At 69.5% G+C, this 57,671-nt stretch carries 30 protein-coding genes (1 of these 30 running past the window's edge); 14 read left to right on the top strand and 16 right to left on the bottom strand.

From position 1 onward, the window contains the following. Positions 1-357 precede the first annotated feature (357 nt). Positions 358-981 carry a TetR family transcriptional regulator gene (locus tag ABZ717_RS10285; RefSeq protein WP_358507978.1) on the bottom strand — a complete coding sequence of 208 codons (624 nt, stop codon included), beginning with the start codon at positions 979-981 and terminating at the stop codon, positions 358-360. Positions 982-1,085: 104 nt separating this feature from the next. Between ABZ717_RS10285 and ABZ717_RS10290 the strand changes: the two genes are divergently transcribed. Beyond that, a complete protein-coding gene (locus ABZ717_RS10290) occupies positions 1,086-2,318 on the top strand; it encodes an MFS transporter (protein ID WP_358507980.1) in 1,233 nt (410 codons plus the stop codon). Between the two features lie 22 nt (positions 2,319-2,340). On the opposite strand, the gene ABZ717_RS10295 is transcribed toward ABZ717_RS10290, so the two are convergent. The 10 genes from ABZ717_RS10295 to eccD all read right to left on the bottom strand — a co-directional run bounded on the left by ABZ717_RS10295 (position 2,341) and on the right by eccD (position 16,526). Next, the gene (locus ABZ717_RS10295; protein ID WP_358507982.1) at positions 2,341-5,643 is read right to left on the bottom strand and encodes a right-handed parallel beta-helix repeat-containing protein; all 3,303 of its coding nucleotides are present in this window, start codon (positions 5,641-5,643) and stop codon (positions 2,341-2,343) included. Between the two features lie 50 nt (positions 5,644-5,693). Next, a complete protein-coding gene (locus ABZ717_RS10300) occupies positions 5,694-7,217 on the bottom strand; it encodes a hypothetical protein (protein ID WP_358507984.1) in 1,524 nt (507 codons plus the stop codon). Continuing rightward, positions 7,214-7,564 carry a hypothetical protein gene (locus ABZ717_RS10305; RefSeq protein ID WP_358507986.1) on the bottom strand — a complete coding sequence of 117 codons (351 nt, stop codon included), beginning with the start codon at positions 7,562-7,564 and terminating at the stop codon, positions 7,214-7,216. Before ABZ717_RS10305 ends, ABZ717_RS10300 begins: the two co-directional genes overlap by 4 nt. Before the next feature lie 42 nt (positions 7,565-7,606). Continuing rightward, complete coding sequence (locus ABZ717_RS10310) at positions 7,607-7,942, bottom strand: YbaB/EbfC family nucleoid-associated protein (protein ID WP_358507988.1); 336 nt, start codon at positions 7,940-7,942, stop codon at positions 7,607-7,609. Further along, the gene (locus tag ABZ717_RS10315; RefSeq protein ID WP_358507989.1) at positions 7,833-10,628 is read right to left on the bottom strand and encodes a hypothetical protein; all 2,796 of its coding nucleotides are present in this window, start codon (positions 10,626-10,628) and stop codon (positions 7,833-7,835) included. Before ABZ717_RS10315 ends, ABZ717_RS10310 begins: the two co-directional genes overlap by 110 nt. A gap of 36 nt (positions 10,629-10,664) precedes the next feature. Beyond that, positions 10,665-12,818: a hypothetical protein gene (locus ABZ717_RS10320; protein ID WP_358507991.1), complete on the bottom strand. Its 2,154-nt coding sequence runs from the start codon at positions 12,816-12,818 to the stop codon at positions 10,665-10,667. A gap of 145 nt (positions 12,819-12,963) precedes the next feature. Next, positions 12,964-13,260 carry a WXG100 family type VII secretion target gene (locus tag ABZ717_RS10325; RefSeq protein WP_358507993.1) on the bottom strand — a complete coding sequence of 99 codons (297 nt, stop codon included), beginning with the start codon at positions 13,258-13,260 and terminating at the stop codon, positions 12,964-12,966. A 64-nt stretch (positions 13,261-13,324) separates the two neighbouring features. Beyond that, complete coding sequence (locus ABZ717_RS10330; RefSeq protein ID WP_358507994.1) at positions 13,325-13,648, bottom strand: hypothetical protein; 324 nt, start codon at positions 13,646-13,648, stop codon at positions 13,325-13,327. 27 nt (positions 13,649-13,675) lie between these two features. Continuing rightward, positions 13,676-15,124 carry a type VII secretion protein EccB gene (gene eccB / locus ABZ717_RS10335; RefSeq protein WP_358507996.1) on the bottom strand — a complete coding sequence of 483 codons (1,449 nt, stop codon included), beginning with the start codon at positions 15,122-15,124 and terminating at the stop codon, positions 13,676-13,678. Position 15,125: 1 nt separating this feature from the next. Beyond that, entirely contained in the window at positions 15,126-16,526 is a 1,401-nt protein-coding gene (gene eccD, locus ABZ717_RS10340; protein ID WP_358507998.1) for a type VII secretion integral membrane protein EccD, read from the bottom strand. Between the two features lie 224 nt (positions 16,527-16,750). Here eccD and eccCa point away from each other — a divergent pair, with 224 nt between their 5' ends. Beyond that, complete coding sequence (gene eccCa / locus ABZ717_RS10345; RefSeq protein ID WP_358507999.1) at positions 16,751-20,719, top strand: type VII secretion protein EccCa; 3,969 nt, start codon at positions 16,751-16,753, stop codon at positions 20,717-20,719. A gap of 78 nt (positions 20,720-20,797) precedes the next feature. On the opposite strand, the gene ABZ717_RS10350 is transcribed toward eccCa, so the two are convergent. The 3 genes from ABZ717_RS10350 to ABZ717_RS10360 all read right to left on the bottom strand — a co-directional run bounded on the left by ABZ717_RS10350 (position 20,798) and on the right by ABZ717_RS10360 (position 38,990). Beyond that, positions 20,798-22,051, bottom strand: a complete 1,254-nt coding sequence (locus tag ABZ717_RS10350) for a S8 family serine peptidase (RefSeq protein WP_358508001.1) — start codon at positions 22,049-22,051, stop codon at positions 20,798-20,800. A gap of 63 nt (positions 22,052-22,114) precedes the next feature. After that, complete coding sequence (locus ABZ717_RS10355) at positions 22,115-22,903, bottom strand: hypothetical protein (protein ID WP_358508003.1); 789 nt, start codon at positions 22,901-22,903, stop codon at positions 22,115-22,117. A 130-nt stretch (positions 22,904-23,033) separates the two neighbouring features. After that, complete coding sequence (locus ABZ717_RS10360) at positions 23,034-38,990, bottom strand: ADP-ribosyltransferase (RefSeq protein ID WP_358508005.1); 15,957 nt, start codon at positions 38,988-38,990, stop codon at positions 23,034-23,036. 566 nt (positions 38,991-39,556) lie between these two features. On the opposite strand from ABZ717_RS10360, the gene ABZ717_RS10365 reads away from it, so the two are divergent. The 12 genes from ABZ717_RS10365 to ABZ717_RS10420 are packed head-to-tail and all read left to right on the top strand — an operon-like array spanning position 39,557 to position 49,578. Then, positions 39,557-40,045 carry a hypothetical protein gene (locus ABZ717_RS10365; protein ID WP_358508007.1) on the top strand — a complete coding sequence of 163 codons (489 nt, stop codon included), beginning with the start codon at positions 39,557-39,559 and terminating at the stop codon, positions 40,043-40,045. Beyond that, positions 40,039-40,911 carry a hypothetical protein gene (locus ABZ717_RS10370; RefSeq protein ID WP_358508008.1) on the top strand — a complete coding sequence of 291 codons (873 nt, stop codon included), beginning with the start codon at positions 40,039-40,041 and terminating at the stop codon, positions 40,909-40,911. The genes ABZ717_RS10365 and ABZ717_RS10370 overlap by 7 nt, the downstream gene beginning before the upstream one ends. A 40-nt stretch (positions 40,912-40,951) precedes the next feature. Further along, positions 40,952-41,626, top strand: coding sequence for an SAF domain-containing protein (locus tag ABZ717_RS10375; protein WP_304073179.1), 675 nt, complete (start codon positions 40,952-40,954; stop codon positions 41,624-41,626). Further along, positions 41,626-42,372, top strand: coding sequence for a hypothetical protein (locus ABZ717_RS10380; protein WP_358508010.1), 747 nt, complete (start codon positions 41,626-41,628; stop codon positions 42,370-42,372). The genes ABZ717_RS10375 and ABZ717_RS10380 overlap by 1 nt, the downstream gene beginning before the upstream one ends. After that, the gene (locus ABZ717_RS10385; protein ID WP_304073174.1) at positions 42,369-43,727 is read left to right on the top strand and encodes an ATPase, T2SS/T4P/T4SS family; all 1,359 of its coding nucleotides are present in this window, start codon (positions 42,369-42,371) and stop codon (positions 43,725-43,727) included. Before ABZ717_RS10380 ends, ABZ717_RS10385 begins: the two co-directional genes overlap by 4 nt. Continuing rightward, a complete protein-coding gene (locus ABZ717_RS10390) occupies positions 43,724-44,572 on the top strand; it encodes a type II secretion system F family protein (protein ID WP_358508012.1) in 849 nt (282 codons plus the stop codon). The genes ABZ717_RS10385 and ABZ717_RS10390 overlap by 4 nt, the downstream gene beginning before the upstream one ends. Beyond that, positions 44,569-45,462, top strand: coding sequence for a type II secretion system F family protein (locus tag ABZ717_RS10395; RefSeq protein WP_358508014.1), 894 nt, complete (start codon positions 44,569-44,571; stop codon positions 45,460-45,462). The genes ABZ717_RS10390 and ABZ717_RS10395 overlap by 4 nt, the downstream gene beginning before the upstream one ends. Before the next feature lie 22 nt (positions 45,463-45,484). Beyond that, the gene (locus ABZ717_RS10400; protein WP_358508015.1) at positions 45,485-45,661 is read left to right on the top strand and encodes a hypothetical protein; all 177 of its coding nucleotides are present in this window, start codon (positions 45,485-45,487) and stop codon (positions 45,659-45,661) included. A 9-nt stretch (positions 45,662-45,670) separates the two neighbouring features. After that, a complete protein-coding gene (locus ABZ717_RS10405) occupies positions 45,671-46,030 on the top strand; it encodes a TadE/TadG family type IV pilus assembly protein (protein WP_190318485.1) in 360 nt (119 codons plus the stop codon). After that, positions 46,027-46,437, top strand: a complete 411-nt coding sequence (locus tag ABZ717_RS10410; protein ID WP_358508017.1) for a TadE family protein — start codon at positions 46,027-46,029, stop codon at positions 46,435-46,437. Before ABZ717_RS10405 ends, ABZ717_RS10410 begins: the two co-directional genes overlap by 4 nt. Then, entirely contained in the window at positions 46,434-46,844 is a 411-nt protein-coding gene (locus ABZ717_RS10415) for a pilus assembly protein TadG-related protein (RefSeq protein ID WP_358508019.1), read from the top strand. The genes ABZ717_RS10410 and ABZ717_RS10415 overlap by 4 nt, the downstream gene beginning before the upstream one ends. Before the next feature lie 16 nt (positions 46,845-46,860). Next, positions 46,861-49,578 carry an OmpA family protein gene (locus tag ABZ717_RS10420; RefSeq protein WP_358508020.1) on the top strand — a complete coding sequence of 906 codons (2,718 nt, stop codon included), beginning with the start codon at positions 46,861-46,863 and terminating at the stop codon, positions 49,576-49,578. Positions 49,579-49,661: 83 nt separating this feature from the next. On the opposite strand, the gene ABZ717_RS10425 is transcribed toward ABZ717_RS10420, so the two are convergent. Together ABZ717_RS10425 and ABZ717_RS10430 are read right to left on the bottom strand one after the other, a co-directional pair. Then, on the bottom strand, positions 49,662-50,012 hold the full coding sequence (locus ABZ717_RS10425; protein WP_358508022.1) for a hypothetical protein: 351 nt from the start codon (positions 50,010-50,012) through the stop codon (positions 49,662-49,664). A 132-nt stretch (positions 50,013-50,144) separates the two neighbouring features. Beyond that, positions 50,145-57,671, bottom strand: the 3' portion of a protein-coding gene (locus ABZ717_RS10430; protein WP_358508023.1) for a hypothetical protein. It continues 2,901 nt past the right edge of the window; only the last 7,527 of its 10,428 coding nucleotides appear in the window; its start codon lies off the right edge, out of view; it ends in the stop codon at positions 50,145-50,147.

Below are 57,671 nucleotides of genomic sequence, written 5' to 3' on the forward strand. Positions count from 1 at the left end.
AGAACCCGACATCGCCTTGACGCGTGCGGTGCGGGCGGCAACAATCACGCGGCGGGGAAGGAGGGAGAACCCACCCCCACCCCGCCCAACAACCCGCAGGACCCCGACCCGAGGCGCCCCACCCACACACCCCCACCCCGCCAGACCACCGGAAGAGCCCCGACCTAAGGCGCCCCACCAAGACACCCGAAACCCCACCAGATTTCCGCGCCCCCGACCGCCTCACCCCGCCTCCTTCCCCGACCCGACCCGCCCTGCCCGCCGCGCTCCCTTCCTCGCCCCGCCTTCTTCCCCGCCCCGCCCGGTTACCCGCCCCGCCCGGTTACCCGTCCGCAGCGCTGGTCCCGTCAGTAGCGGTCAGGCAGGGCTGTTCGTTCCCTTCGGATCATTCGTCTCCGCTTCCCGGGTCTCCATCGCTGCGCTGATCGCGTGGACCGCCGCCGCCACGAGCTCCCGCTCCGGCGGGGTCCTCTCGAAGGTGGCTTGAATGGGCCAACCCTCGATGAGCACGTCCAGGGCCTTGGCCGTGTTCGGCGCGAAGTGCAGCGCGAGACTCTCCCGGCTGGTGTACAGCCAGGTTCGGGTCAGGTCCGCCACGGCGACGTTGTGGCGGGCGTAGGTGTACATCTCGAAGAGCAGGAGCATCTGTTCCTTCGACATGTACGTCGGTGACGCGTACGTCGGGCCGCAGATCAGGTCGACCACCGCTGCCTCGGCCTCCGCGCGTGAGGAGGCGTTCTCCATGTGTTCCCGGTACTGGGCGGACATGCGCTCCATCAGCCGGGCGAAGGCTCGGGCCAGGACGTCGTCGAGGTTGGTGAAGTGGTAGGTCACCGAGCCCAAGGGCACCTGGGCCCGCGCGGCGATGCGCCGGTGCGTGGTGCGGTGTACGCCGTGTTCGACGATGACTTCGAGGGTGGCGTCGAGGATGCGGATCTTACGGTCGGGGTCGTTCGGTACATCCCGGCGGCTTCTCGGCATGGCCCGGATTCTAGGCGGTTGACTTCCCCGGAACAAAGTGCGTACGTTTGTACACTCTCAATTCCTTGCTCACCTCTCCGCTCGAAAACCGAGGGTCGACACCCATGCCCGATTCCGCGATCAAACGGCGCAACGCGCTGTTCGTGCTGTTCCTCCTCCCCGGGTTGGGCATGTCGTCATGGGTGACCCGCACGCCCGACGTGCGAGACCTGGTGGGCGCCAACACCGCCCAGATGGGGCTCATCCTGTTCGGGCTGTCGGTGGGGTCCATGACCGGGATCCTGAGCTCGGGCCCGCTGGTCTCCCGGTTCGGGACACGACCGATCATCGTCGCCGGCATGCTGTCGACCGCCGTGGGCGTGGGCGTGGTGGGCCTGGGAGCGATGGCCGGTAACGGGGCGCTGGTCGCGTTCGGGTTGGCGCTCTTCGGGCTCGGCATGGGCAGTGGGGAAGTCGCTCTGAACGTGGAGGGGGCCGAGGTCGAACGTTTGCTCGTCCGGTCGGTCATGCCCGCCATGCACGGGTTCTTCAGTCTGGGAACGGCCGTCGGTGCCTGCTTCGGCCTGCTCGCGACGGCCCTTCGGTTCCCCGTGGTCGCCCACATGCTCCTCATGAGCGTCGTCATCCTGGTCGGATCGGCGCTGAGCATCGGACGTATCCCCGTCGGCTTCGGTCGCCGCGAGATCGTCGACCACACCGTCTCCGAACCCACCCCCAAGGCGGCTCCATGGCGGGACACCCGTCTGGTCCTCCTGGGTGGTGTCATCCTGGCCCTGGCGATGGCCGAGGGAACGGCCAACGACTGGCTCCCGCTGGTCATGGTCGACGGACACGGGTTCGACGCCGTCTGGGGTTCGGCCATCTTCGCCGTGTTCGCCACGGCGATGACGCTGGGCCGGTTCGTCGGTGGGTCGTTCGTCAACAGGTTCGGTCGCGCACCGGTGTTGGCCGCCAGCGCGGCCATCGGTGCCTTCGGGATGGCGGGGGTGATCTTCATCGACCACCAGCCGTTGGTCGTGGCCTCGGTGGTCCTCTGGGGGCTGGGGGCCTCGCTCGGCTTCCCGGTGGCGCTGTCCGCCGCGGGCGACACCGGGGGTGAAACCAGTGGCGCGGAGACGGCGGCCCGGGTCTCCTTCGCCGCCACGATCGGCTACATCGCCTTCCTCGTCGGGCCTCCCGCCCTGGGAATCCTGGGTGAACAGTTCGGGCTCCGCCCGGCGATGATCGTGGTCCTGGTCCTGGTCATCGTGGCGGCGATGCTCACCCCCGCCGCCCGCACCCCCCGACCGGCCGACGAACGGAAAGCGGAACCGGCGCGGGACCGGGGCCACGTATGAGCCCCGGCCCCACGCTCTCGGGTCAGGGGATGTCCGCCGGCAGCAGGGTGGTGAAGTCCTCCCGTGTGGCCGAGGGGCCGACCTGCATCAGGCGGCCCGCCTGTCGTGTGATCATGCGCTCCAGGACCTGGCGCGCGTACCGGGCGTTACCGAAGGAGCCGTCCCGTTCGATCGTCGAGAAGTGCCCCGCCAGCGCCGCCAGTGTGTCCGGAGCGCACTCGTAACCGGAGGACGCGGACATGCGGGTGATGATGGTGACCAGTTCGTCGTCGCTGTAGGACGGGAACTCCACCCGGTGGTTGAACCGGGAGGCCAGGCCCGGGTTGGAGGCCATGAAGCGGTCCATCTCCACGGGGTAGCCGGCGACGATGACGGCGACCTCGTCCCGGTGGTCCTCCATCAGCTTCAGCAGGGTGTCCACGGCCTCTTGCCCGAAGTCGTTGCCCTCCCCGCGCGGTGTCAGGGTGTAGGCCTCGTCGACGAACAGCACCCCTCCGCGCGCCTTCTCGAACACCTCCGCCGTGAGCTGCGCGGTGTGGCCGACGTAGCGTCCGACCAGGTCCGAACGGGCCGCCTCCACCACGTGCTCCGCCGGCAGGGCGCCCAGGGTGTGGAGCAGACGCCCGTAGAGCCGCGCGACCGTGGTCTTACCGGTACCGGGGGGACCGGTGAACACCAGGTGGTGGCTCATCTGTGACACCGGAAGCCCCATGGCCGCGCGTTGTTCGGCCATGAGCAGCAGGTTGGTGAGGTCGTTGACGGTGTCCTTGACCTGTCCGAGCCCCACCAGCGCGTCCAGTTCCTCGCGCAGTTCGGTGATCCGCCGTTGGCGTTCGTCCGCCGAGGGCGGCGCGTCCGCCGAGACCCCGAGGTCCTCCGGGAGAAGGAGGGTGAGGGAGTCGTGGTCCTCGGACAAGGAAGCGCCGAGCCGGGCCGCCTGCCGGTCGATCATCTCCTCGAACACCTTGCGGGCCGCGCGGGCGTTGCCGAAGGTCGGGCCCTTGGGTGTCTGCTCGAAGTGCCGGAGCAGGGCCGCCTCCGCCTCGGGCGACAGCCGGTAGCTGTTCCCCTCGCAGAGCCTGTTCACGATCTCCACGAGTTCGGCGTCCTCGTAGTTGACGAACTCGATGGTCCTGCTGAACCGGGAGGCGAGTCCGGGGTTGGCCGCCAAGAACCGGTCCATGTTCTCGGTGTAGCCGGCCACGATGACGGCGACCTCGTCCCGGTGGTCCTCCATCAGTTTCACCAGGGTGTCGATCGCCTCGCGACCGAAGTCGGGGCCCTTACCGGAGTCGTTTCCCTCGGAGAGGGTGTAGGCCTCGTCGACGAACAGCACCCCGCCCTTGGCGCGTTCGAACACCTCGGTGGTCTTGATGGCCGTCCCGCCCACGTACTGGGAGACGAGGTCGGCCCGGGCGACCTCCACGACGTGACCGTACTTCAGCACACCGAGTTCGGAGAGCACACGCCCGTACAGGCGGGCCACGGTGGTCTTACCGGTGCCCGGAGCGCCCCCGAAGACGAGGTGGCGGCTCATCGGCGGACTGGGCAGCCCCATCTCCGCGCGCCGCTGCGCCATCTGGTTGCGGGTCATCAGGGTGCGGACCTCGTTCTTGACGTTGGCCAGCCCGACGAGGGCGTCCAGTTCCGCGAGCGGTCCCGTGCCCTCCTCCGCCTCGGTTTCGGCCTCGTCCTCCTCCAGTGGCGCGAGGGGTACGGCGGTGCCCGCCATCTCCCCGAAGGCGTCGGGGGAACCGTTGCCCTGGCTGAACAGGTCCTCGGCGTGGGTGTTCTGGCCGGCCACGGTCTGGCGCAGACCGGATCGTCCGTTGTCGCGCACCGTGCAGTTCTCCACCACCACCTCTTCGGTCGAGTGGACCAGGATGCCGTCCGCCCGGTTGCCGAACACCTCACAGCGTCGCAGGGCCGCTTCGGCGTTGGCGGTCACCAGCACACCGTTGCGCCGACCCTCGCGGACCCTGGTCCGAAGGACGGTGGCCCGCCCGCCTCCGCGTACCGACACGCCGTCGCCGGTCGACTCCGCGATCTCGCAGTCCCGCACGTCCGCCTCTCCCTCGGAACCCACGACCACGCCCACTTCCCGGCTCTGCACGATCCGGGCGCCCTCCAACTCGACCCGCCCGCCCTCGCGCACCGCCACGGAGGCGTTCTTGGTGCGCTCGAAGGTCATCCCCTCCAACCGTCCTCGCGCGGAACCCTCCAGGAGCGCTCCGTGGCCGCCGGTGTCCTCCACCGTCATCCCCCGTAGGAAGGGGGCGCCGCCGGTGACGACGATGCCGTGGCCTCGGGTGTCGCGCACCCCGCCGCGATCGAACTCCACCACGCCGTCCTCGGCCAGGAGGAGCCCACCGCCGCCCCTCACGTTCAGTTGGAGGAAGGTGGTCGAGGCGCGACCACCCGAGCGCAGGGCGTCCGCGCCCGCCTCCTCCACCTCACACGACTGGAACAGGCCCCGCGCGCGTTCGGTGACGTGGATCCCGGTCCCTTGGGGCCTGATCACCCGAAGGCCGCTCACCTGGGGGTCGCAGCCACCGCGCACCACGACCCCGTCGCCCCCGGTCTCCTCGACGACGCATTCCTCCACGACGGGGCGCGCCTGGCTGGAGAGGGTGATCCCCTCCCTCTCCGTGTTGTGCACGCGCAGCCGTCGCAGGGTGGTGGCCGCGCCCTCCTCGAAGGCGACCCCGGGTTTGCCGGTGGCCGTGATCTCGCAGTCCTCCAGGGTGCCCGCGGCCCCGCCGCTCGCGAACAGGCCGTTGCCGCCCGCGTCCCTGAGCACGCAGGAGCGCACCCAGGGCCGTCCCTGTTCTCCGATCACCAGGGCGCTGGTCTTGACGTCCTCGATGAGGCAGTCCTCGATGGTCGTTCGCCCGGAGGACACCACGACCACACCCGCTCCCTCGGAACAGCAGACACGACAGTCGCGCATCGCGAGTCCGCCCTCGGCCCGGATGGACACGGCGGACCACGCCGCCCCGTACACCTCGCAGTCCGCCATCTCGACCTCGCCCGCCGCGACGTCCACGGTCGGACGTTCCTCGTCGCGGCAACGCAGCACCAGTCCGTCGAGCTTGACCGCCTCCGCCCCGGACAACACAACACTGCCCGAGGCACTGGTGATCTCCACGGTTCCACGCCCGTCGCGTGAGACCAGTGTGACCACTTCGCGCAGGACGAGGCTCTCCTCGTAGCGCCCCGGGGCGATGGTGATGACCGCGTCGCCGACCGCCGCTTCCAACGCGGACGAGATCGTCTCGTGTGCTCCCTGGGCGTCGGGGTTGACGGTGAGGAGCTGCCTGCTCATCGGTTGCCTTCCTGTCCGGGGGACCTTCGTGGTCCCACGTGGGGGATGTGTCAAGAGCAGTCGGCTCGCATGGCCGAGGCGGCCACGTGGGCGTTCGTGTGCTCGTCATTGGGGAACGGGTCCTCACCCGCGTTGGTGAGCCGCACCGTGAACGCTTCGGCGGGGGACACGAACCCGGTCACCTGTACCCACCCGCCCGCGATCTCGGACTGGTCGAAGCCGAACACCGCCACCGGTGGCTCGGTGCCGTCTTCTCCAGGGTGGATCCGATACCGGGTCTCCCCGCCGGCGATCCACAGTGGGCTCTCGTCTTCGGGCACGTGGACGTAGATCTCGCAGACCGCGCCCTCCTCGCCCGGCGTGAAGGTCCAGGCGGCGAACTGGTGGTCGCCCTTTTCGGGGTCACCGGACACGGGGATCGCTTCGTAGGAACCATCGCATCCCTCTTGGTCGTAGCCGCCGGGACGCGTGGTCCAGCCGGCGGAATCCTCGGCGCTCTGCCACCTACCCTCTCCGCCGTAGGAGGAGTCGGCCGTACCGGTGCAGCCGGGCCCGGTGAGAACACGGTAGCGCTCCTCCACGGGGACGATCGTCTCGGTCGCGTTCTCGAGGATCGACGCCGACTCCGGGGTGTCGGTGCCGTCCAAGGATGATTGCGCGGTCGTTTCCTCGCCGCCCGCTTCCGACGACGTGCCGGCATCGGTCGCGTCGTTCTCGGCCGATGCCGGGGTGTTCTCCCCGCCCGAGGTGGTCTCCGTTTCGCCGGCCGCGGTCTCTTCGGGGGTGCCCTCCTCGGTGCTGTCGGTGGCCGTTCCGCTCTCGGACGCCTCACCTGAGGCCGTCTCGGTGCCACCGGCCGCCTCAGGGGAACCGTCCTCGGTGGTCGTGCCCTCTGCCCCGGTGCTCTGGGGAGTGTCCTCCGGGGGCAGGGGGTCCGCCTCCTGAGTGGCCGGTGCCGAGGTCTGGATCGCTCCCGCTCCTTCCGACGCGGAGCCAGGATCGGGGAGAGAAGGGTTGGTGCTTCCTTCCTGGACCTGCGGTACGAACCCGGGGTCGGCGACGCTTTCGGTCACGGGCGAGCCGCCACCACCCGCGTCGGTCACCGAGGCGGCCTCCCCGCCCACTCGTGCGGAACCGTCCGCGGTCTGATCACCGAGCGCGCTCGACACGGGGGACTGTGGGGCGACGGTGCTCAGAGACACCGCGGGCATACTCGCGGACACGGCGAACGGGGCGACGACGAGGAGCGCCCCCGCGATGGCGGCGCCGGCCAGCACGGGCGCCCCGGGACGGTCGAGGGCCGGTTCGGTGTCCGTTTCCCCGGCACCCCTCCCACCGGGGTCGGCGATGATCGCGGTCGGCTCCCTGGAAGGCACCGGCTCCTGATCGGCCTCGGACACGGCCGGGGCGGGGGTACGGCCGGCCACGGAGGGGGAGGCCGCCACCTCCTCGAAGGCCGGTCGTTGGTGCGCGGGTTCGGACAGGGCGGCACGGAACGCGTGTGTCGCGTTCTGCCCTGAGGGCTCCTCCGCGGGCGTTCCGCGATCGTTCCCACTCGGGGGAGAAACGGTCACCGTCGACCCCCGGGCAATGGGGTGTCGATCGCACCGGACAGGTCGACGTTGCTCTCCTCGGTGTTCCCGAAGCCTCCCGCGGTGCGCAGGGTCCCGTCGGCAGCCTGACGCTGGGCCGAGGCGATCATGGGGAGGAGCTCCCACAGGATGTCCTCGGCCTTGCCGAGTGTCTCCTGCATCTTCTGCGAGTAGTCGCCCTCCTCCCCCCACGGCACCCCGTGGGGTTCACGACCGGTGAGAGCGTGGTTCACGATCTCGTCGGTGTAGTCGGCGGCCTCGTAGATCCGTTTACCGTCCTGATTGATCCCATCGGGATCGGCGGACAGGCCCTGACCCGCTGCGGACATCGTCCTCCTCCTTCGGTCGTGATGCTCGTTAGGGACGTATGGTCATCGAAAGTCGTCCAGGGAGACCCCCATCGCACGGAGGGTCTGTTCCACGTCCACCTCGCCGCGCATGACGGCGGCCGTGTCGATGCCCTCAGGGGCGAAGGAGTCGTACACTCCGGCGACCCGCTCCGCCATCTGTCGCTGGGCACGGTCGATCACCTCGACCAGGGCAGAGGACAGCTCCGCGGGGGCCATGCTCCGATAGCCGTCGGTATGGAACTTCAGCTCAGTCAGACGACCGGTCGCGTCGACCGTCGCCGTCACGAGTCTGTTCTTGGCCGTTACCTCTTCTGTTGCCGACTCCAGGTTTGCGCTTGCGTCCTCCAGTTCTCGCATCGTCGTTTGAAGTCGTGCCAGGTCGGTTTCCATCTGCTCCCGCATCGATGAACTCATGACGGGTGGTTCCCTTCTTCTCGCCGGGCACGGGACGGCCCAATACCGCCTTGCCGCGGGTCTTGTCGGTGCCCCAGACCTTCTCGTCCTCGGAGAGCCAGGTGGCTCGGTTGCGCTCGCGACCGTTGTCTCCACCACCACCGCCTCCACCGCCCATGCCACCCATCGGGGGCATCATCGGCATGCCACCGCCGGGCATACCGGCGTGCGTTCCGGCGGGCGCGTTGCCACCGAAACCTCCTGGTTCTCCACCGGCCTGCATCTGTGTTCCACCCGCGCCGGGGGGAGCCCCGAACGCCGCACCGGAGTTCCCCGAGTCCACGCCCCCGGGACCGGAAGAGGAGGTCGGGGGAGGGGTGTTCACACCCCCGTAGTTGAGGTCCAGCGGAGCGGGCCCCTCGCGGACCGGCAGGGAGGAATTGATGGGGGTCGGGGGAGGGGCCGCGAACTCCGGGGGCGGCCTTTCCCCCTTGATGGCCTCGCCGGTATCCGGGTCGATCTGGTACGGCAGGCCGGTTCTTGGATTGATCTCGGCGGGTTCCCCGGTTACGGGGTTCTCGTAGACGCTCTCCGGCAGGGGCGGGAGTTCGGTGTCGAAGTCGGTGGGGGACGGGTAGGTCGGGTCCGGTGCCGTGGGCAGCCCGGTGACGGGGTCGATCGGCGCCACCTGTCCCGTGACCGGGTCGTATTGGAGGGGCAGGTCGGTGCCGGGGACGAAGGGGATGCCGGTGTCGGGGTCGACGGGGAAGGGGCGTCCGGTCTCGGGGTTGATCGGCAGCCCCGTCTGCGGATCCATGTCGAGTCGGGTGCCGCCGTCCTGTACGGGCAGCCCGGTGACCGGATCGATGGGAAGAGCGCTTCCGGTCTCGGGATCGACATGGAGGGGCAGGTCGGTGCCGGGGACGAAAGGGATGCCGGTGTCGGGGTCGACGGGGAAGGGGCGTCCGGTCTCGGGGTTGATCGGCAGCCCGGTCTCCGGATCGATTTCCAGCGCCGTCGGTGGCGGGAAACTCCCACTGGGGGAGGGGGGTCTGGAGCCAGAGGCCCCGGGGGAGGGCATCGGCGGTAGCGGTGCGCCTGGGACGAAGGGTGGTGGGGTCTCGGAACCGGTCGGTGGGGTCGCGGGCGGTGCGCCTGGGACGAAGGGTGGTGGGGTCTCGGAACCGGTCGGTGGGGTCGCGGGCGGGGAGCCTGGGACGAAGGGTGGTGGGGTCTCGGAACCGGTCGGTGGGGTCGCGGGCGGGGAGCCCGGGACGAAGGGTGGTGGGGTCTCCGAACCGGTGGGGGGGACCGCGGGCGGGGAACCTGGAACGAAGGGCGGAGGCCCAGGGGTCGGGACGTCGTCCCCACCACCCGGACTTTCGTAGTCGAATTCGGGGCCTCCGATGGAAGGGGGATCCTGCATCCAATCCGGGATCTCGGGGCCGCCATCTCCGGGGCCGGGACTTTCGGGGCCGCCGAAGACGTCGTCATCGAACTTGAAATCGATCTCATCCGGAAAGTCAGGCATATCGGGCATGTCGGGGCCCTCGGGGTTCCCATCGGGACCGAGGTCAGGCGCCATGGTGAGAGGGATCTGCCCCTCCGGGGGCTCGATGACCTTCAACTTCCTGTTGGCGTCGGTGTATACCTCATTCAGTGTGTCGTAGAGGCTGTTCGCCTTGTTGATCACATCCTTAAAGTTTTCCTTCCAGATTTCCTTCAGTCGGTTGTTGACGTTCTCGTCGGTGGTGGGATTGCTGACCGGGCCCCAGGAGGTTTCTGTGATTTTGATCCAGAACTGGCCGGTCCCGTGATTCCATTTTTGCTTGCCGATGCTCTCCTTGAAATACCAGTGGTCGAGAACGGCTCGCATCCTGTATGAATCTTCTTTCAATGCGTCTTTGACGGCTCCCTGGAGATCCCTGGCGGGTTTGGAGATCGCCTCCTTGATATTTTTGATCGCCTCGTGATTGTTCCGGATCTGGGATTCCATGTCCCTGAAGCGATGGAACAGATGATAGAGTTTCGCGCCGAACATTGAGGCGGCGGCGCCGGTCATCGGGCCTTCGGGAATATCGAGATTCTTGTACGCCGTCAACAGGGTACCGTTCGAATCCGACCCTTCCCCGTGTTCCTCGAATAGGAATTTCAAGTTCAGGAGGTCGCCGATAACTTTCCCGGTGGGACCCCACTCGAAATTTCCTGTTTTCCCGGCATCGAGATTGTCGAGAGAGTTCGGTATGACATTGGAGATCTTTTGCAAGGCATCCAGGAAAGGTTTCTCCACCTCGGCGGCTTCCGCCCCGTCCACCGGGTTCTGTTCTCCCCACAGGCCCGACTTCATGGTGTACCCGGCATAGTCCCAGTCATGAACCGTGTAATAGCCGCTGGAGTAGGGTCCGAACCCCGGGACGTACTTCATCCCGGGCTTTCTCATGGCCCACCAGCGGTCCATCTCGTTTCCGCCGTAGTGCCACTCGAAGCCGACGAAAGGTTTGGTGTCCTTCGAGTGGTGGTATCTTCCGTGATCCACCCACTTCACATCCGGGCCGATGATCGAGTCGATGCTTGGCATGCGGGGGTAGTCCCCGTCGCTGTTGTCCGCGCCGTCGGCGACGATGTTCATGATGTCGTGCAGGTCAGGCATTCTTCCCCTCTCCGGTGTGAGTGTGTTCGGTGGCTATCAGGGCGTCGGAGTTCCGCCCGAAGCGGATTCAGATCCGTCCATGATGAGTGCTACCTGGCCGGCGGTGAGTTCCTGGTCGCTTTCCAAGTCATCGAAGATGTTCATGTTCGTGTGCAGGCGATCCTGAATCCCCTCGAATTCTTCCTCGAATTCGATCAGGATCGAGTGGAGCATCGCCATGGACTGGTCGAGTCTGCTGCCGAGTACACCGGCGATTTCAAGGAGCGAAGGGTCCCCCAAGCGAGTGACCTGTGCGGCGCCCTCCGAGCTTGCGCCGCCGCTGTAGTCGTAAAAGTTGGGGGTCTGTGATTCCAGCGCATCGCGGACCTTGATGATGAACTCGTCCCTGAAGATCGCGATCCGGTCAAGGTCGATCTTCGTTCCCTTGTCCTTCGTGTCTCCACCGTCACCGCCCTCCCCTCCGCCACCCTTATCCCCCTTGTCATCGCCATCCTCGTCGTCCTTCTCCTCCCCGTCCCCGTCGTCGTCCTCGTCCCCGTCCCCGTCGTCGTCCTCGTCCCCGTCGTCGTCCCCGTCGCCGTCCCCGTCGCCGTCCCCGTCGCCGTCTTCCTCGTCTTCTTTGTCCTTCTCGTCTTCCGAGTCCTCTTCGTCGCCGCTCGGGGTGGGCTCGTCTTGGTCCTCGTTCGGATCCGGTTCGGTGTCGGGTCCGGGTGCGAGCTTGTTCAGCACCTGCTCTTCGCCGTCCTCGCCCCCGTTCCCGTCGCCGCTCGGCCGGCCGCCGTCCGGAGTGGGCTCGTCTCGCTCCTCGCTCGGAGCCTGCCCGGGGTCGGGTCCGGGTTCGAGGAAGCTCATTTCAGCGGGCTCGGGGAGCTCGGACGGGGCCAAGACCTCGGACCACTCCGAGTCGCCCCCCTGGCCGTCGCTCTCGCCCTTCTCACCGGCGACCTGTTCGTCCGGTTCGCCGCCGCCGTACCCGCCCTGGGGGATTCCGCCGGTCCCACCCGGTACGGTCCCGGGCATCCCTGGCTCCTGCTCCTGCTCCTGCCCCTGCCCCTGTTCCTGCCCAGAGGAATGGTCACCTTGGCCATCGGTGCTCTGCTCATGGTCCGCGGTGTCTTGACCGGTGTCTTCGACATCTTCGTCGCCACCGGTAGTGCCCTCGTTCTCCTCGCTCTCGCTCTCGCCCTCGCCGTCCTCGGTCTCCGTGGGCTCGATGGTCACCAGCCCGGTCTCGGGGTCGACCGAGACGGAGCCCTCCGCGGGATCGACGCTGATCTCGCCGGTCTCCCCGTCCATGACGAGGCGCAGGTCGCCGACCTCCACGGTGATGTCCGTGGACTCTCCCTCGACCGGGGCCACCTCAAGGGTGCCGGTTTCGGGGTCGATCACCATGGTCATGCCGCCGGCGTCGACGGTGATCGGGGCGGTGTCCTCGGCGAGGGGGACGTTCTCGTCCGAGGGCTCGATTCGGACCTGGCCGTTCTCGGGGCCGACCGTGATCCGCAGGTCCTCGGCGAGGATGACGGTCTCACCCGTCTCGGGGTCGACGGTGACCACCGGGCCGGTGGCGTCGGCCGAGTCAGGAGACTCCTCGACCGAGACGGCCTCCGTGGCCGGGATACTCTCCGTCATCGGCGTGAACTCGGAGGAAACGGCCTCCGCCAGGGGCGTGCCCTCCGTGGACGAGAAGTCCTCGCCGAGGTCCGATGGATCGGGCTCCTGGACGGAGACGACGTGTACCGGGTCCTCCTGCGGCTCGGTCACCTCCCCCTCCGGGATGGTCGCGCTGGAGGCGGGCACACCCTCGGAGACCGGGGCGAGCTTGGAGCTCACCATCGGCTGGAGCGCTTCGCCTTCCACGGCCTGACCCGTCCACAGGGGGGTGGCCTCATCGGTGGTGCCCAGAACCACCTCCCCATCGCGCCGACCGACCTCGGAGGGCGATTCCGGATCGATGACCACTCTCTGGTCTGTGGTGTCGACCTCCAGGGAGCCGGAGGAATTGCCCATCACCAGCAGGCCGTTCGCCAAATTCAGGTTGAGTGGGGCACCACCAGACCCCGAGGACGAGTTGGTCTGGGTCGTGAGTGTGGAGAGGAGTTCCGCCTGAGCCTCTTCGCCCTCTTCTTCCACCAGGGGGCCCGGCTCACCAGAGAGAGCGGAACGAAAGTCGTATGGCGATTCGGCCACTGTTCTGTCTCCTTGCCGCCCATTCGGTGGGCGTCATCCGAACGTGGGGAGGTGGGGGCCGGACCCGTGGTCGGACGGGTCCGGCCCCGTTAGGACGGGCTCGACGGGGGAGGGGTGCGCACGCGTCGGCCCGGTGCGGACCGGCTCAGAGGAGGGCGGACCAGTTCATGGCCTCGCGGCGGTCCGTGCCCGAGTAGTTGTTCCGGATCTCGTTCAGTGCGGTCTGCGCCTTGCCCAGCAGAGTCCGCATGTCCGCGACGTTGAGGCGCCAGGAGGAGACCTTGGTCTGGTAGTTCTCCTTCATCTCACCGGACATGTCGGCCAGGAGCGTCTGCATCTTCTGGTCGAGTTCCTCGATCTGTCGGGCCACCGCTTCGGTCTGCTGGGAGAGGCGGCTGGTCGCCTCGTCCACCTGGCCGTAGCTGACGTCGAATCCTTGCATGTGCTCTACCTCGTCTCGGAAGTGCTGTTCAGGGGTCTTCGTACGGGGACATCGGGTGCGGTCGTCAGCCCGCCTGGTTGGGGTTGAGGTCGTCCATCCACCGGGATCCGGTGACGATCGCCGTGTCCTCGGCCTGGTTCATGGCCTGCACTGTGCCGCCGTAGGTACCGATCATCTGGTTCATGTCGTTGGTGATGAGCCGGAGTTCCTCCAGCCATCCCACCAGGGCTTCGCTGTATCGGTTCGAGGCGGCTCCGTGCCAGGAGGCTCGGAGCCCGTCGCGCAGGTCGTCGACGTTCGTGTAGATGTTGTTGCACTGGGTGTGGGCCTCCGTCATCGCCTCCTGGGCGAGTCGGTTGGCCTCATCGGTATTACGTGTTCTGGACATCTGCATCATCTCCACTGTTGTCGTTGGCTAGGGACAGGCTTGGTCCCCGGCCCGAGGGGAGGCCGCCAAGGGCAGCGGGGCGGACTCTTGGCTCAACAGCGGTCCTGTGGGCAGGACTCGCAGTAGGGACATCGGTAGCGAGACGGCCTCGGCGGCCGTGTATCCGAGGGCGCCGAGCGCGGCGTCGTCCGCCACGGGGTACTTGGCGGCCGTGTCGGTCACCACGAAGAAGGTCGGGGAGGCCTCCATGCCGCCCACGGGCAAGGCCTTGACGGCACCGCCCACACCGGAGGGGATTCCCACCAGGTCGGGGGTCGGGCAACCGGGGGCGACGAAGGGGCGATCCTGGACGGGCCAGGCCTGGATCTCCTTGGGGTCGTCGACGGTCAGGAGCGATGACCCGTCCTCTTCCCAACGCATACAGGGCACCGCGGACCCCAGGTCCAATGCGGTCGGTGGAGCGGTGGGGAGTCCGTTCGCGTTCTCCGGTGCGGAGGCTCCGGACGCGAGGGCCCGGTGTGCCTCGGAGGCGCTGAGAGGGACGGCCTCGGGCGAGGTGTCGCCGTAAGCGGCACCGGAGACATCGGGATCCGCGAGGAGGAGCAACGCCTCCGTCAGGGTGAGGGGAACCAGGCCTTCATGGGTCAGGAGGTAGTGCTGGTCCTCCTGACCCGGGGTGGAGACCGCGAACACCTGACCGACACGGTGGTCGGCGTCCATCGAACCCGGTCCGGGCTCCCCGGCCCCGGTCACGGGCGGTGCCTCGACGTCGGGTCCTTCTGGAATCGTGCCGAGAAACGCGTTGGAGACCGTCAGGACGGGGCTGGTGCCGTAGCCGAGCGCCTGGAATCCGCCGGACTCCTCCTCCACCCGCAGTCGTTGCCCGCCCCACAACAGGTACACCGCGCCGTCCGGATCGGACACCAGGATGCCCTGGTCGGCTTCGGGGGACCGGGGCGGTGACGCGTCTCCGGCGACCAGGGCGGTTCGCCCGCGCGGGGAGTCCTGGTCCTCGAGCGGCGGTAGGGCGCAGTACCGCCACACGGCGGGGGCGTCCTCCTCCGGCAGGGCGTCGGGGGCGCCCGGGATCCCCACGGGTCCGTCCACCGGAGTGCCCTCCAAGGACGCCTGCTTCACCAGGCTGGTCTTTGCGCCGTCGCCCACGATCAGACGCGCCGAGGCCAGGTTGTCGACCGGACGCAGCGTGCCCTCCGAGTACAGGTAGGTGGCGCCGCCGTCCTTGTCGATCACGATTCCGCCCTCCTGGCGCCAGGCAGTGGCTCCGCCGGGCATGATGAGGCCGAAGACGAGGAATCCGATGCACAGGAGTGCCCCCAGGCCCAGGCCGACGTAGGTGCCGCCACGCGTGCGGCGCATGGGGGCGTCCACCGCGTCGGGGTCACCCACCAACATCGCCGTCCCCAACCGCCCCACGGTGAAGTTGTAGGCCATCACCCGGTCACGACGCGACTGCATGTCAGCCCCCGATTCCGCGCAGGAGTCCGTACACCTCGTACAGGGCGAGGATCAGGGGAACGATCGCCACGCACAGGATCCCCTGGATGATCTCCGCGGCCCGACCCCAATGGGGGATCGCCCGTCTTCCCGGCAGTGACCAGGAGACCACCGCCAACAGGGTCGTGACCGTGAACAGGCCGACCACCGCGAGCAGGCGTGGTACGGGCTCCGCGCTCCATGCCAGGTCCACCACGAAGACCATGAGTCCGAGCCATGGTGGGACGGTCATGAGGATCCGTTGCCGAGCACTGTTGAGTCCACGGGTCTGGAGCAGCATCACCAGACACATGATCACGGAGAGGGTTCTGGGCGCCCAGCCCGGTCCCATGGACAGCACCGTCAGACAGACGGCGAGTACGACGCCGGTGGACGCGTACAACGAGGTCTGGAAGTCGTCGGCGAGCGTGGTCCGATCGAGGATCCTTCGGGCGGGGAAGGGGGCGATGTCCTCTTGGAGCTGATCCGGGTTGGCGGGCAGGGCGGGCATGCGCAGACCGGAGAGCCGGAACGCGAGTTGGGGGGCATAGGTACCGAGGAAGAGGGCGACGGTACCCGCCACCGCCGCGGCCTGGACGGTGGAGGTGCCGGGCAGGAACATCAGGCTGAGGCCCGCGATGACCCCGAGCGCCTCCACGACGAAGAGTCCGGTGAAGAAGGGGATCGCCCCCGCGACGGCCGCGATCCCCAGCACACTGGCGCCCGCCGCCGTCAGGGAGGCTGTGAGGATGATCGCACCGAGAAGCATGGTTCCCGGTTCTCCGGTGGGCACACAGGCGCCGGCGAGTCCCATGGCGAGCGTCGCCATGCCGGCCAGCCCCTTGGCGGCGGTGAGGTCGCTCATGGCTCTGGAGGCCGCCCAGGCGGAGGCCAGGATGAGGAGGGAGGAGCCCGCGGCGCCGATGGCGGTGAACAGGTCACGCCCCGAACCGGCCATGACGGTCAGACCGGTGAAGAGCACCACCAGCCCCAACACCTGGAGGAGGACCCTGAGGTGGTTCGGCTCCCAGCGGTCCGGGCGCTCGGCGATGCCGTTGGCGACCCCGTCGACGATGTCGTCGAAGTGGACCGGGGGCAGCTGGTCGCGCCGGGGCCGCAGGTAGAGCGTCTCGCCGTGGCAGAGCCCGAGCGACGCCAGCGTCTCGTCCTCTTCGAGCGGCTCGTCACCCAGCTGCTGGAGAACCCATCCATCGTGCTCCAGACCCGCCTCGTCGAGGTCCTCCCCCTCGTCGCCCTCGGCGTAAAGGACCAGCGTGGGGATGATTTCGGACAGTGGTATCTCGACCGGTGCCGCTATCTCGAAGGAACGCTCAGGGGCGCGGATCAGGAGGCGACAAGGGTCGCCGGTAGACGAATCGTTCACCTGGGGGCCGATCGACGGGGTCTTGGCGATTGGGAGGTTAACACCTTTCGGGTGACATTTGATGTTGTGTTGGGTTAAATCTCTGTCTTCGTGTTATTGCTTGGGAACGGTAGCTTCTATGGGCCACTCACGCTCACGGGTGCGTGACCTTCCCGCCTCCTGCTCGTAACCCGAAATCCCTATCCTCTGGGCCGACATCCGGCCCTTCGAAGGAGACCCCGGTTTTGAGTACCATCCGTGTGCGGAGACCGCCCCGACGGCCCGGCCCCGAGCTCCCCTCGGGGGAGGTGGCCCTCCAGGAGCCGCCCGAGCTGACGGCTCAGCAGTCGAGTATGTCCTCGGTGTTCATGTACCTGCCGATGGCGCTGACCTCGATGGCGATGCTCATGATGATCATGCGCCCCGGTGGAATGAGCGGCACGGTCATGCCCTTCATCGCGGGTGGGATGATGCTCGTCGGAGCCGTCGCCATGCTCGGCGGCCAGTACCTGCGCGGGATGCTCGAACGCAGGACCAAGCTCAACGACGACCGCCGTGACTACCTGCGCTACCTGCGCCAGATGCGTGTCCGCCTACGCGGTGTGGTCACCGAGCAACGGGACGCCATGCTCTGGCGGGCACCCCACCCCGACGCGTTGTGGTCCATCGTGCGCACCTCGCGACTGTGGGAGCGACGGATCGACGACGAGGACTTCGGCGAGGTCCGGGTGGGTGTCGGCGCGCAAGCGCTGTCCATGAAGATCTCCCCGATCTCGTCCAAACCGGTGGAGGACCTCGAACCCCTCAGCGCGCACGCGCTGCGACGCTTCATCCACGCCTACGGAACGGTGGGCGACCAACCGGTCCAGGTGTACCTGCGCGGATACGCGCGGGTGACGATGCGCGGGCAGGTCTCCGCATCGCGCGGGCTCACCCGGGCCGTGGTGGGGCAGCTCACGGTCTTCCACTCCCCGGACGACCTCAGGATCGCGGTCTGTGCCTCCGCCGGTTCGATGCCGCACTGGTCGTGGACCAAGTGGTTGCCACATGCCCAGCATCAGACGAAACGGGACGGTGCGGGGACCCTGCGTCTGCTCTTCACCGACGCCGTCGACCTGGAGCAGGCCCTCTCCGAGGACCTCATGAACCGTCCACGCTTCGACCCCTCGGCGACTCCGGACAGGGAGGAGCCCTTCACCGTGATCATCGTGGACGGAGGCAGTATCCCGCCCGGGTCGCGCCTGCTCGGGGGCGGATACCGCAACACGGTCGTCATCGACGTCGACGACCCGATGCCACCCGAGGACGATCCCCACACCTTGGCGCTGCGCGTCGATTCCGAGGAACTCGTGATGTTGGGGAACGACCACTCCGGTCGTGACACGGAGGAGAGCCTGGGGCGTCCCGACACCCTCAGCGCGGTTCGTGCGTCCACCCTGGCCAGACTGCTGGCCCCCTACCGTGCCGGCGGTGTCACCACCGAGGTGAACGAACCGCTGAAGACGGACTTCGAATTGACCACGCTGCTGGGCATCCGTGACCTGCGCACGCACGACCCGGAGCGGATGTGGGGGGAACTGCACCCGAAGAATCGGTTGCGGGTGCCGATCGGCATGACCTCGGACAGCGCCCCCCTGGAACTGGACCTGAAGGAATCGGCGCTGGGGGGGATGGGCCCGCACGGCATGCTCATCGGCGCGACCGGTTCGGGCAAGAGCGAGCTGCTCCGCACCCTGGTGCTCGGCCTGGCCCTGACGCACACCCCCGACACCCTCAACTTCATCCTGGTGGACTTCAAGGGTGGCGCGACCTTCATCGGTCTGGACGGGCTCCGGCACACCTCGGCGCTGATCACCAACCTCGCCGACGAGGCCATCCTGGTGGAGCGCATGCAGGACGCCCTGCACGGTGAGTTGGTGCGCCGCCAGGAGCGCCTGCGCGCCGCGGGCGGCTTCAGCTCGGTGCACGAGTACGAGAAGGCGCGGGAGTCGGATCCGTCGATGGAGCCACTGCCGACCCTGTTCGTCGTGGTCGACGAGTTCAGCGAGTTGCTGGCCGCGCACCGGGACTTCATGGACCTGTTCGTGATGATCGGTCGGCTGGGACGGAGCCTGGGGGTCCACCTCTTGCTGGCGTCACAGCGGTTGGACGAGGGGCGGATGCACCAGCTGGAGAGCCACCTGTCCTACCGGATCGCCCTGCGGACCTTCTCCGCGATCGAGAGCCGGGGGGTGCTGGGGGTGCCCGACGCGCACCGCCTGCCCTCCGCGCCGGGAAACGGGTTCTTGAAGACCGACACCGAGACGCTCACACGTTTCAAGGCCGCCTACGTGTCCGGTCCCTATCGGGTGAGTCGACGTGCGGTCAGTACCGGTCAGAGCGCCGGCCTGGAGACGGTCCTGTTCACCGACTCCCCGGTCACCGTGCCCGAGGAACCCTCGGAGGCCCAACCGGTGGAGGAGGTCGAGGAGATCGCCCTGCTCGATCTGGCCCTGGAGCGGTTGGGCGGCCATGGGCCCGCGGCCCGGGAGGTGTGGCTACCGCCCCTGAAGCTCCCCCCGCTCCTGGACGAACTGCACAGCACGATCGGAAACGACATCCCCGACGGAGGGGTCCTCTGGAACAAGCAGGGCTCGCTGCGGGTCGCCGCGGGTGTGGTCGACCGCCCCTTCGAGCACCGTCGGTCGCCGATGACGGTCGACCTGGCGGGCAGCGGCGGCCACATCGGTGTGGCGGGCGGCCCGCAGAGCGGCAAGAGCACGCTCCTGGCCTCGCTCATCCTCGGCCTCGCGCTGGTCAACACCCCGGCCCAGGTCCAGTTCTACGCGATCGACTGCGGTGGCGGCCTGCTTCAGGCGCTCAAGGACCTGCCCCACATGGGCAGTGTGGCGGCTCGCACCGATGAGCGTCGCATCTTCCGCACCATCCTGGAGATGCACGAGATCCTCGACCACCGGGAGGCGTTCTTCGCCGACCACGGGATCGACTCCATGGCGACCTATCGTGCGCGCAGGGCCGCCGGTGAGTTCGCCGAAGAGTCATACGGTGACGTCTTCCTCGTGGTCGACGGTTGGGGCACCATCCGCCAGGACAACATGGACCTGGTGGCGCCCATCGTGCAGCTGGTCCAACGTGGCCTCAACTACGGCCTGCACGTGATGGTCGCCTCACCGCGTTGGGCGGACTTCAACACCGGTGTCCGTGACCTCTTGGGCACCCGTTTCGAACTCCGCCTGGGCGACCCCGTCGACTCCCTCGTCCACATGCGGGCGGCGCAGACCGTTCCCAAGATCCCCGGACGCGGCATCACCGACGACAAACACCACTTCCTCAGCGCGCTCCCGCGTGCGGACGGGGTGTCGGACTCGGTGACGGCCTCCGCGGGCATGGCGGAGATCGTCGAACGGGTCAAGGGAGCCTGGGACGGTCCCGTGGTGCCACCGGTGCGCACCCTCCCCACGAAGCTGCGCGCGAAGGAACTCCCGGCCTCCGACCTCGACGGCACCGGCGGTGTGCTCCGGGTGCCCCTGGGGCTGGAGAGCCGTCGGATGCAGCCGTTCTGGCACGACTTCGGGGCCACACCCCATCTGCTCGTGATCGGCGACACCGAGTCCGGTAAGACCAACCTCGTACGGCACATCACCAACGCCATCCGCAGACACTACGGTCCGTCGGAGGCGAGGGTCGTCCTGGGTGATCAGCGCCGTCAGCTCTACGACGCCGTACCCAAGGAGATGCAACTCGGATACGGGGTCTCCGCCGACAGCGTCCGCGAGATGATGCAGGCCGCCGCGCAGGCCATGGACGTTCGGGTTCCGGGTCCCGACATCACGCCGGACCGCATCCGTTCGCGAGACTGGTGGAACGGGCCGGAACTGTTCGTGATCGTCGACGACCTCGAACTGGTGGCCGGAAGTGGGCCGAGCCCGATGTCCCCCCTGTTGCCGCTGATCGCGCAGGGGGCCGAGATCGGGATGCACGTCATCGTGGTCCACGCGGCCGGCGGGTTCGGCCGTGCGGCCGGTGACCCCTTCATCCGGTCGTTGATCGACCTCAACACACCCAGCATCATGCTCTCCACCCCGCCTTCGGAGGGCATGCTGTTCGGTTCCGTCCGAGCCCGCCGCATGCAGCCCGGACGGGCCCTGTGGATCTCCCGACGAGACCCGGTCGAGGTGCAGTTGGCGATCGCCGAGGAGCGGGAGGACTCCTGAGCACGTCGCGAAGGTGAATCGTGTCCGGCGGGCCGCTCCGATCGGAGCGGCCCGCCGCACGTTCGGCCCCGCTGCCGTTCAGTCCCGCAAGGGGTCGGGTGGGGGGCCGATGGGGACCGGTTCGCCTTGTGCCGTGGGTCGCCACGAACGGGCGCGACCGTTGCGCACCACCGCGGCGCCCAGACCGCATACCACGATCAGCAGCGCGAACCCGCCCGCGACCAGGGAGGTGGGCAGTGCCTCCAACGTCCCCTGGGGTGAGGGGTCCGGGACGAAGACGTCGCCCGCCACCGTGACGGATTCCTCGGCGGGGTGGGACAGCAGGGCGCCCACGGGGTCCACCCGCCCGCTCCCGTGCACGGGGTCATCGTCCCCGCCCGGAGACGGATAGGCCGTGGCGAGCAACCGGTCCCGTAGCTCCTCGGTGCCCAGGTCCGGAAAACGCTCGGTGAGCAGTGCGGCGGTCCCGGCCACGAAGGCGGCCGCCACCCCGGCTCCGCTTCCCGTGACGTGTCCGCCGCCGACCCCGGGGGCCACGGCCCGGTCACCCGGCGCCAGGAGGTCGACCCGGGAGGGCGTACCGTCCGGGAGCGGCAGGGGAGACTCGATCGACGGCGGGCCCTCGGGTGTGTGGCCCGCCACGGCGAGCACTGAGGTGTGCTGGGCGGGGTGTCCGGGGACGGGGCCGCGCGAGGTGTTCACGGTCGCCGGTGCCACCACCAACGATCCGTCTTCGGTCGCGGCCTCCACCGCCTGGTCCAGCTCCGTCGAGCCCGACCACGCCGACGTGGCCACGAGGATGACGGACGCGCCCGAGTCCGCCGCCGTGGCCACCCCCGAGGCGATCTCCCCGGCCGTGGCCACCCCCGTAGCCGGCGACCCGGTCGGGACGAATCGCAGGGTCGCTTCGGGGGCCACGCCCACGGCTCCGTTCCCCTCGAACGAACGACCGCCGACGATACCCGCCACGAAGGTTCCGTAGCCGAGACAGTCCGCCGTCTCACCCTGGTCCACGGCGTCCTCCAGAGCGGGGCCGGTGGCGTCGAGTTCGGGGGCCAGTACCGCGATCGTGACACCCGCCCCCGTACTCAGCCGATGCGCTTCGTCCAGGCCCAACGAGCTGTGGGTCCAGGGGAGCTGATCGACGGTGTCGGTGCTCTCGGGACCGCATGGTTGCTGTTCCCCCTTGAACTCGTGGACCTGTGGAAGCGTCGGTGGTTCCTCGGAGGTGTCGGCTCCGGCCACGGCGGGGAAGGCGAACTGCCCCAAGAGGAACAGCGAGGCGACGGTGGCGCGGCCCACGCGCGCGGGTCTGGCCGAGGTGTCTGTCAACAGACTCTCCTGTCGTGCCGAGGGGAGTGCGTCCGTGGGCCCCGACGACCAGGGGCCCGAGCTTCATCTACGTGCGATGTCGCGGAGTTGCGCCAGGCTCTCGGCTCGGGACTCGGTGGCTTCGGCGTCCACCCTGCCACCGTGGCGGTCGTCCACGGTGCCCACACAGGAGCGTAGGGCCTCCAAAGGTGTCAGTCCCTCGCCGTGCAGGCGTACGTGCTCCATGATCCACCAACCGCGGGCGATGTTGGCCTCGACATCGGGCGGGAGCAGGGGCTGGAAGTCGGCGGCGTCGTCGGTTTCCGAGGCCCAAAGGTAGCCGATGAGCACATCACCCATGGTGACGGGGACGTAGAGTACCGGCCCATCGGTGGCAGGGGCGTAGGACCTGCCGACCAGGACCGGAGAGAGAGCCTCGTCACTCCACCGGTCGAACACCGGTGGCCCCGGGACACGAGGCTCCTCGTCGCCTCGTCCCTGAAAGCCCGCGAGGAGCTCCCGCGACAGTGCGCCGGTGTTCTCGGCCTCCCAGGTGGAGGATCCGGCGGGGATCGCTCCCGCCTCCTGGTCCGCGGGTACGCCGATCCAGTCGAGTACCGCCTGCTCGGGGGAGATCCCGTTACGCGCGGCCTCGCGCAGCCTCGTCTCCCAGACCTCTGTGGCCCGCGCCGTGGCGACGGCGCTTCCCGGTACGGCGATGAAGCCGGCGGCATGCTCCTGTGGAGCGTGGGCGAACCACAGGTACCCGATCACCGTATCCTCCGCGACGACGGGCCGGGCGGTGATCGGGCCCTGTGAATCCGTGCGGTATTCGCCTTCCGCGCCGTTCATGGCGTTCATGATGGAACTCATTTCAGATCACTCTCGCTGGTCACTTCAGTGTGGAGGACGGGGCTCGGAAGGTCTTTTCCCGGCCCAAGGTCCTCAAGACCCCGCCGGACCCCGCGGGTGCCCCGATCACCTGGGACGAAGCGTCCTACTCTCATGGCGTCGATGAGGTCGCGGATCCCGGCCCCGGCGTGACCACGACCTCGGCCTCGATGAAGAAACCGGGCAGGTCCTGGGAACCGCCCCAGCCCGCGCGTGTGACGCGGTAGGTGGTCCCTCGGGGGAGGAGGAGCTCGCGCTCTTGGGAGAACACGCTCCTGTCGCCGATCCACAGGCCGTGGGCGCCCCTGGGGAGCGTCAGGCGGATGACGTGCGCGTACTCGTTGTCGGTGTCATCGGGTAGCACGCCCCCCAACGAAGTGGACATGAAACCCGACTCGGTGTGGACGGTACCCACGAGCGAATAGGGGTCGTTCGGGTCGAACCCGCCGAGGTGGTCCAGGTCCTCCAGACCACGGACCACCTCGACCGCCGTGGGCAGCGGGCGGTCGATGGCGCTGTCGAGGATGCGCACCTGCCGCAGGACGAGCTCCGGTGTCGGATAGACGTCGCCGCTGGATCGGGCCATGTTCCCGGCCGCACCACTACGCTTGTACCAGTACTCCAGTTCGGATTCGGGGTCATCGGCCCCGAGGATGGACCGCATGAGTCTTCTCGCGCGGTCGGGGGTGCGCGCGTCGGCTTCGAGTTCGCCCAGCCTCTGGAGCGTGGGCCAGGTGAGGTCGTTGGCCTCGTAAAGATCCCAGCCCTGGTTGTCCATCGGCTCGGTCTCGACATCCTGGCGGGTGCTCTCCCGCATCGAATCCAAGTGCCGCGCGATCTGCCCGGGTGCCATGCCCTCCCGGACCACCCAGTTGACCCACCCGTCCAGGGTGTAGCCGTACACCCCGTCCTGCCGCGCCTGGTCCAGGGTGTCGTGGGCGTTGGGGTTGTTGACCGGGTCGTGCAGCCACTGTCCGTAGGCCTCGATCTCCGAGTCCGAGCGAAGCCGTCTGACCCCGTGGTCGTCGACGAACCCCATGCCGTCCCCGGAAGGCTCCGCCGGTGCGGGTGGATCCTGCCGCGAAGAGTGACCCGTGGGCACCGTGTCCGCTCCGGCCGGGAGCAGGCTCGCGGCGACTTCGGTGCCGGGTTCGGGACGTGCCTGCGGCGGGACGATCACCTCCGCGGTGATCACAAGACGGGTGTTCGTCGAGTGTGCGGCCGTGACGCGGTAAGGGGTTCCGGGCGGCAGAACGAATTCCTGGTTCGCCGGGAGCAGTCCCAAGGAACCGACCCAGAGACCACGGGTCCCCGGGGGGAGCGTGAGACGGATGGCCACCGGCAGGGAACGGCTCCTTTGGATCGGGTCCGGGTTCAGTGCGACGGCGGTGTACCCGGAGGTGGCCTGTTCCGTGCCGATCAGGGTGGCGGGGTCGTTCGGATCGAATCCCACCATGGAGTGGAGCACGGAGGGGTCGTCGAGGAGCCAGGTGGTCTCGACCGCGTCGGGGAGCGGGTGGTCGAGGAAGGTGTCGTAGGTGTCCAGGAGTTCCCGGAGCCGTTCCGCCGTGGGATACACCCCGCCGTTGGCCTCGGCCAGGGCGCCGGCCTCACCCGCGTTCTGGTACATCCGTGCGAGTGCGGCCCGAGGATCGCGGTCGTTGAGGATGAAGTGGATGAGTCGGGCGCGGCCGGGGTTGCGTTCTCGTTCCACGGGGAACAGCTCGCCCAACCGTTCGAGGGTGGGCCAGGTGAGGTTGTTGGCCTCGTACAGGTCCCACCCGATGCCGCTCCGTGGGTCGGTGGGGGCGAGACCGAATACCCGGCTCCTGCCGCGCACGGCGTCCAGCCACGCCCGAGAGGTGTTCGGATCCGCCGCGACGGGAGTGGACGCGGCGGGGAACTTGCTGAGCGCGCGGGCCAGGGACCGTTCGGCGGGTGCGAGTGCGTTGAGGGCGTGCGGATTGTGCGTGGTGTTGTGCAGTCTGTGCCCATACCACATCGCCTCGAAGGGATTGCCGAACCGCCGGACACCATCGGATCCGACCTGCCCCGAGGAGAAGGTGTCCGGACGCGGTGACACTGTCGGAACCACCTCCGCGCGCAACTCGAACCGCTGCGTTCCCGTCGCCGGGTCGTCCACCCGCCGAACCTCGGTGATGCGGTAGTCGGTGCCGCGGGCGAGGGTGAGTTCGCGTTGTTCGGGGTCGTGGCTGCGCGAGCCGATCCAGAGTCCGTGGGCCCCTTCGGGGACGTCGAGGCGCAGCAGGAAGGGGAAGGGGTCGGCATCGGTCTTGAAGGGGTCGTCGCCCAGGCTGGTCGACATGTAGCCGGGTTCGGTGTGGACGGTACCCACGAGATCGCGGGGATCCCCGCTGCCTGCCTCCCGCAAGAGGTGGTCGATGGAGTTCAGGCCCCGGCTCACTTGCACGCCTTCGGGCAAGGGGCGATCGACGGCGCCGTCGAGGAGGCCGAAGAGTTCGCGGACACGCTCCACGTGGGGATAGGCGCCGTTGTCGTGTCCGGCGATGACGCCCGCGTATCCGGCGTTGTGGTACCAGTGCCCGAGCTCGGCGGCGGGATCGCGGGCGGTGAGGATGTAGTCGATGAGGCCCCGGGTGCGCGCCGGCAGTGAGGCGGGGGAGGCCTGGATTTCGCGGAGGCGTTCGAGGGTGGGCCAGGTGAGGTTGTTGGCCTCGTACAGGTCCCAGCCGTGGGCGGTCGGTGCGGTGTCGGGGTCGGCCGCCTCCGCCCGGGATCGGTTGCGCCAATCCGTGAGCTGCCGAAGGACGTTCTGCGGAACGAAGGGCTGTACGCGGGCCATGCGGGTGATCCAGGCGGTCCTGGTGTAGGTGTCGACCATCTCCCTCTGATCCCGAGGAAGGGTGTCGAAGGCGTGCGGATTGTTGTCCGGGTCCTGGAGCCAATGGTCGTAGGAGTCCAACTGCTCGTCGGAATCGAACCTGCGGACGCCGTCCTCTCCGACGACGCCGACGTCGTCGTGGTCGATGTCCATCGTGTCGGCGTCGGAGCCGTCGTCGACGTTCATGCCGTCGTCGTCGGAGTCCGTGCCGTCCAGCCCGAGGGCCGCCGCGAGGGCGTCCTCCTCGCCCCTCGCCAGACCGGGCTCCCCGGCCTCCGTCGCGGGGGCGTCGTCATCCGTTTCCATCATGAACACGTGGACGTCGTTCGAGTCGGCAGGCGGTTCGGACCGGCCGTCTTCGTCGTTCTCCGGACGCACCGGGGGATCGTCCGACGCACCGGTCTCCGGGGACACCGGAGCCGGCTGACGGGATGGGCCGGCCCCCGGATCGGGAACCCCGCCGTGGTCCGTGTCCTCGGCGGAGACCGTGGGAGGCGTGTTCAGGGCGGACCGGAACGCCTCTACCAATGGCGATGTTTTGGGTCGCAGCCCCAGGGACCGCTCCATCTGCTCGGTGAGCGGTGCGTTGTGTGTGGTAGGGGGCTCGGGATCGGGGCGGGTGAGCGCGGCGAAGTGGGCGTGGGTGGCCGCGGCGGCGGTGGTCCAGGCGTCGACGGCGGTGTTGTAGTTCCTGAGGGCCCTCTGATAGATGGCGTTCTGGCTGTCGTAGGCGGTGCCGCCGGCGTGGCGGAGGGTGCCGAGGGCGGCCTGGAGGTCTGCCTGGGTGGCGTTCGTGGGGTTGGCGGTGTGGGCGGTGAGGGCGGTGTTGAGGGTGGCCCGGGCCTCGGGCGTGGGGTTGAGGGCGCCGAGGTCGAAGCCGGTGAAAGCGGTGTCGAGGGCCGCCTGGGTGGCGTTCGTGGGGTTGGTGGCGTGGGCGGTGAGGGCGGTGTTGAGGGTGGCCCGGGCCTCGGGCGTGGGATCGAGGGCGTCGATGAGGGCGTCGAGTGAGGCCCTGGTGCCGCTTGTGGGTGCGGCGTGGTGGGCGTTGTAAGCCTTGATATAGGTATCGGCGAGGACGGGGAGTTTGGCGCGTTCGGCGATGTAGGTGGCTTCGGCGTCGGACATGGTCGTGGCGGCGTCGAGTTCCGCGGTGATGGGGGTGTCCGCGCTGTGTGCTTGCTCGGGGGTGATGATGCCCAACCGGATGGCGTCGCTCTGGGAGATCCAGGCGCTGACCTTGTTGGTGTGGTCGGTGGTGAATTGTTGGGGGAGGTCACCGAAGGGGGTCTTGTTCGTGGTGCGGCTGCCGATGGTCCAGGTGGTGTCGAATTCGACGAGGTAGGCGGTGCCGAGCCGTTGGCGCGTCATGTCGGGGGGCGCGCCGGTGACGAGGCTGTGGGCGGCGGGTGAGCTGCTGGTGTTGTTCTGGACGGTGGCGTCGCCGGAGCCGGTGAGGATGGCACTGCGGTCGGGGTTGTCGGAGTCGACGGTGTCGCTGCCGGTGGGACGGAAGGCCACGGTCGCGGTGGTACCGCCACTTTGCGAGTGGCCGTGGGAGACGGCTTGTCCTTCGGTTTCCTTGTAGGCGAGTCGGCTGCTGGGACGGGCGGTGAGGATGCGGGAGCCGGTGAAGTCGGGGGTGGCGGCGACGCGCCACTGGGTGCGGCCGATGCGGAGGATGTCGGTGCCTTCGGGGTGGCCGAGGGTGTTGGAGAAGAGGCCTTTGAGCGCGTCGGGGTTGAGGGTGTTGTCGATGGGGGTGTAGCGGTCGTCGAGCTTGAGGCGCTCGGCGATGTGGCGGCGTGCTTCGTGGGTGTCCCGGGCGTGGTGGTCGCGAAGTTCGTTGAGTTGTTCGGGTGTGGGGTCCTCACGACCGCCCGGGGCGGTGCGTGGTTTCCATCCGAGAGAGTGGGCGATCGTGTGGATGGCGGCGTCGCGGACGTCGGGGCCATAGACCGCGGTGGGCATGATGATGGCGTCCCGGGAGGCGGGGGGAAAGCCGTCGAGTGCTCGGGTGGCGGTGGTGACGGCGTCGGCGAGGCTGTCGCCGCCCCGGGGGGTGACGATGGGTGGTGTGGGTGCGGTGTCCAGGGGGGTGGCGGGCGTGGATGTGGGGGCGCCGAACTCCAACGACGAAGCGAGATGGAACGTCTGCACGGGACCGCTGTCGGCGTGTGCGTCCACCGGGTCCTTGCCCGCCGTCTCCAACGACAGGGTGAGGGACGTGTCGTGAGTGATCCTGGCGAAGGGGCCGGACGACTCCATGACGATGCTGCGGGACTGTTTCTCCGTGTAGGAGACGTTCTCCGAGTCCGAACGGGCGGTTCCGACGCCCGCCGCGGGTGAGAGGAGGTAGGGGTGGCTGTCCGGTAGTTCACCAGGGCCGCCCTCCGGGTCGCCGTAGGGCGCGGGCTGCCACGGGGGCACGGTCACCGCGGAGGAATGGTCCTTGCCCCGCGAGTGGATCTTCGTCGTCTTCGCCTGCCAGGAGTGGCTCTCGACGGTGAAGACGGAAGAGGTGACGTAGTCGACCCGAGGGTTGGTCTTGGACAGCTCCACCAGAACCCGAGCGGGCTTTGACCGGGGGAAGAACCTCCGGAAGGTTCCTCGTGAGGGAACCACCTTGACCGAGACGGGGGGGATCATCCCGGTCGTGTTTCCCAGGCGCTGGGTCAGGGAGGCGAGGAGCCTCTCCTTGCCTCCGCGGGTCAGCTTGAGCCCTTGGTCGCGGAGCCGCTCCTCCAATCGGCGGACCGCCGCCGTCGGATCCGCCGGCCGACGCTGCTCTCCGGCGCCGTCGAAGCCGGTGCGGACGCGGATGTTGGCGGGCGGTGTCGGGTTGCGCTGGGTGGCGGGCTCCAGGGTGCCGTCGTCGGCCTGGGCGACGGCGTCGTCGATGATGCCGCCCTGTTCGGCGTCGCGGGCGGTGATGAAGCCCGAGGCGAGGTCGTTGAACCAGGCCTTCCAGCCGACGTATTTGTGGGACCACCAACCGGGGAAGTTGAGTCCGCGGTGTTTCTTGAACTCCCATGCCTGGGAGATGCTGCCCCCCATACGGAAGGTGTAGACCGTCGCCGGGTTGGTCAGCAGGAAGAGCCCCGAGGTCGAGGAGACTCCGGAGTCGAGGGTCTCCCCGCGGCGGAAGAAGTTCCAGTTGTGGGACGGCCCGCCCATGGGGGTGGGGCCCATGGCCGCGGACCGGTCGGCGCCGGATGCGGCTCCGTCCTCCTGCAGGGTGTTGCTGGTACCGCCCACGAAACCGGTGCCGCTGAGGCCGGCGGTGTAGGTCTTCGTCTTCGCGGCCCCCGCGGAGGAGGAACTCTCTCCCGTGACCGCCACCTGTGCTTCGATCGCGTGCATCCCGACGATCCGCTCAGGTCGCGCGATGGTGGCCCCGGCGGCGCGCATGTCGTTGGGAGACCGCCACGTACCGCCCATCTCGACCCGGCCCCGGTGCCCCGAAGGGGAGAAGGTGGCGGGGTCGGAGGCCAGGGAGACGGGGGAGAGGAAGTTGGTGAAGAAGTGCCTCCCGCCGATGGTGTCCAGGAACCCTCGGAGCTTGTGCTTGCGACCGTCCAACACCGGGCGCCGGTCGGTGAAGGTGTCGAAGGTCTTCTGGAGCACACCGTTGGCGGAGGCGGTGGCGTCGTCGCCCAACACGGTGAGGCCGACCTTGTCGATGGTGGCACCGTTGTCGATGGCCGCCCGCGCCCGGCGCTCGTGCGCGTCCTCCGGTTCCAGAGCGGCCAGGTCCTCGGGGCGGGGATCGATGATCGCTCGGCTCTCCGCCGCTGGGAGGAGCTCGGGAGGAGACGGTTCGACCGTGCCTCCCCTCAGCGGGACCTCGGTCGTTTTCTTGGGGGTGATCAGGGAGTACCGGGCCTCGACAGGGCTCTCGAACAGGTTCACGTGGTTGTCCGTGCGACCGGACAGGACCTGGGTGTCGTCGTAGAGACGGGCGGTGAAGCCGACCGTCCCCTCCCATCGGTCCGAGTCCCCCGGGAAGACGAACCGGTTGTTCGATTTGTAGGAGACACCGTGGGTCGCGCTACTGCGGTTGATCCTGCTCCACCTGAGGGAGGCCATGACGCCGCCCAGGAGCCGAGCCAGGCCGTGTGCGTCCGCTTCCGCCGAGCGCATCATGCCGGAGCCGAAGGACAGGGAGAGGGCGTGCGAGGAGCCCGTCCCCGATTCCGACCCCAGGGTCGTGCTCCCGCCCATGCGCACCCCGGTCTCGGCCGTGGTCGTCCCCTGGTGCGTCAAAGCGGAGAAATCGGCCTTCAGGGCCAGGGTCAGGACGTCAGGGCGCACGAGCCTCCTGTCCCGTGCCATGAGGGTGGGGTCGACGAGCGCGGATTCTCTGAGCTGGATGCGCAGACCGTCGGCGGAGGCGAGTCTGTCGCGGTTGTCGCCGTTCATGGCGTCGCGTACCGCGTTACGCACGTCGAGCGTGTTCTGGTGGGCGATGTCGTAGGAACGGCGGAGTCCCCAGCGCTCACGGAAGGACCGCTTGAAGAACGAGGTGTTCTCCTGCCCCGGCTTGAGCGCGTAGAGGCTTCGCTTACGGGACAGTTCGGGCAGGACCAGGCCTGGGTGCTCGCGGGCGATGCCCTCCAGGATGCGGTCGGTGAGCGTCTCCAACACACCGCGATCGTCGTCGGTGGTCGTCGAGGGGGTCTCCGATCCTTCGGCGGCTCGTTCTCCCTCGGGTGGGGGAACCCGGGTGAGCGAGTGGTGGTGGGTGCCGGAGAAATCCACGACGCGTTCGCCGCGCAGATGTGTGAAGGGCGGGACCCGGTCCGCTTCGGCCCCGGAGGGGGCGTCCTCGCCGGTGGCGGCGCGCTGGAGGTTCGTCGCGCTCTCCACCTGCAGGAGTTCCACGGTACGCACGTCGAACGTGTGGGCCACTTGCTCTTCCTGGAGCTCCACCGACACGGTGCGTTCGACATCGAAGGCGGTGAACTTCTCGGTGCTCGTCCCATGGTGCGCGAGGGACCGGTGGTCTCCGGAAGCAGAGACGGTTTGGGACTGTGCGGACAACGTCCGACCCCAGGTGTACTCCACGTGGGGCATGTTGAGGCGGATCGATCCGCCGGTGGGCAGGGGGACGACGATCCCCAACCCCCCTCCCACGGACGCTGTGACGTTGCTGTTGCGGCTCAGTCCGAGAGCGGTGCTCTCCTCGACGGTGTGATTCAGGAACGTCTCGCCGAACGAAGGCGTGTGTTCCTTGGCGGTGAACTTGTTCGGGGTCGAGGACAACTTCAGCATCATGTCGCCCAGGACGGGGTGCGTCACCTCGACGGTCATGGGGCCCGTGTCGAGGTGGGCGAGATACTCCTGGATGGAGTCGTTGTCGAAGAACTTCCGGATCGTCGCCTGCCACTCGCGGATCTTCGCCCGGGTGCTCTCCTTCGTCAGATTCACCATGACATCGCCCATGGCCTCGCGATGCGGGGCATAGGAGTCGGAGACGAGGTAGTCGGCGATCCAGGAACCCAGATCGCTGTGCGGACTCGCGCCGTCCCCGCGCGGAGTGACCGAGGCGACGGAAATCGGGAGGCCGCCGATCGGCCCGTCGGGCAGGCGCGCGGGGGTGCCGCCTTCAGCGCCCTGCCCGGGACGGGTGGCGGTCAGGTCGATGCTCGCGGGGACGTCGTCCGGTCGTGCGGCGACCTCGCCCGGAAGGACCAAGGCCATGCCGTTCACGATGACACCGCTCTGGAATCCGTCGTCCCGGTTACCGGTGGGAGCCGGCGCGGGTGCGGTCTCGTCCCTTTGAGCTGCGGCGGGCGGGGAAGTGGTCCCCGCGCTCTCAGCGGGGGCCGAAGGGCTCCCGTCCTCGGAGGGGGCTTCGGGGGGAGGGGTGACCTTCACACGTACGCGCAGGTCGTTGAGGTAGACCTCGGGAGGGCCGAAGGCCATGTACTCCAGAGCGGAGCTCACCGCCACGTTACCGCCGGCCGTGCCGCTTCTCCGTCCCCCCGTGTAACCACCTCCGAGCGTCAACCACGGCCCGGCGGCGAATCCGCCGGTAACGTCCCCCACCAGCATCGGGCTCGCCGTGAAGCGGGCGCTGCCCCCGCGACGCGGGTCGTGGGACGAGGCGCCGCCCCTCTTGGTGGCGTGGGTGCGCTCCTCCTCGATCCCTTCCAAGGGAGCCCCCGACTCACGGGAGAGGGCGAGGTGCCGGAAACCGTCCTGCGTGGCCGACTCCAGGGCCACCTGGATCGTCCAGGAACGGGTGTCGCTCCCCGTTTCGTCGGTGACGGTCACCGCGAAACCTTCGGAGGAGAAGAAGACGGCCATCCCCTGCGTGCGGGCGACGCTGTCGATCTGAGACGCTACGTCCGAGTGCAGCGACGTCGGCATGTCGGGCGCCTGAGCGGTGATCAGATACTCGACGACCTCGGGTACGCGTTCGGTGTAGAGCCGATCCGGGGCGATGAGCCGTGACCGGACCAGGTAGTCCAGGTCGTACGTCTTGGCGGACTCGTCCCGGGGGAGCGTGCCCGGGTACTCACGGGGATGCCGCGCCTGGTCGTGCGCTTCTTGGGCGTCGCGCCGCGCTCGGGCGGCCTCTTCCTCCGCCCGAAGAACCGCCTGCCCGGTCTGGTCGAGGATACGTTCGATGTGTTCCATGCGCTGTTCCTGGCCGGAAACCCGGCGTTCGAGTGCGCTTTGGACCGTTGCGTGTGCCTGAACCGCGGCGTTCGCCACGACCTGACGGCCCCGAGCGCCGTCGGCGATCCGCTGGATCGTACGCGCGTCTTCTTGGGCCGCGAAGAGGTCGTCGGTGTAGTTTTCGCGGAACCTCGCGAAACTGTGGCCGTCGTACCTGTCACGGGCCTCTCGGGCCACTTCTTCGGCCCGGTCCGCCGCGGCGGAGGCCGCGTGCCGGGCGGTGTCGGCAACGGCGGGGTCGTCCGTGACACGGGTCCTGACGAGTTCCGAATTCGCGTTTTGAGCGGCCGTTTCGGCGCTCTCGTGGTTCCCGGCCACCTCGGTGTACAGGTCGCCGACCGCCTCAGCGGTGTAGTCCAGTGAACGAGTGTGTCTGTTGAGAGCTTCGATGGGGAGGGAGAGCGCCTCCTGGGCGGCACGCTCGGCCCTATTCACCGCCGCTTCGGCGTCGACCTCGGCGGCGGACCTGTCCTCCGGGTCGAGGCTGGGAGGCGTCACCTGGTTCGAATCCAGACGGTTCCGTGCGGGAGAACCGTCGGACGACAGCTTCGCCATCCGCTCGGCCTCCGTCAGCGCTCGCCGGACGCGTTCGATCGCCTCGCGGATGGTCTTGGCCTGGGGGATGGCATCTCGGTTGCTACGGGCGGTGGCGGCCTGTTCGAAAGCCTGGACCACATGGTCGACGGTGTCGTTGTGGCGACCATCCGCGACGGCCGTCTCGGTGAGTGCGCGGGCGTGGGCGGCATCGACGGCGGCGGTCTCCGCGTTGACCCGTGCCGTCTCCACGGCTTCGACGGCGTTCGTGGCGTTCGTATGAGCGGTGGCCGCTGTCGCCAGGGCCCGTTCGACGCCGTCGGACGTCGCTTTGTCAACGGCGGCCACGAGGGATTCCTGTCGGGTGACGGCCTCGCGCGCGGCCTTTTGCGCACTCCGCAGCTCGCGGTTCGCCCCATCCGACGCCGTACGCGCCTCTTCGGTGTGCCTCCGCGCCTGCTCACCGGCGGTCCTGGTCGCACCGGTGATCGTCTTGGTGACTTGGGCGGCCACCTGGGTCGCGCGGTCGGCTTCGTTGCGTGCGGTGGCGGCGGCCGTGACGTTCGCATCGGCGGCGTTCCGGTCTTGGGCCATGCTGGTGATCCCGGCCAGGTCCTGCGGCAGCGAAGTGGGCGCCCTACGGATAGCGTTCCGCGCGCCTGTGGCCGCGTCCGCGCTCAGTCTCGCCGCGTCGTTCGCGGCGGTGGCGATGTCCGAGGCCAGACCGGCCGTGATGTCGATGGCCTCCGGTACGGTGCCGGCCATCGCGGAGGCCCGGGTCACGAGACCACCGAATGAGCTCCCGACCTGTTCGAGGCGGTCGAACGCCGCGGCGCGGGTGGTGGCCTCCATTCTTCGGATGTCGGGGGTCAAGTCGGCGATGTCCGTGGCCAGTCGCTGCGCCGTGAGCTGGATCTCCTCCAGGGTGGGCGCGGCGTCGCCGATCGTGGTGTCGCCTTCCGTGGTGGTCCCTTCGGCCCCGTTGTTCTCACCGCTTCCGCCGGCCGTGTTGTCTCCTCCGGCCTCAGCGGTCTCACCGGGCCCACCGCTCCCGTCGGTCAGTCCCATACCGTGCGCGAGGGCGTCGGGGTCGGAGAGCGACGTGGCGCCGGCGTCCGGAGCCTGCACGCTTCCCTCGACCGGGGTCACCGCCATGACGGTCACCTCATCGGAGGATTCGGTGGCCGTGTGGGGGTCCGAGCCGTGCCCGGCAGGGATGATCCGGGCGTGGAGGAGGTTCCCTCGGCCCCAGGGTTCGGTGGAGGTGATCTGGTAGGTGGTGTCGCGGGCGAGGATGAGCTCGCGTTCGTAGGGATGCAGGCTTCGGTCGCCCACCCACAGGCCTTGGGTGCCCTGGGGGAGGGTGAAGTGGATGAGGTCGGTGGGGGACCCTCCGGCCGCGCCGGGGCGGTCGCCCAGGGACAGGGACATGTAGCCGGGGTCGGTGTAGGTGTTGCCGACCAGGGAGGCGGGATCGCGGGTACCGCCGGGGCCCAGGTGTTCGAAGCCGTACACGCCCCGCACCGCTTCGACCCCTTCGGGCAGAGGGTGCCGGGTGGCCTGGTCCAGGCGTTCGATGATGTCCAGGACGTCTTGTGCGTCGGGGTAGTAGCCGTTCCCCCTCTTGTCGGGGAGTGTTTCGGCGATCCGGCCGGCGCTGCCCGCGCGGGCGCGAAGGCCGTCCATGGCCGCGGAGGGGTAGGGGGAGTCGAGGACTTCCCTGACGACCCTTTCCTGTTCGGGGGTGAGCACTCCGGCGTCGAGTCGGGGACGCAGGACCCGAAGGTCCGGCCAGCGGCCGTTGCCGATTTCGTAGAGCCGCCATCCGGGGTGGTTTTGGCTCTCCTGGCGTCGCCGGTCGAGTTCGGCCTGCACGGTTTCTTCGTTCAGTGGCCGTAGCCGGGAGAATTCGGCGATCCAGCTTTCGGCGGTGTAGGCCTGGATGTACCTGCGGGTTCGAGTGGGAAGGGCGTCGTGGGTGTTGGGGTTGAAGGCCGGGTCGTGGAGGCGATCGCCGTATTCGAGGAGACCGACCTCGCCGGGGAAGCGGCGGATTCCGGTGGAGTCCTCACCCGGGCCCTCCGCGTCCTCGGTGTCCTGGGTCATGACGTTGACGGTCAGTTCGGGGCCGGGTTCTTCCGCGAGGGCGTTCTCACGGTTCGGCGTGCTCGACGCGGCGGTGTCTTCGTCTCCGGTGCTCGCGGTCTCCTCAGACGCGTTCGTCGTGTCCACGGACTCCGTTGACGGTGTGGTGTCGGCGGTGGCCGACGTGTCCCTCGAAGCGCCCGAGGGCAGGTTCCGGTCGGCCGGGTCCCGCATGGCGTTGACGACGTAGTCCGTGTTGAGTCGGCCGCCGGGGAGCCAGAGCCGGGCCCGGATCGGGTCGTCCCGGTCCTGGAGGTTGCGGCCGATCCCGCGGACCAGGCCAAGGGCGTCGTCGAGCCGGCGGGGCGGTAGGTCCTCCCCGCTCAGGGGCACCTTGCGGTTGGACGGGTCCGAGAGCACGTACATCATGGCCAACGCGAGTTGTCGCGCCTGGCGGTCGGAGGGGTTCTCCGCGGATCCGTCGTCCGCCCGGTGGACCAGCAATCGCTGGACTTCGGCCCCCAGGGCCCACGCCCGGCGGGTGTCCCCGGCCATGAGGGATCGGGTGATCCGGGGAAGACGGTCGAGGGCCTCTGCCGCCCGTGCCCCGGGACGCGAGATCGGAGCCGAGGCCTGTGCGTCGGCGGTCCGGGAGGGGCTCGGCCCCGCGTGCGCCGCGCTGTCGACGCTTTGCGTGGGGACGGGGCCTTCTCCGGTGAGGGCCACGCTCGGGCTCATCGTGGTGGCCGGTGTGTTCTCGCCCGAGGGCGGCGGGGCCTGAGCGACGCGGCGGACGTCACCCGTGTCGAGTCGGCCGCCGGGGAGCCAGAGCCGGGCCCGGACCGGTTCGTCCCGGTCTCGGAGGTTGCGGTCGATCCCGCGGATGAGTGCGCCGGCGTCCTCGGCCTTCTCCTCGGAGAAGGCGCGCGGGTCGATGGGGGACCGCCGGTCCGTCGGGTCGGAGAGGGTGAACACCAGCCCCAGGGCGAGGTGCCGGGCCCTCTGGACGGACGGGTTCTGCGGGGCGCCGTCGGTGGGTCGGGGGGAGAGCAGGCGCTGGATGTCGGCCCCGACGGCCCGCGCCTGTGCGAGGTCTCCGTCGTCGAGGTGTCGGGTGAGCCGGTCCAGGTGGTCGAGGGCCTCCTCGGCACGCGCCATCGCCGGAGGGAGGGCGGTGGTGTCTCCGTTCGCCGGGGGTGGGACGTCCGGGCCGACGTCGAGCACGGGGAACACGGTCGTTCGATCCGCGGCGACCGCGTCGGGGGTACCGAGCGGGTCCGTGGATTTTCCGGGCACGTACCCGGATTCGGCGCCCTCCTTCCCCGTGTCCGGGGCCTTCGTGTCGGAGACCTCGGTGTTGACACTCATGGTGTCGGAGACCTCGTCGTCGAACACGGACGAGACGTCCGAGACCTCGTCGTCGGTGTCGTACGAGGAGTCGTGGTCCGCTTCGGTGGGGTTGAGCAGCGCGTCGAACGAGAAGGAGGTCTTGCTCGTGTCGGTTTCGGTGTTCGGCGCGTCGGTCTCGTGTACCGGCCGTGGCGCGGGCCCGGGTTCGGGCGCGGTCTCCGCCGGCCTGTCGGCTCCACCGGGTGAGGGCCGGGCGGAGGAGCCGTCGGCGGAGGCCGTCCCGCTCTCCGTGCGCACATCCGCCGGGGTCCGGCCGTGGGACGGAACCGGACCCTCGTCGGAGACGGGAACGTCGTCTGGGGTGGGGCCGCTCTCGGTCGCGGGTGGAGTGCGGCCGTCCACCGACGGCTCCTGCCGGGTCTGTGTCGATCCTTGAGGATCGGAGGCGGATCGCCGCCCCTGTTCCCCGGTGCTGCGCTCGGGGCGGCCACCGTCCGGCGCGGGGCCGGGAGCGCCGCGGTCCGCCGCGACGGGTCCGGACGCGACCGGCGGAGCCGACGCGGCCACCGGTGTCTGCGAGGTCCGCCCGTCCGTCGATCCCGTCGATTCGGGGAAGGCGTCGTCTGGGTGGGGACGCTCCTGCGTCTCGCTCAAGGGCGCGGGTCCCGTGTTCGGTCGGGAGGCACCCGTGTCGTCGGACACGGGAGGGTCCGTCGCCCGGGCCTCGGACGCTTCGGGGCGGGTGTCAGGCCGCTCGACGGTCGGCTCGGGTGCGTTCTCGCCGGTGGCGGCGTCGACGTCCCTGGACACGGTGTCGTCCCCGTCCTGCGACGCGGGGTCCCGCGTGTCCGTGGGTCGAGCATGCGAAGCGGCCTCGGGGTCGAGGGCCGGAGCGGAGCGGTCGTCGGTCTCAGGAGGGGCGGGGGTGTCCGTCGATGGATCGGACGAGGGGTTCGTCCGTTCCTCCGAGCCGGAGGAGGGGGCGGTCGGGGGAACTTCCCGGTTCGCGGAACCCGCGTCCGCCTCGGGGGTCGGCTCTGGTTCCGGGGGAGGGGGCAGGTCAGGGGCGAGGATGGTGCCGTCCGGGCCCTTGAGGGCGTCGATCCCGACCAACGTGGAGTCGGTGGTGATCTGCTGGCCCGGGTTCATGATGGCACCCGAGGTGGCGGACCAGGGGGTCACGGTGAACCCCTGGCCGTTGGCCGCGTTACCCAGCCCCTCACCGAGGGTGCCCTCCACGGCCCCGCTTCCCGCCCCGATACCGAGCTGTTTCAAGTACTGCAGGAAACCGCCCGTGCTCTGCCGGAGCGAACCGAACAGGTTCTGCGGCACGTCGACCAGGTGGTCGCGCAGGTGCGCCGGCAGCCGGTCGCCGAGTGTCTTGGAGAGTTGGGAACCCAGATCCGGGTCGCTCCAGGAGCGGGCCAGCGTATTCGCGTAGTCGTCACCCAACCGCCTTGCCTGGTCGGCCCCCATGCTCCCACCGAACGTCCGCTGGAACAGGTCCGCCATGTCGTCGCGGAACGCCGTCCGAGAGGCGGTGTTGTCCCACGCACGGGCGCCGGGGGGCGAGTTGGGGTGGAACGGGACCAGCATCTCGTCCTGCTGGCGGGCGAAGACGTCGGCGAGGTCGTTGTTGAGCGTGCCGGGCCCCGGACTCGGCACGGGTGAGGGGTCGGGCTCGGGGCGCGGTGTCGGGGGTGCGTCCGGGTCGACCTTGGGCGGAGGGACGGGGTCGAGCGGGAGGTCGTTCTTGATCGGAGCGGGGACCGGGTCGGGTACGGGAGCACCCTTGATCGGAGTGGGCAGGGGGTCCGGCAGCGCGCGCAGGTCGTCGATGTTCCTGACGAAGACCTCGGTGAAGCCGTTCTTGAAGTACGCTCCGAGGCCTCCGGAGATCCCCGCCGAGATGAGGCCCTCGATCACGGCCCCCACGTGCGCCTCGCGTTGGAGGTCCTTGTCGAACTCGTCCCGCTCGCCGTTGGCGATCTGGACGCGCTGGATCAACTCGCCGAAGCTCGCGAAGACGTGGCTGACGATCTGGTGGCTGGGTACGGTGAACGCCAACCATGCGAGGAGCCGTCTGATCGCCAGACTCCGGATCGCCTTGAAGACGGGGATCCATGACAAGGACGCGCCGAAGGTGAACTTGGCCGTCGCGATGGCCCAGGCGATCTCGGCGATGAGCTGGGCAAGCTGCACCCAGACCATCGACACCATGTAGTCGACGTTGGCCGCCGCCTTGCGCAGTTCCCCCGAGAGCATCCGGCTGGTGCTCGCGGCCTTGCCGATGTAGTCCTTGTCCCCGCTGGTGAAGGCGGCCAGGGATCGGTCGTAGTGGTCGGAGGCCGCGCCGCCGAAGTTGCGCCTTACCCGGGACCGGGTCGTGTCCATGACGTCGACGAGCTCGCCGGTCAGCTGGCCGGAGAGACGGTCGTAGACCTCCGATACCGCACGCATGCTCGCGGGGCTGGCGCGCGGCAGGTCGATGCCCAGGATGACCTTGACGGCGTTGTGCGCCGACTTGCTCATGTCGCGAGGGTCGAAATTCATACCCGACTCCCCCTGACGCCACGTGACTCTGAAGCGACGGTAACGGTAGCACCACGGGAAGGTGAGGTAGGGGCGGGGTCTCACGGGCCTCCCGTTCTCGTCTCGTCACATGAGCATGACGTCGCGGAGGGTTCGCGCGTGGCGCGGTGAAGGGGGCGGCGTGTTCGGTGTCACTCTCCGATGCGCGGACCGTCGCTCGGAGTACCGCCGTCCGAAGGAGCGGCGCGGACCGCGGTGCGCGTGTGATTTCTTGTGCCGAAGCCCCGATGATGTGGGGTTATGTCTGCCGGATGGCATGTTTCGGAACCGATCGGACCGGATGATGGAGGTCGCCCTCTCCACGCCGTGGCAGGTTTCGGCTCCCCATGACATCCGTTTTGTTGCGTGTTTTTCACCTGCTGGAGGGTTGTTGGGTTTCGCGTGGGCCGTCTAGGCTCACGGCTGACACAAGCAACAAAACACACGGAAAACCACATTCTGTCTGTTTCGCCGCTTCCGCTCCTGTTCCACGGGCGGAGCTCGCCCCCGCCCCGGCACGCGGAGTACATGGAAGGGACCAGGCCGCAATGACTTCCGGCTTTCCCCGTGCGACGGTCTTCTCCGCCGTTCTCCTCCTCTGCCTCACCGGTTGCGCGAACGGCGCCCCGGAGACTGATGAAGCCCCCGACGCCGCCTCCTCCTCCGGAGACGAGGAGGTGGCCCTGGCCGCCTACACCGGGATGTGGGACGCCGTGGTGGCGGCCTCCCACGGGGACGAGGAGGCCTCGCGCGCCCTCGACGACCACGCAGTCGGAAGCGCGCGCGAACTCATGCGCACGGCTCTGGCCGAGGCGGCCGCCGGCGGCGAGACCGAGGGGGAACCCGCCTTGGACCCCACCATCGACATCGAGGGCCCCGAACGCGCGGTGGTCGACGACTGCGTCGACGACTCCGCCTGGGGAACCGGCGGGACCGGGGGAACGGCGGGGCCACGACGCGTGGACGCCACGCTCATTCACGACGGACTCGCCTGGCGCGTGTCCGAACTGCGCATCTGGGAGGCCGGATCATGTTGAGACCACTACCCCCCGCGGCGGCCACGGCCGCCGCCGTGCTGGTGCTCGCCACCGTGAGCGCCGCATCACCCGCACACGCCGACGACGGCTCCTTCCTCGGCAGTGTCGAGTGCGGGAGCTCCGGCGGCAACGGCTGCCAGATCCGGTTGCAGTGGCTGCTGGAACACGGTGGGGTCCCGGGCACACCCGGATCCGGCGGGACCGGCGGCGCCGACGCCGGCACCGGAGCGAGCGAATACGACCACGTCGATTGGGACGCCATCGACTGGAACGACATCGGCGTCGACTGGGAGAACGACATCGACTGGGGCGCCATGGACTGGGACGCCATCTTCGCCGACCCGGAAGAGGGCGAGGAGGGCACCGACCCCTTCGCGACGCTGGAGGAGGCCATGGCCTCCTTCGAACTCCCCGAACCGACGATCGCCACCTCCCCGGGCACCGACTCCCTGATCCTGGTCAACGCGCCGCTGTGGCTGTGGGTCGAACCCGAGGGGTGGGACGCCGAATCCGTCTCCGCCGAACTCGACTCCACGTCCCTGACCGTGACGGCGGCCCCCGTGCGCACCGTCTGGAGCATGGGCGACGGCACCACCGTGGAGTGCGAGGGCCCCGGCACGCCGTTCGACGCGTCGGTGCACGAGGCCGACTCCGCGTCTCCGGACTGCGGGCACGTCTACACCTCCGCCTCCGACACCTCCGACGCGAAGGGCGAGGCCACCCGAACGGTCACCGTCCACGTGCTCTGGGACACCGAGTGGAGCCTCTCCAACGGTGACAGCGGCGCTCTGGACGGACTCGTCAGCACCTCCGAGGTCGACCTCACCGTCCGTGAATCCCACGGACTGGTCACGGACACCCAGTGACCACGGACACCTGGTAACACCGAGAAGAACTGAGACAGACGTGGTCGAGACGACGACGGCCCCGCCCCTCCGGGCGGGGCGCCCCGCGCAACAACCCCCCACCGTACGGCTCTCCGGCGGAGGCCCCAAGCGCTGGCGCTGGCTGGTCCTGGCGCTGACCCTGACGACGGCGGGCGCGCTCGGCGGGGTCCTCGCCCTGGAACGCCTCGACGACCGGACCGGGGTCGTGGTCGCCGACGAGGATCTGTCCGCCGGCCACGTCCTCACCCTTTCCGACCTGCGCGTATCCGAGATGACCATCTCCTCCGACATCTCCTTCGTGGACGCCGGACGCATGGAGGAGATCGTCGGGCAGACCCTCACCCTGCCCGTGGTCGAAGGAGGTGTCGTCCCCGAGGCCGGGCTCGGAAGTGACGCGGAGTTCCCCGAGGCCGACCGGGCCCTGGTCGGCGCCACCCTCCAGCCCGGGCGTTTCCCCGCATCCCTGGGCGCGGGCGCCAACGTCTCGGTGATCGTCGGTGGCGGCGAGGAGACCGAGGAGGGCGCACCTCAGGCCTACCTCGCCCTGGTGCGCACCCTCACCCCCGACCCCGGGGTCGAGGGCGCCGTCAACGCCGAACTGCTGGTCTCCTCCGCCGACGCCGCGCGCATCGCCGACGCGGCGGCGGCCGGGCGGATCAGCCTCGTCCAGGTCCACCCGCGCGGAGGGCAATGATGACCCGCACGGTCGCCCTCTTCTCCCTGGGCGGATCCCCGGGCGTGACCAGCGTGGGCATGGCCCTGGCCGGGGCCTGGCCGGGGGAGGAGCCCGGGATCCTGATGGAAGCCGACCCCGCCGGTGGCGCGCTCTCCGTCTGGCGGCGCGTCCCCACCGAACCCGGACTCACCAGTCTCGCCGCCGCCCTACGCCGGGGCAGCGCCGACCTGGAGGAACACACCCAGACCCTGCCCGGCGGCCTGCGGGTCTGCCCGGCGCCGGTGACCGGCGAACCGGCCGAGGGCGCGGTGCGTCTGCTGGGCCGTCAACCGCTGTCGTTCTCCACCATGGCCGCGCCGGTCGTCGTCGTGGACCTGGGGCGCCTGACCACCTCCTCCCCGGCCCACGCCCTCGCCGCGCGGGCCGACCACACCGTGCTCGTGGTCTCCGAAGGGCTCACCGAACTGCGTCGCGCCCGTGAGCACCTGCTCTCGCCGACCTTCCCCGTCCGCGACCTGCGCGTGGTCGTCTCGGGTGGCAGGGGCGGCGTGGGCGAGATCGCGGACGCCCTCGGCCCGGCCGTGTGGGGACGCGTCCCCGCCGATGACCGCTCGGCCCGGTTCCTACGGGGTGAGGGCGACCTCGCCCGTCCTCGGCGCCGCCCCCTGTTCAAGGCGGTCGGCGCCCTGGCGACGGAACTCGACGCCACCGAACCGGAGCAGCCGTCGCCTTCCGTGCCGCGGGCACCGGAGGTGACGGTATGAGCCACCCCGACGACATCGGCGTGTCCGACCTCGATCGTTTCCTCGACCCGGAGGCCGGCCGGAACGAGGCCCGATGGGTCGCCTACGTGTCCGCCGAGACCGCCAGGCGCATCACCGACGAGACACGCGGCGAGGACCCCGACACCCCGGCCGAGCACCGCGCCCGAGCCGACCGGATCATCGCCAACATCCTCGACGAGGAGGCCCGCGCGGCCCTGGCCCGGGGCCGCGCACTGCTGGCCCCCGAGACCGAGTCGGCCATCGCCGCCGCCTCGCTCGCCCAGGTCACCGGGGTGGGACCCCTCCAGCCCCTGCTCGACGACCCCGAGATCGAGAACATCAACATCAACGGTGTGGACGCCTGGGTGCGCCTCGCCGACGGCACCCGACGCCTGCACGCGAACCTGTTCGACGACGTCGAGGACGTCGTGGTCCTGGTCCGCCGACTGGCCGCCGAGTCCGCCAGCGGCGAACGCCGCTTCGACCCGGGCGCGCCCATCCTCGACCTCCAACTCCCGGGCGGCGAGCGCCTCAACGCGGTCATGGCGGTCTCCCGGCAGCCGTCGGTGTCGATCCGCCGGCACCGGCACACGCATTCGTCGCTGCGCCGACTGGAGAAACTCGGCACCCTCGACCCGGCACTGGTCTCCCTGTTCCGGGCCGCCGTCGCCGCGCGCCGCAACATGGTCGTCACCGGGGGCACCGGCGCGGGCAAGACGACACTGCTGCGCGCCCTCGCCTCGGAGATCGAGCCGACCGAACGCCTGGTCACCATCGAGGACGTCTTCGAACTGGGCCTGGACAAGGACCGCGAGGCCCACCCGGACTGCGTGGCGCTGCAGTCCCGCCCCGCCAACATCGAGGGCGTCGGCGAGATCACCATCGCCGACCTGGTCCGCACCGCGCTGCGCATGTCACCCGACCGCGTCATCGTCGGAGAGACGCGGGGCAGCGAGACCGTCCCCCTGCTCAACGCCATGAGCCAGGGCAACGACGGCAGCCTCACCACGCTGCACGCGGCCGGCTCCGCGGGCGCCTTCACCAAACTGGGCGCCTACGCCGCCCAGTCCGCCGAACGTCTGCCATTGGAGGCCACCGCCTCCCTGGTGGCGTCGGCGGTGCACCTGGTCGTGCACGTGTCGGCCCTGCCCACCGGCGAACGCAGGGTCACCAGCGTCCGCGAGGTCGTGGGCGCGGAGGGGCAGAACGTGGTCTCCAACGAGATCTACCGCTACTCCTCGCGCCAGGGCCGCCTGGACGCCGCCCCGCCCAGCCCCGACACCCTCGACGTGCTCGTGGACCACGGCTTCGACCCCCAGACCCTGCTCGCGCGGACGGCGGGGTGGGGCCGGTGAACACGCTCCTGCTCGCCACCGCCGGCGGCGTCGTCGGCCTCGGTGTGTTCCTGCTGTGCTTCTGGGCGGCTCCACTCCTGGCCGAGCGTGCCCGTGACCGCAGACCCCTTCGGCTCCCGCGCCCGGGCAAGGTCGTCTTCGCGGTCGCCGCCGGGGTGGGCGCCTGGTTCCTCACCGGCTGGCCCGTGGCCGGGGTGCTGGCCGCCGCCGGGCTCTGGTGGGCCCCGCGACTCTTCGGTGGCGACGCCGAACACAAGGAACAGGTCGAAGGGGTCGAGGCGGTCGCCGCCTGGACCGAGATGCTCCGCGACCTCATGGCCGGCTCCTCGGGCCTGCACCAGGCGATCGCGGCCACCGCGCCCATCGCCCCCGAACCACTGCGCGAGGCCGTCCACCGGCTCGCCGACGACATGCGCGGCGGCCGTGAACCCCAGGAGGCGCTGCACGTCTTCGCCGAGACCGTGGACAACCCCACCGGTGACCTGGTCGCCTCGGCCCTGTCCATGTCGGCCACCCGCCACGCCACCGACCTGGGCGTCCTGCTCGGAGCGCTGGCCGAGTCCGCCCGCGACCAGGCGGCGATGCTGGTCAAGGTGTCCGCGAGCCGGGCGCGGCTGCGCACCTCATCGCGCATCATCATGGGCGCCACGCTCGGGATGGGGGCGTTCCTGCTCCTGTTCAACCCCGAGTACCTCGCGCCGTTCGACGGGTTCCTCGGCCAGACGGTACTGGCGGGCATCGGTGCCCTGTGGGCCACCGCCGTGGTGTGGATGACGCGGATGTCCCGCTTCTCCCTCGGCCCGCGCGTCCTCGCCCCCGACCCGGCCAAGGAGGCCGCCCTGTGAACCCCGTGACCGCGGCGGCCCTGGCGGGCGCCGCACTGGGCCTGGCGCTGTGGGCGCTGGCGGCGGCCCGCTGGGCCCGGCCGAGCCTGGCCGAACGTCTGAGCGACCCCGAACCGACCCCCGTGGAAAGACCACGTCGACACGAGGACGGGTTCCTCTCCCGAATCGGTCGAGTGGGCGTCCCCCTGCTGCGGGCGGCGGGACTCCCCGGCCCCCGGGCCGTACGGAATCTGCGCGTGTGCGACCGGGCTGCGGGCGGCTACCTCGCGGAGAAGGTGTCCGGGGTCGTGGTGGGCCTGGTCTTCCCCCCGCTGGTCGGCATGCTCCTGGCCTCCTTCGGCGTACTGCCCCCGACCTTCGTCTCCCTGCTGTCGTGGGCCGGCTTCCTCGTGCTCATGTGGTTCGCCCCGGACCTGTCCCTCAACGACGAGGCGACCAAGCGCCGAGAGGAGATGCGCCGCACCCTGTCGGGCTTCGCCGACCTGGTGGTGGTCTCCCTCGCCGGGGGCGCCGGGGTCAGCGGAGCCCTCACCGACGCCTCCGCGCACGGCGGGGGATGGGCGATGACCGCCATTCGCGACGCACTACGGGAAGCGTCCCTCACCCGGACCCCGGCCTGGCGGATCCTGCGCGACCTCGGGGAACGGTACGACACCCCCGAGTTCGCCGAACTGTCGGCGAGCCTGCACCTGGCCGGCGCCGACGGCGCCCGGGTGCGCGGCTCCCTGGCGGCCAAGGCCAAGACCCTGCGCGTGCAGTTCCTCGCCGAGATGGAGGCCACCGCCCAGTCCGCGACCGAACGGATGAGCCTGCCCGTCGTCCTGCTGTTCACCGGGTTCCTGGTCCTGCTGGGATACCCGGCCATGAGCCTCATCCTCTTCCAAACCTGACCCGCTCACCTGGAGAAGCACCATGCAAGACCTGTACGTCCGCATCCTCGCCGCGCTGACCCCGCCCAAGGACGACGGTGGCTACTCGACCGAGACCGTCATCATCACCGCGGTGCTCGTCGGTATCGCCCTCGCCGCGGTCGCTGCCATCGGCAAGGTCGCCACCGAGCAGATCGCCCTCATCGGCGGCGGCGAGTAGGAGCCACCGTTGCGTCAGTACGAAGACGACCGAGGCAGCGCCGAGCTGGCGATCGCCGCCCCCGCGCTCCTGCTCCTGGTGATGCTGGTCGTCCAGGCCGCCCTGTGGACGCACGGCGAACACGTCGCGGCCGACCTCGCGCGGCGCACCGCCGAACAGGCGCGCACCGTGGAAGGGGCCGCGACGGCGGCCCCGGCCGCCGGAACGGTCCTACGGGACGTCGACGTCTCCGTCGATCGCGGCACAGAGGAGGTCAGAGTCACCGTGACCGGTACCGTCCCCAGCCTCGTACCGGGGGCGACCTGGTCTGTGGAACACGTGTCGGTCGCCCCTGTCGAACGCTTCGTCCCCGGAGGTGCCACACCGTGAGGAACCGTGACCGGGGCTCCGCGTCGGTGGAACTCGCCATCGTCACACCCGCCCTGCTGCTCTTCGCGATGCTGATGATCTTCGCCGGGCGCACCGTCGACGCGGGCACCACCGTCGACGAGGTCGCCCACGCCGCCGCCCGAGCGGCCTCCCTGGAACGCACCCCCGGGGAGGCCTCGGCGGTGGCGACCACCATCGCATCCGCGACGCTTCGGGAACAGGGGTTGGCCTGCTCCGACCACGCGACCAACGTCGACCACGGTGGTCTCGCCGCCGGTGGGGCTGTCTCGGTGACCGTGACCTGCACGGTGAGCTTCTCCGACCTGCTCGGGGTCGCCTTCCCCGGCAGCCGCAGCATCGAGGGCGACGCCACCGTCGCTATCGACACCTTCCGGGGGACCCCATGAACACCGCCACGACGCGGGACGACCGCGGCCAGGTGAGCGCCTTCGTCGTGATCATGGCGCTCGCCTTCCTCCTGTGCCTCGGACTCGTCTACGAAGGCGGGGAACTGCTCCAGACCCGCCGCCAGACCGCGACGCTGGCCCAGGAGGCAGCCCGCGTGGGCGCCCAACAACTCGATTGGGAGACCTACCGGGAGGGCGCCGAGGAGGTACCGCTGGACGCCGCCGCGGCGGCCTCGGCGGCCCAGGCCTTCCTCGGCTCCGCCGGAGCCGACGGCACCGTCAACGTCAGCGGCGACACCGTGACCGTGACCTGCGCCTTGCCCTACTCGTTCAGTCTGCTCCCCGCCGGCTCGACCACCGTCGAGACCACGGCCACCGCACGCCCCCACACGCAGTCCACCCCTTGACCCTCGTGAGGCGGAGATGCATCCATTGAGCCGGCTCTGCGCGGTCGCGTTCGCGCTCGCCTTCCTGATCGGCCTTCCCTACGTACTGCTCTGGCACGTGACCTGGCCCGAGCCGCCCGCCTCCTGGGAGGTGGCCCTGGCGCACCTGCGCGGATGGCGGACCCCACCGGGTGTGCTCACCGCCGCGCTGATCACGGCCCTGTGGGCGCTGTGGGGACTGTTCGCGCTGGCGATCATGGCCGAGGCCGTGGCGCGGCTGCGCGGCGTCACCCTGCGCCTGCGCCCGCTCGGCCCACTCCAGGCGATCGCCGCCACGGCCGTCGCGGCCACCGCGGTCACCCCCGCCGTCGCGTTCGCCGACACCGTCGCCCCGGCGGAGCAGAGCGAGGACGAGGACGAGGCACCCGAGGCCGCCCAGGACGACGCCGAACAGGCGCCCGTCGAACGGACCCGCACCGTCAGCGGGTTCGAACTGGGGTCCGCGGAGCTGACCGAACGGATGCGCCAGGACCTGGCGCCCACCGTCGAGATGCTCGGAGACCACTGGGACCCGAACGTTCCCGTCCGGATCACCGGTCACACCGACCCCAGTGGCGACGCCGAACGCAACCAGGAACTGTCCGAGGAACGGGCCCGGGCGCTCGCCGAGCACCTGACGGAGTCCCTGGGCGAGAACGCCCCCGACACCGAGGTCACCGGAAAGGGGTCCGACCAGGAGATCGAGGGACCGGCGCAGACCCAACGTCGAGTCGAGATCGCCTACACCCTGGCACCGACCCCGCCCCCGGCCCCGGCACCCGAATCGCAGGGACAGGGCCAGGCCGCGCAGACAGCGGAGGAAGAGGGCGATCGGCCCGTCGTCACCATGGACAACACCTCCGCCGTCACCGATGAGGACGGACCCCGAGTCGTCGTCGTGGAGATCCCGGACGGCGGCATCGCCGCGACCGTGGCCTTCGCCGGTCTGGCCGGGGGCTACCTGCTGGGTAAGCGGGGCTCCTTCGTCCCGAGGATGGCGCTCAGCCTGCCCCGGCCGCGGCTGCGCGCCGGCCGCCCGCGTCGCCTGGCGCTTCCGGCCCCGCCCGAGCGCCCCGAGCCCACCGACGAGATCCACGAGCGCGTGACCCTGGAACTGGACCACGTCCCCGGCCTGGGCCTCATCGGCAAGGGCGCCGACGCAGCGGTCCGCCGCCTCATCGTCAACGCCCTGGACCCGACCGAACCCCTCGCCGTGCGCGTCCTGATCACCGAGCCCGAGGCGACCCGGTTGCTCGGCGAGGCCGGCCGGGACCTGCTGCGCGATCGGCCGTGCGAGCCGGTCACCATGGTGCCCACGATGGAGGACGCGTTGGCGTTCCTTGCCTCGGAGCTGCACGCCATGGACACGCGGGAGCGGGCACCCCTCGCCCTGATCGCCTCCCCCGACCCCCGACACGAGCACGCTCTGTCCGGATTGTTGCTGCACGGACAGCACCGTGGCGTCACCGCGGTCATCCTGGGCAGCTGGCCACTGGGCGGCAACTGCGTGGTCGACGCCGACGGGCTGATCTCGCAGACCAGCCAGCCGCTCTCCACCCTGTTCCACTGTTCCTGGGCGGGATCGACCTCGGAGAAGGTCCGCGAGGCCGTCGTCACCTACCACGAGGCGGACCACGCGCTGTCGGAGCGGACGGAACGACCGTCCTCACGCCGTGACACCGAGGCGTGGGAGGCGGAACGTGACCGTCCGGTGCTCGTCGCCGAGGACTGGGCCGATGACGACGCGTTCACGCCGGTGGGTGATGACGCCGTTTGGGAGCGGCTCACCCGGGCCTGGGACGAGGACCCCGATTCGTTCGCCGCCGATGACGATGCCGACGCCGCTGAGGAAGCCGTCGAGATCGATCGTGACGTCGAGGACGGGCAGCGGAGCGCTCCCGATGACGGTGCCGCCATCGGTGCCGCCTTCGGTGCCCTCCAGGACGGGGACGTCGGCGCCCACAGGGTGGCCACGGTCGACGACCACGACGACTCCTGGTGGGACGAGACCCCGGTGTCCGCGGCCGCCGAGACCGAGCAGACGGGGAAGGCCGAGCAGACGGGGAAGGCCGAGGAGCGGGACGCAGAGGAACACGGCGACCCGGACCAACCCGAGAACCCGCGGACCCTCGCACCGGAACGGGACACCGACGCCACCTCCGTGCCCGACACCGAGGGTGGGGATCAGACCGTCGTCCCCACCACGGAGGACCCCTTCGCCGCCCTGACCGGGGACGCTCCCGAACGCGAGGTCGCCAAGGTCGAGCCCCTCACCGAAGACCCGCCCGGTCCCACCGGCGAAGCCACCCGTGCGGACGCGGGAATCGCCGATCACGTGGCCGTTCCGACCAAGGACTCCACCCGTTGGGAGGAGGCGCCCACCCCGAAGGCCCGGGAGGACAAGGAGGTCCGCTTCGAGCGCGTACCCGGACGCAAGGCCGGACGGGTCCGTGTCGTCCGGGTGGATCGGCCGACGTCTCCGGAACCGGTGGAGCGATCGGCCCGCGGACCCGTGCGTCCCCGCGCGACCCGGCAACCCCTCCAGGACACCGGTGCGGCCCGGCCGGCCTCGCAGCAGGCCCGCGTCACCGTCGCCGCACCGGCCCTGCCCGGACATGTGGCCGATGACCAGACCGCGCTCTCCGACCGCCCCCAACCGGCCAAACCGCGCAAGGCGGGCCGAGGGAGAACGTCGCGGCCTCGAACGGAGGACTGAGTACGGGCCACCGGACCCCGCCCGATGACGTGAGTGGTCCCCGCTCCCGCGTGGGACCACTCACGTGACTCGTTCACGCCGCGTCAGCGTCGGCCACCGCCGGAACCCGTGGAGACGCCCAGGTCGTTGCTCACGTCGATGGCGCCCTCCTCGGAGACCTGGTAGTTACGGGCCGAGCGCAGCACCTGGTCGGCGGTGCGGTCGAAGGCGATGACCAGCGTCTCACCGAGCTTGTCCAGCATCTCCACCTGGGGCAGCAGGTTCTTTTCGAGCGAGTCCGCGATCTCGTCGCCGGGCTCCCAGATCGTGCTCACGTCGCCACGGTCCGAGGCGAGGTAGGAGAACGCCTGCCGGATGATCTCCCCCGGTTCGCGCAGGGCCTCTCCGGCTCGGGCCATCTCCTCCGGGTGCACTGTCAGGTTGTCGTTCGCCATCATCGTCCCCTGCCGTGTGTGGGGCCGTCCCCGCGGGGGTCGGCACGTCCGTGCTTCCCCCACGTTCTAGCGGCGGGCGGTGAAGGGAACGTGTGGGCCCGTTGACGGCCGGATGTACACGAGGGACACTCGTCAGCCGTTCGGGGGGACGTTCAGGGCGCCGTGGAACTCGGCGTTCAGCTCCTCCTGCCGGGATGGCCGATCCTCGCCGGTCGTTTCGGGTTCCTCGGCGGTGGGGACGGTCTCCGTCTCCCCGCCCTCGGTGGCGGTGGGGACGCCGGGGGTGTGCGGCGGGGGGACGACCGGTGCGTGGGGGTGCTCCTGGTGGGCGGCCGGTTCCGTCTGGACGGGGAAGCGAGGAACCCCGTCGGAATCTCGTTGACCCGGGGGACGCGCGGGCGCGGGGGAGGACGCCGTCTCGTGTGCGGTTGATTCCCGGGCCCGCCCATCGGATGTTCTCGGCGTTCGGGTGTCCTTCGCCGTGGGGGCGTTCCGTGCCGGGTCGGTCGCTCGGGTGATGGTGTCGATGTCGTCGTTGGCGTATGGGGCTCTTGACGCCGGTGCGTCGATGGGTGTGTCGGCGGGTGTGGGGTGTGGGGGCATGTCGTAGAGGCCGGCGACCGGGACGCGGTCGGGTTCGGTGTGCCTGGTTTGTCGGTGATCGGTGGTGGGCGCGCTGTCGGTCGTCGCCCGCGACCCGGTGTTCTCCGCTGCCGGACCGGGAGCGGTCGGTGGGGTGCGTGGCGCGGCGCTGTCGGTATTGACGTCGACGTCGACGTCGGGGGAGGGTCCCCTCGGTGCGGGTGCGCTGTGGGACGTTTCCCCCGTACCGGTGGTCTGAGTCGGAGGGGTGCCCCTCGTCGCCGGCGCGGGTTGAGACGCTCGCAGGTCGCGCAATGCGTCGACCAGAGCCCGCATCGCGGAGTTACGGGCCGTGTTCGTTCTGCCGAATTCTTCCTCCAGCCTCTGGTATTCGTTCTGGTGATGCCTCCGGCGGGAATTGTCACGGACCTCGGGGGCATCGAACCGGCCGACGAAGGAGAAGAGTTTCCCACGCGCCTTGAAGTAGGCCGCGTCCGCATCACTGAATCGCTTCTCCGCTTGCGCGTACCTCTTGATCTGCGGGGACTCGGTCGTCAGACCCCAAGCCCGCGCCTGATCGGCGTCGACCCAGCGCAGTATCGAGGCCTCGGCATGCCCTCCACGGGCAGTGGCCGTGCCTTCCTCGCCTTCGGCCCAAATGGCCCACACGGCCGGCACACGGACGAGGAACATGCGTTTGGTCCCCGGGCCGCTCGCCTCGGCCCCGTGCCGTTGCCCGGTGGATTTTCCGCCACGAGCACCGCTCAAGTCCGCGGACTCGGATTGCAAGTTCTCACGTATACGGTCCGCCGACTGTCCGCTCTGCGTTGCTTCGATGCCGAGACCGGCGTTTTTCGCCATCTGTTCCGTCGTGCCCTGCGATTGCCGCCCACCCTCTTGATCCGAGTCACGGGACCGGCTCTCGTTGCTCACCCCTTCGATCCTGGCGGACCCGGTGTCGATCAGGGTCCGCACCTTGACCACGGACTTCTCGAACTCGGCCAGCACGGTGGGCTCGTGCGTCGCGTCGGGGGTCAACGCCTGAAGGAGTAGTTCGTCCTTGCGTGCGGTGATCCCCGCCGCCCGGTCGATGTCCGAGAACCTGCGATCCAGGTATCGGGTGGCCGACGCGACGTTGGAGACCTCGGTATCGGCGCGCTCGTTCGGTTTCGTCCACCCATGGAGCAGCGCGGTGTTGACCACGGCGGCGTCGAGAAGCGACTTAGCCTCGCCCTGGATCGCGACGGGGATCGCGTCGAGGCCGCCATCACCATCCTGGAAGCCGGTTCCGTCCTGGCCTCTGTTGTTCCTCGACCAGGTGTCGACGTCGAAGGGGGTCTCCTGTGGTCGGTACGACGGCGCGGGGACAGGAGCATCCCCCGTGGCCCTCGTCTCCAGGTAGGGCAGAGGGTAGACGCTCTCCTGCCGGAGGTCGTCGACCTGTTCGGTGTAGGCACGATCGCCGATGGTCAACGTCGCGGCCACGGTGGTCGGGGTGGTGACCGTGGCGTAGGGGGAGAAGAGCACACGTTCCTGTGTCAGCTCGCGCGCGAAGCCCTGGGAATCCGACTGCTCGGTGCGCGACTGCTGCCGGAACGCGGGGGTGCCGCCCGCACTGATGGCTCCGGTGTCCCGCCCGGTCGCCGGGTCGTGCTCGTTTCCGATCGGTCCGAGCAGACCGAACGCTCCGCCGGTGCCATTGCCGCGGATTTTGGTGTTGGTCTGGGTATCACCGGTCGATGTGATGTTGCGGTCGACGTACTCGATCAGCCCGCCGAGATGGTCGACGTTGGAAGGGCCGCGCTGGACATCGAAGTTGAGCGTCGCGGTGCGGGAATGGTTGTGGAACCGTGGTCCGATGGGTTTCACCCGCACCTCCAGCCCTATTCGGTTACCGCTGACATGCCTGTTCAACGCCTTGATGACGTCCTCGCGGGAATTGACGGTCAACTCCCACCCGTCCGACCGTATTCGCTGATTCAGCCGGTCGAGCAGGGAATCCACCTGAAGGGGACGCGAGTCGAGCCCCTTCCCCATCAGGTCCGGCTTGGTGACGAGATCGGCCGGCGGCGCCGTGGGCGGCGGCCGCGTACCGAGCTCGAACGTCCCGTCGGGCCGCCAGGTGATGGCGTCGTGGACGAGCCCTCGCGCGAACACCCACAGCTCGGGGACCATCACCTTCTGGGCGTCCCGCACCGGCACCTGCCAACCCGTGTGCCGATGCTCCCCAGGGGACCGCGGGAAGGTGACGATGAAGTCGATGTCCTGCTTGTGCTCGGTCGCCTGGAGGATCACGCCGCCCGTGATGAACTCGAAGGAGGCACCGGTGAACTTGACCTCCCGACGGTTCCGGTACGACACCGAGGACGATTCCCCCTCTGCGTGCCCGTGGAAGGTGTGCCGCGTTTCCAGCCCGGGTTGGACGATGGGATAGTCGTTTCCGCGCTGGGCCTGGCCGGGGGTCTCGGCCGTTTCCTGGAAGTTGAAGACACCCCGGGCCGCGATCGAGATCGTCGTCGTGTTCTCGTGGGAGAGCCCCGATCCGAAGGAGACCTCCCGCGTCTGGTTGGATTCCAACGTGGCGGACCCACGCAGGGCGGCCGACGCGACGTAGGTGGGCACGTACCAGGTCACGGTGGTCGGCCTGGTGCGTTGCCATGCGAGGCCGTCGTCGAGCTGGGTCCGGAAGCGGTCGCCCGTCCCGCGTAGGAAGCCGGGGGAGGCCGCCAGTGTCTGCGAGGAGACATGGGCGGCGACGATGGCCGTGCTGCCGTCCCGCGAGTCGACCGACCGCGAGAACGACCAGTGGTCATGGTCCATGGCCTCGAAGGTGAGGGACGCCACGGTGATGACGTTTCCGTCGCGGTGGAAGAGGGCGGAGTCGAAGGCCTGGACCGTGCCGAACGTATCCGCCAGCAGTCGCGCCAGTGGGGTGCGTTGGATGGCCAGGGGCTCAGGGGCGCCATCGTCCCGCTGAGGGGGTCGGACCGCCGTGTCGTTCCCGTTGTTCCGCCGACCGCTCCCCTCCTGCTGTCCTGCCGGGGGCTCGGTGTCCCGGGGGGTGTTCGTGGTGGTCGTGGTCCCGTCGGTCGTTCGTGGTGGGTTCCGGCTCTCGGTGCGCGGCGTGGCCTCCTCGGGCTCGGCCTCCTCCACCACCGTCTCCAACCCGTACTGGGTGGGAGGGAGGACACGCGTGGACGGTGGGGCGGTGTTCACGAAGCCCTCGGGTCCCTGCCCGAAGAGGCGGTGCGCCTCGGCCGGGGGGAGGCTTCGGGGTGGTGTCCCATGCGTGGTCGGCGGGCTGTCGAGCGGAACACGGCGCCCCACCCGGGGCGCGTGCAACTCGACCTGGGCCCGGGGCCGCGATACGGCGGTGCCGGGGTCACCGAAGATCTCGCGCCCCATACGGGGGTCGGCCACCCTCTCGGCCCGTGAAGAGCGCGGAACCAGCCCATCCCTGGGGCCGATCCACGCCGAGAACTCCGCGTTCGCGAAAAGACGGCGACTACCGCTCTTGTCCTTGACGTTGGTCTCGGTGGCCGACGAGATACCGTGTTCGCTCCGCTTCGAATGACGGAAATCAGAGGCCAATCGGATGGTCGGGCCGCCCGATTGGGAAGGGTGACCGAAGGTGTCCAGGCCCTGGTGGACACTGCGCACATTGACGCCGACCCTCCCCTCATTGGTGAGCGAGGTGAACTTGCCCGCCCGTCGGCTCAGACTCGACGACGAACCGGTGGTGGTGCCCGTGTGCGAGGTATCGAGGGCCGTGGCCTCGGAGTAGCCGTTGAACCTGACGCGGGGCCACACGGAGATGTGGTCGGGGACGAACACACGGCGCTCCCTGAACTCGTTGCGCCAAGGGAGTTTCTTCGTCTCGACCAGCTTGACCTCGAACCGCCCCGACAACCAGGCGTTCGGGTCGGAGTGGAAGGACGCGGCGTTCACCTTGGCCAGAAAGTTCTCGGTGTTCTCTCGGGCCTGGCTCTTGTTGCGCCGGTGGCGCCAACCCGCGTGGGAGGTCTCGGGTTTCGGTGTGCCCGGGATGGCCAGGTGCGGCAGGACCAGGCCCGGGTACTCCTGGTCGATCTCGGTGAGGAGCCGGTGAGCGAAGTCCCGGAAGAAGGGGCGTGCAGGATCCCCGGCGTCGCCGCCATTGGGATAGGTCACGTCCCGGACCAAGGCGCCGCCCAGGTGGGTCGTACCCCCGGCTCGGTCCAGGAACGGGTCCTCCGTCTCGGGGATCCTATTCGTGTTCGGTCTGCCCTCGTCGATCCGGCGGACGTCGTCCGCGGTGAGGGCCTCGACCGTGGAGAAGTCGAACAGTGTGGGAGAGGTGTCGTTCTCCATCCACACGGCGATCGTGCGCCGTACCTTGTACACGGCCGTGTCCGTGCTGTGGAACAGGTGCGCGTCCCAGACATCGTCCGATCGGTCCCGGCCGCGTGTCCACACCTTCTGGAAGCGCTCTCGGAAGGCGGGCATCTCCAATCGGACCATGTCACCGGGAAGCCGGGAGATGACACCGGCGGAGAACTCCACGGAGAAGCCCTTGAAGCGGTTGGCGATCAGGCCGGCGCTGCGGGTGAGACGATCGGTCAGCTTGATGTTGAACTTGTTGGGGACGTCGGGGATACGTTCCATGGAGACCGGCAGGGACCGGAACGTGATCGTCTCTGTCCCACCCTCGGCGTCGGGCACGCTCACGGTGCGGGGCTCGCTCGTCATGGTGGGCAGCTGGGGCATGATGACGTCGTCGGAGAACACCGTGAGCACGCCGAATCGGTTCAGCTCGCGGTGTTGTTCCCGCGATCCGGTCTTGCGCTGGGTCACCACGGACGGGGTCTCGCCGTTCCCATGGGTGCGGTGGAGCACCTTGCGGGTCCTGGGAGGGGTGGCGGAGGAATCGAACCCGAGCCGGTCGGCGATCCAGTCGTTCATCGAGGTGGGCGCGGTGTCCGCTTCCGGCCTGGACGTGTCGCCCCGGGTGGGGCGGCGGGTGAGGGAGTCGATCGAGATGGGGTGAGAGTGGGCCAGGAAGCCGCCGTTCCGTCGAAGCTCCCTGTTGGTTCCGGTGTCGTTCGTCGTGGTCTCGGCACCCTCGGTGTGCGGTGCCACGGGCGGTGCCCACGGGTTCGCGAACTCGATGAACGTCGGAAGGTCGTCCGGTGGCTTCAAACCGCCCATCACGACCAGCCGTACCCCCTGTGGAATGGGGGTCGGCTCCAGCACCCTCGGCCCGTTCGCTTGGTTCCCTTCGATCCCCTCGGTCGTGGCGATCGTGGTCGTCGCGGGAGCCGGGTTCCCAGAGGTGTCCTGTTCGGTCCCATCGTCTCCTTCGGTGGGGATGACCGGTGGTGGGTTCGACAGGGTCCCCAGTTCGATTCCGTCGACGCCCTCGGTGGCTGTCGTGGTCGGTGGTGGGTCGCCCGAGGTCTCCGGCCCTGTTGCACCATCCGACCCGGGTGTGCTCGCCACCGGGTCCGGATCTCCCTCGACCCGCCACGTGACCGTCAGGTCGCTGGTGTAGGGCTGCCCCTCGCCGGTCATCTCCGTGCTCAACTGCTGGGTGTGGTTGGTGGCGCCGGACTGCTGTTGAACAGACGAGCCCCGGTAGCCCGACACCTTGCCGCCGAACGAGGGGGCCGGGGCGGCCTCCACGTGGAAGAGGTTGGCGTGGACGCCCACCGCCGGCTGCCGCGTTTTACCGATGAACCCGGATTCGCCCGTCGACGTCTGGGTCTGCTCGTCGTGCAGACCCTTGTAGTTGGCGGTCGGGGCACCCGGTCGAGGTCGTTCGTCTCGACTCCACACGTTTTCGGTGCTCAGACGCAGTGTGTAGGTCCTGCCGTCGGAGGAGGTCTTGCGGACACCCTCGGGGGAGAAGAAACCTCGGGGGTCGGTGGCGAGATGGCCTCGGAAGAAGACGCGGACATCGTCGGGCAGCGGGGACCCCGAGAACGTGGCGAGGACCGCTTCCGGATCGACGCGGACACCGTAGGCCTCGATCCACCGCGACTCGATCAGGTAGTTGAGCCTTGGGCCGTCCGCGCCTCCGGTACGGGAGGGGTCCGCGACCGCCGGCGGCCCCACCGGAGGCGTTACCTGGGGGACGGTGTTCTCGGGCGCTTCGGGCGCTTCGGGCGCTTCGGGCGTGATCGGGAGTGGGGGACCATCGGTCTCGGAGTCGGTTTCCTCGGTCGCACGGCCTTTGCCCTTGGGTTCTCGGATGACGGGTTCCGCCGACTCGGATTCCTCTGTCCCGGATTCCTCGGCGGGGTCGGCCGGGGGGTCGGGGTCGGGCGTCCTGGTCTCGGGCTCCTTTCCCTTGGGTTCCCTGGTTCGGGTTTCCGGGGTCGGAGGTTGCTCTGTCCGAGCGGTCTCGGGTTCCGTGGCCGGAGGGGTCTGCGGTCGTGATTCCTCGGGGTCGGGCGCTCTGGCCTCGGGTTCCTTTCCTTTGGGTTCCCTGGTGCGGGGTTCCCGGGTCTCGGGTCCCCCGGTCGAAGAGCCCTCTGCCCCGGAGACCTCGGATTCCGCCACCGGTGGGACGCTCGTACCGGGAGTCTCCTCGACCACGGGATCCGTCGGTGGGAGCGGTTCCTGCGCACGGTCGTCCGAGTTCCGGAGCGGATCACGGTCGCGGACCGGATTCGATGGACGTGGGGAACCCGTCTCGGAGCCATTCTTGCGGTGAGGGGACGCGACCGGTGGGGGAGTACCCACGGCGTGGATGTCGGACGCGGACGATTCGGCGGGTTCATCCGAGCGAGGTGGGGCGCCATCGCCGACCGGTGCCTTCACATCATCGTCGTCCAGGCCCTCTCCCCGATGGGGCACCGGGGTGTCCTCGCCACCGACGACGTCCCCCTCGACGCCATCGGTCGGAGGTTCTTCCTTCCTCTTTCCCCTGGTCTCCGCAGTGGGATCGGGGGTGGCGGTCTCTTCTTGCCCGATGGGGTCGCCGTCCGGATCGACGGGGGAGGACTCCACGCCCCCCTCATCCTGCTCCTCCCGGATCGGGGTGAGCGGATCGCCGCCCTGCCGGGTGGGCGGTGTGCTCCGGTTCGCCACGTGCCC

The organism is Nocardiopsis sp. NPDC006832 (assembly GCF_040635885.1).
Taxonomy (GTDB): domain Bacteria; phylum Actinomycetota; class Actinomycetes; order Streptosporangiales; family Streptosporangiaceae; genus Nocardiopsis.

Coding starts and splice junctions, on each gene's coding strand:
- ABZ717_RS10400 (WP_358508015.1), top strand. CDS start 45,485: ATGCAAGACCTGTACGTCCGCATCCTCGCCGCGCTGACCCCGCCCAAG.
- ABZ717_RS10310 (WP_358507988.1), bottom strand. CDS start 7,942: ATGCGAGAACTGGAGGACGCAAGCGCAAACCTGGAGTCGGCAACAGAA.
- ABZ717_RS10285 (WP_358507978.1), bottom strand. CDS start 981: ATGCCGAGAAGCCGCCGGGATGTACCGAACGACCCCGACCGTAAGATC.
- ABZ717_RS10415 (WP_358508019.1), top strand. CDS start 46,434: ATGAACACCGCCACGACGCGGGACGACCGCGGCCAGGTGAGCGCCTTC.
- ABZ717_RS10305 (WP_358507986.1), bottom strand. CDS start 7,564: ATGTCCGCAGCGGGTCAGGGCCTGTCCGCCGATCCCGATGGGATCAAT.
- ABZ717_RS10380 (WP_358508010.1), top strand. CDS start 41,626: ATGACCCGCACGGTCGCCCTCTTCTCCCTGGGCGGATCCCCGGGCGTG.
- ABZ717_RS10360 (WP_358508005.1), bottom strand. CDS start 38,990: ATGAATTTCGACCCTCGCGACATGAGCAAGTCGGCGCACAACGCCGTC.
- ABZ717_RS10425 (WP_358508022.1), bottom strand. CDS start 50,012: ATGGCGAACGACAACCTGACAGTGCACCCGGAGGAGATGGCCCGAGCC.
- ABZ717_RS10420 (WP_358508020.1), top strand. CDS start 46,861: ATGCATCCATTGAGCCGGCTCTGCGCGGTCGCGTTCGCGCTCGCCTTC.
- ABZ717_RS10295 (WP_358507982.1), bottom strand. CDS start 5,643: ATGAGCAGGCAGCTCCTCACCGTCAACCCCGACGCCCAGGGAGCACAC.
- ABZ717_RS10365 (WP_358508007.1), top strand. CDS start 39,557: ATGACTTCCGGCTTTCCCCGTGCGACGGTCTTCTCCGCCGTTCTCCTC.
- ABZ717_RS10325 (WP_358507993.1), bottom strand. CDS start 13,260: ATGCAAGGATTCGACGTCAGCTACGGCCAGGTGGACGAGGCGACCAGC.
- ABZ717_RS10385 (WP_304073174.1), top strand. CDS start 42,369: ATGAGCCACCCCGACGACATCGGCGTGTCCGACCTCGATCGTTTCCTC.
- ABZ717_RS10370 (WP_358508008.1), top strand. CDS start 40,039: ATGTTGAGACCACTACCCCCCGCGGCGGCCACGGCCGCCGCCGTGCTG.
- ABZ717_RS10330 (WP_358507994.1), bottom strand. CDS start 13,648: ATGTCCAGAACACGTAATACCGATGAGGCCAACCGACTCGCCCAGGAG.
- ABZ717_RS10355 (WP_358508003.1), bottom strand. CDS start 22,903: ATGAGTTCCATCATGAACGCCATGAACGGCGCGGAAGGCGAATACCGC.
- eccB (WP_358507996.1), bottom strand. CDS start 15,124: ATGCAGTCGCGTCGTGACCGGGTGATGGCCTACAACTTCACCGTGGGG.
- ABZ717_RS10290 (WP_358507980.1), top strand. CDS start 1,086: ATGCCCGATTCCGCGATCAAACGGCGCAACGCGCTGTTCGTGCTGTTC.
- ABZ717_RS10315 (WP_358507989.1), bottom strand. CDS start 10,628: ATGCCTGACCTGCACGACATCATGAACATCGTCGCCGACGGCGCGGAC.